Annotated in this window: 40 protein-coding genes and 5 pseudogenes (2 of these 45 running past the window's edge); 38 read left to right on the top strand and 7 right to left on the bottom strand. The window is 45.5% G+C overall.

Annotated elements, in window-relative coordinates; genetic code table 11:
- Positions 1-1705, top strand: the 3' portion of a protein-coding gene (locus D7Z26_RS06315) for a glycoside hydrolase family 3 C-terminal domain-containing protein (RefSeq protein ID WP_120975213.1). Its footprint begins 566 nt before the window's first position; the window shows 1705 of its 2271 coding nt (coding positions 567-2271); its start codon lies off the left edge, out of view; its stop codon occupies positions 1703-1705.
- A 27-nt stretch (positions 1706-1732) separates the two neighbouring features.
- A complete protein-coding gene (locus tag D7Z26_RS06320) occupies positions 1733-3301 on the top strand; it encodes a glycoside hydrolase family 43 protein (protein WP_120975214.1) in 1569 nt (522 codons plus the stop codon).
- A gap of 740 nt (positions 3302-4041) precedes the next feature.
- Here D7Z26_RS06320 and D7Z26_RS06325 read toward each other — a convergent pair.
- On the bottom strand, positions 4042-4311 hold the full coding sequence (locus D7Z26_RS06325; protein ID WP_199731670.1) for a hypothetical protein: 270 nt from the start codon (positions 4309-4311) through the stop codon (positions 4042-4044).
- A gap of 86 nt (positions 4312-4397) precedes the next feature.
- Between D7Z26_RS06325 and D7Z26_RS06330 the strand changes: the two genes are divergently transcribed.
- From D7Z26_RS06330 to ltrA, 16 genes and pseudogenes are all read left to right on the top strand, one after another.
- A complete protein-coding gene (locus tag D7Z26_RS06330) occupies positions 4398-5114 on the top strand; it encodes a stalk domain-containing protein (RefSeq protein ID WP_120975216.1) in 717 nt (238 codons plus the stop codon).
- Between the two features lie 435 nt (positions 5115-5549).
- A complete protein-coding gene (locus tag D7Z26_RS27700; protein ID WP_233566689.1) occupies positions 5550-5828 on the top strand; it encodes a restriction endonuclease in 279 nt (92 codons plus the stop codon).
- 85 nt (positions 5829-5913) lie between these two features.
- On the top strand, positions 5914-6051 hold the full coding sequence (locus D7Z26_RS27705) for a topoisomerase DNA-binding C4 zinc finger domain-containing protein (protein ID WP_233566691.1): 138 nt from the start codon (positions 5914-5916) through the stop codon (positions 6049-6051).
- 121 nt (positions 6052-6172) lie between these two features.
- Positions 6173-6741 (top strand): annotated as a pseudogene (locus D7Z26_RS06345) (transposase); the annotation flags it as partial.
- Positions 6742-6998: 257 nt separating this feature from the next.
- Positions 6999-8165, top strand: coding sequence for an ABC-three component system protein (locus tag D7Z26_RS06350; protein ID WP_120975219.1), 1167 nt, complete (start codon positions 6999-7001; stop codon positions 8163-8165).
- Positions 8166-8168: 3 nt separating this feature from the next.
- Positions 8169-8681, top strand: a complete 513-nt coding sequence (locus tag D7Z26_RS06355) for a three component ABC system middle component (RefSeq protein ID WP_120975220.1) — start codon at positions 8169-8171, stop codon at positions 8679-8681.
- Positions 8678-10864: a DUF3732 domain-containing protein gene (locus D7Z26_RS06360; protein WP_120975221.1), complete on the top strand. Its 2187-nt coding sequence runs from the start codon at positions 8678-8680 to the stop codon at positions 10862-10864. Before D7Z26_RS06355 ends, D7Z26_RS06360 begins: the two co-directional genes overlap by 4 nt.
- 767 nt (positions 10865-11631) lie before the next feature.
- The gene (locus D7Z26_RS06365) at positions 11632-11868 is read left to right on the top strand and encodes a hypothetical protein (RefSeq protein ID WP_120975222.1); all 237 of its coding nucleotides are present in this window, start codon (positions 11632-11634) and stop codon (positions 11866-11868) included.
- 87 nt (positions 11869-11955) lie between these two features.
- Positions 11956-13899 (top strand): TniQ family protein, encoded by a 1944-nt coding sequence (locus tag D7Z26_RS06370; protein WP_120975223.1) that lies wholly within the window; start codon positions 11956-11958, stop codon positions 13897-13899.
- Positions 13900-14033: 134 nt separating this feature from the next.
- Entirely contained in the window at positions 14034-14150 is a 117-nt protein-coding gene (locus D7Z26_RS28155) for a DUF7695 domain-containing protein (protein ID WP_456064392.1), read from the top strand.
- 121 nt (positions 14151-14271) lie between these two features.
- Positions 14272-14457, top strand: coding sequence for a hypothetical protein (locus D7Z26_RS06375; protein WP_120975224.1), 186 nt, complete (start codon positions 14272-14274; stop codon positions 14455-14457).
- A gap of 258 nt (positions 14458-14715) precedes the next feature.
- Positions 14716-15372 (top strand): TnsA endonuclease N-terminal domain-containing protein, encoded by a 657-nt coding sequence (locus D7Z26_RS06380; RefSeq protein WP_120975225.1) that lies wholly within the window; start codon positions 14716-14718, stop codon positions 15370-15372.
- The gene (locus D7Z26_RS06385) at positions 15369-15584 is read left to right on the top strand and encodes a hypothetical protein (RefSeq protein WP_120975226.1); all 216 of its coding nucleotides are present in this window, start codon (positions 15369-15371) and stop codon (positions 15582-15584) included. Before D7Z26_RS06380 ends, D7Z26_RS06385 begins: the two co-directional genes overlap by 4 nt.
- Before the next feature lies 1 nt (position 15585).
- Complete coding sequence (locus tag D7Z26_RS06390; protein ID WP_158602221.1) at positions 15586-17685, top strand: Mu transposase C-terminal domain-containing protein; 2100 nt, start codon at positions 15586-15588, stop codon at positions 17683-17685.
- A 5-nt stretch (positions 17686-17690) separates the two neighbouring features.
- Complete coding sequence (locus tag D7Z26_RS06395; RefSeq protein ID WP_158602222.1) at positions 17691-18761, top strand: TniB family NTP-binding protein; 1071 nt, start codon at positions 17691-17693, stop codon at positions 18759-18761.
- Between the two features lie 420 nt (positions 18762-19181).
- Positions 19182-20576, top strand: a pseudogene (gene ltrA / locus D7Z26_RS06405) (group II intron reverse transcriptase/maturase).
- Between the two features lie 79 nt (positions 20577-20655).
- On the opposite strand, the gene D7Z26_RS06410 reads toward ltrA, so the two are convergent.
- Positions 20656-20988, bottom strand: coding sequence for a helix-turn-helix domain-containing protein (locus D7Z26_RS06410; protein ID WP_120975230.1), 333 nt, complete (start codon positions 20986-20988; stop codon positions 20656-20658).
- Between the two features lie 136 nt (positions 20989-21124).
- Here D7Z26_RS06410 and D7Z26_RS06415 point away from each other — a divergent pair, with 136 nt between their 5' ends.
- From D7Z26_RS06415 to D7Z26_RS06425, 3 genes and pseudogenes are all read left to right on the top strand, one after another.
- Positions 21125-22777, top strand: coding sequence for a TniQ family protein (locus D7Z26_RS06415; protein WP_120975231.1), 1653 nt, complete (start codon positions 21125-21127; stop codon positions 22775-22777).
- 22 nt (positions 22778-22799) lie between these two features.
- Positions 22800-23099, top strand: coding sequence for a hypothetical protein (locus tag D7Z26_RS06420; protein WP_120975232.1), 300 nt, complete (start codon positions 22800-22802; stop codon positions 23097-23099).
- 104 nt (positions 23100-23203) lie between these two features.
- Positions 23204-24421 (top strand): annotated as a pseudogene (locus D7Z26_RS06425) (IS256 family transposase).
- A gap of 103 nt (positions 24422-24524) precedes the next feature.
- Here the strand turns inward: D7Z26_RS06425 and D7Z26_RS06430 are convergent.
- Together D7Z26_RS06430 and D7Z26_RS06440 are read right to left on the bottom strand one after the other, a co-directional pair.
- Complete coding sequence (locus D7Z26_RS06430; protein WP_120975233.1) at positions 24525-25529, bottom strand: SDR family NAD(P)-dependent oxidoreductase; 1005 nt, start codon at positions 25527-25529, stop codon at positions 24525-24527.
- Positions 25530-26161: 632 nt separating this feature from the next.
- Positions 26162-26854: pseudogene (locus tag D7Z26_RS06440) on the bottom strand (IS3 family transposase); the annotation flags it as partial.
- A 322-nt stretch (positions 26855-27176) separates the two neighbouring features.
- On the opposite strand from D7Z26_RS06440, the gene D7Z26_RS06445 reads away from it, so the two are divergent.
- Positions 27177-27452 (top strand): aldehyde dehydrogenase family protein, encoded by a 276-nt coding sequence (locus D7Z26_RS06445; protein WP_120975236.1) that lies wholly within the window; start codon positions 27177-27179, stop codon positions 27450-27452.
- Positions 27453-28174: 722 nt separating this feature from the next.
- Positions 28175-32011 (top strand): glycosyl hydrolase family 98 C-terminal domain-containing protein, encoded by a 3837-nt coding sequence (locus tag D7Z26_RS06450; RefSeq protein ID WP_120975237.1) that lies wholly within the window; start codon positions 28175-28177, stop codon positions 32009-32011.
- A 156-nt stretch (positions 32012-32167) separates the two neighbouring features.
- On the opposite strand, the gene D7Z26_RS06455 is transcribed toward D7Z26_RS06450, so the two are convergent.
- Positions 32168-32536, bottom strand: coding sequence for a winged helix-turn-helix transcriptional regulator (locus tag D7Z26_RS06455; protein WP_120975238.1), 369 nt, complete (start codon positions 32534-32536; stop codon positions 32168-32170).
- Positions 32537-32773: 237 nt separating this feature from the next.
- Here D7Z26_RS06455 and D7Z26_RS06460 point away from each other — a divergent pair, with 237 nt between their 5' ends.
- The 9 genes and pseudogenes from D7Z26_RS06460 to D7Z26_RS06500 form a co-directional block, all read left to right on the top strand.
- On the top strand, positions 32774-34129 hold the full coding sequence (locus D7Z26_RS06460; protein WP_120975239.1) for an ABC transporter substrate-binding protein: 1356 nt from the start codon (positions 32774-32776) through the stop codon (positions 34127-34129).
- Positions 34130-34251: 122 nt separating this feature from the next.
- Positions 34252-35682, top strand: a complete 1431-nt coding sequence (locus tag D7Z26_RS06465) for an ABC transporter substrate-binding protein (protein ID WP_120975240.1) — start codon at positions 34252-34254, stop codon at positions 35680-35682.
- A 108-nt stretch (positions 35683-35790) separates the two neighbouring features.
- Positions 35791-36741, top strand: coding sequence for a carbohydrate ABC transporter permease (locus D7Z26_RS06470; RefSeq protein ID WP_120975241.1), 951 nt, complete (start codon positions 35791-35793; stop codon positions 36739-36741).
- On the top strand, positions 36738-37553 hold the full coding sequence (locus D7Z26_RS06475; RefSeq protein ID WP_120975242.1) for a carbohydrate ABC transporter permease: 816 nt from the start codon (positions 36738-36740) through the stop codon (positions 37551-37553). Before D7Z26_RS06470 ends, D7Z26_RS06475 begins: the two co-directional genes overlap by 4 nt.
- Before the next feature lie 75 nt (positions 37554-37628).
- Positions 37629-39437 carry a sensor histidine kinase gene (locus D7Z26_RS06480; RefSeq protein ID WP_120975243.1) on the top strand — a complete coding sequence of 603 codons (1809 nt, stop codon included), beginning with the start codon at positions 37629-37631 and terminating at the stop codon, positions 39435-39437.
- Positions 39430-40968 carry a response regulator transcription factor gene (locus D7Z26_RS06485; protein ID WP_158602224.1) on the top strand — a complete coding sequence of 513 codons (1539 nt, stop codon included), beginning with the start codon at positions 39430-39432 and terminating at the stop codon, positions 40966-40968. Before D7Z26_RS06480 ends, D7Z26_RS06485 begins: the two co-directional genes overlap by 8 nt.
- Positions 40965-42269, top strand: a complete 1305-nt coding sequence (locus tag D7Z26_RS06490) for an ABC transporter substrate-binding protein (RefSeq protein WP_120975245.1) — start codon at positions 40965-40967, stop codon at positions 42267-42269. Before D7Z26_RS06485 ends, D7Z26_RS06490 begins: the two co-directional genes overlap by 4 nt.
- A 40-nt stretch (positions 42270-42309) precedes the next feature.
- On the top strand, positions 42310-44667 hold the full coding sequence (locus tag D7Z26_RS06495) for a glycoside hydrolase family 95 protein (protein WP_120975246.1): 2358 nt from the start codon (positions 42310-42312) through the stop codon (positions 44665-44667).
- 748 nt (positions 44668-45415) lie between these two features.
- Positions 45416-45833, top strand: a pseudogene (locus tag D7Z26_RS06500) (SDR family oxidoreductase); the annotation flags it as partial.
- 702 nt (positions 45834-46535) lie between these two features.
- On the opposite strand, the gene D7Z26_RS06505 reads toward D7Z26_RS06500, so the two are convergent.
- Entirely contained in the window at positions 46536-47357 is an 822-nt protein-coding gene (locus tag D7Z26_RS06505) for an AraC family transcriptional regulator (protein ID WP_120975247.1), read from the bottom strand.
- 156 nt (positions 47358-47513) lie between these two features.
- Between D7Z26_RS06505 and D7Z26_RS06510 the strand changes: the two genes are divergently transcribed.
- The 6 genes from D7Z26_RS06510 (at position 47514) to D7Z26_RS06535 (ending at position 57524) form a co-directional block, all read left to right on the top strand.
- Entirely contained in the window at positions 47514-51170 is a 3657-nt protein-coding gene (locus D7Z26_RS06510; RefSeq protein WP_120975248.1) for a glycosyl hydrolase, read from the top strand.
- 174 nt (positions 51171-51344) lie between these two features.
- On the top strand, positions 51345-52295 hold the full coding sequence (locus tag D7Z26_RS06515; RefSeq protein WP_233566673.1) for an ABC transporter permease: 951 nt from the start codon (positions 51345-51347) through the stop codon (positions 52293-52295).
- A 42-nt stretch (positions 52296-52337) separates the two neighbouring features.
- Entirely contained in the window at positions 52338-53222 is an 885-nt protein-coding gene (locus D7Z26_RS06520; RefSeq protein WP_120975249.1) for a carbohydrate ABC transporter permease, read from the top strand.
- A 79-nt stretch (positions 53223-53301) separates the two neighbouring features.
- Positions 53302-54918 (top strand): extracellular solute-binding protein, encoded by a 1617-nt coding sequence (locus D7Z26_RS06525; RefSeq protein ID WP_120975250.1) that lies wholly within the window; start codon positions 53302-53304, stop codon positions 54916-54918.
- Between the two features lie 109 nt (positions 54919-55027).
- Positions 55028-56773 (top strand): sensor histidine kinase, encoded by a 1746-nt coding sequence (locus tag D7Z26_RS06530; RefSeq protein WP_158602225.1) that lies wholly within the window; start codon positions 55028-55030, stop codon positions 56771-56773.
- Entirely contained in the window at positions 56766-57524 is a 759-nt protein-coding gene (locus D7Z26_RS06535) for a response regulator transcription factor (RefSeq protein ID WP_120975252.1), read from the top strand. Before D7Z26_RS06530 ends, D7Z26_RS06535 begins: the two co-directional genes overlap by 8 nt.
- A gap of 40 nt (positions 57525-57564) precedes the next feature.
- On the opposite strand, the gene D7Z26_RS06540 is transcribed toward D7Z26_RS06535, so the two are convergent.
- On the bottom strand, positions 57565-57671 hold the 3' end of the coding sequence (locus D7Z26_RS06540) for a discoidin domain-containing protein (RefSeq protein ID WP_120975253.1). It continues 2119 nt past the right edge of the window; the window shows 107 of its 2226 coding nt (coding positions 2120-2226); its start codon lies off the right edge, out of view; its stop codon occupies positions 57565-57567.

Here is a 57671-nt window from a genome sequence, read left to right on the forward strand (position 1 = left end):
CAAGAAGGCGCAGCCTTGGACGGTGATGTGCTCGTACAATCAAGTAAACGGGCGCTTTGCTTCCGAGAACGAATTCTTGCTGACCGACATTCTGAAGGAGGAATGGGGCCACGTAGGATTCGTTGTCTCCGACTGGGGCGCGGTGAACGAGCGGGCCGACGGCTTGGCCGCAGGCCTCGAGCTGGAGATGCCCTCGAGCAACGGCGAAGGCGATCGCAAAATAGTGGATGCGGTGAAGAGCGGGCGACTGCCGGAAGCCAAGCTGGATGAAGCGGTCGAACGTATCTTGACCGTTATCTTCCGAGCGGCGGACAATCGCAAGCCCGATACCGCATACGATTCGGAAGCCCATCATCGGCTGGCTCGGGAAGTGGCGCGGGAAAGCATGGTCTTGCTCAAGAACGAAGGCGAGCTCCTGCCTCTTCCGAAGGCCGGACGGATCGCCGTTATCGGCGCCTTGGCCAAGCAGCCGAGGTACCAAGGCGGCGGAAGCTCGCACATCAAGCCGACCAAGCTGGAGGATATCAGCGAGGAGTTAGCCAAATCCGCTGGGGCTGCCGCCGAGATCGTCTTTTCGCAAGGCTATGACCTGAACAGCGACGCAGCCGATCCCCGATTGACGGAAGAGGCTGTCCGGACGGCGCGAGAAGCGTCGGCCGTCATCCTGTTCGCGGGATTGCCGGAACGGTGCGAGTCGGAAGGCTTCGATCGTACGCATCTGAATATCCCGGACAACCAGACGAAGCTCATACAGGCTATTGCGGCAGTTCAGAGCAATCTTGTCGTCGTTCTGAGCAACGGAGCTCCGGTGGAGATGCCTTGGCTCGGAAGCGCGCGAGCCGTTCTGGAAGCTTACCTCGGCGGCCAAGCTCTCGGTGGGGCAATTGCCGATCTGTTATTCGGCGATGCCAATCCTTGCGGCAAGCTGGCCGAGACGTTCCCGATGCGGCTCAGCGACAATCCGTCGCATTTATTCTTTCCAGGAGAAGGAGATCGCGTAGAATACAGGGAGGGCATGTTCGTAGGCTACCGCTATTATGAGAAAAAGAACCTCCGTCCGCTGTTCCCGTTCGGCTACGGGTTAAGTTATACTACATTCGAATATAGCGGACTCACCGTGAATGTACCGGAGATCGCCGATACGGATACGTTGCAGGTGACGGTGAAGGTGGAGAATACCGGCAAGCGGGCCGGCAAAGAAATCGTACAGCTCTACGTGCGGGATATCGAGAGCAGCGTCATCCGTCCGGATAAAGAACTGAAAGGCTTTGCCAAAGTATCGTTGGAGCCGGGAGAAGTAAGAACGGTCACCTTCGAGCTGGATAAGCGCAGCTTCGCTTACTATGATGTCGCCGTTCATGATTGGCGCGTCGAGACGGGAGAGTTCGAGATTCTGCTTGGCAAGTCATCGCAAGATATCGTTCTTCGCGAGACGGTGAAGGTGCGATCGACCGCATCGGTGCACAAGATATTTACCCGCAATACGACGATTGGCGACCTTATGGCGGATGAGCAAGGAGCGGTGGCGATTAGAGAACTACTCAAGCATTTGCCGTTCGCGGCCGCAAGCGGAGAAGAAGACGGCAGCTCTGAAATGATGGGGGCTATTATGAAGTATATGCCCCTGCGCGGGTTAGCCGCCTTTGGCGGAGGAGCGTTCACGGAAGAACAGTTGAATAAGTTGTTGAAGCAATTAAATGGGTAGAGCATCGGCAAAGTTTCAGTAAAGGAGATGGCCGTTATTCATTTTTCGAATCCAATATTGAGCGGATTTCATCCGGATCCGAGCATCTGCAGGGTCGGCTCGGACTATTATTTGGCGAACAGTTCTTTCGGTTATTTCCCCGGCGTTCCGATTTTCCACAGCCAGGATTTGGTCAATTGGACTCAAATCGGCCATTGTTTGACAAGGGAGAGCCAACTGCCTCTGAAGGCGAATCATCAGCTAGCCAATAGCGTCAGTTTTGCAGGCATTTATGCCCCCACGATCCGTTATCATGATGGACGCTTTTACTTGATTACAACCAATGTGTCCTCCTTCCGCAATTTTGTCGTCTGGGCGGAAAATGCGGAAGGTCCCTGGTCAGAGCCCGTCGATCTGGAGTGGGGCGGTATAGACCCTTCACTATTATTCGATGAGGGAAAAGTTTACATTACGGGAACGAGCGACTTCGGCGGCGAGCCGGAGGGCATCTATCAAGCGGAGATCGACCTGGGGACTGGCAAGCTGGTTACTGAGCGCAGGCTTATCTGGAAAGGAACAGGCGGCCGCTTTCCCGAAGGACCGCATTTGTACCGGATTCAGGACAAGTACTATTTGGTCATCGCGGAAGGGGGAACGGAATACGGCCATATGGTGACGGTAGCGAGAAGCTCCTCTCCTTATGGCCCTTTCGAAAGCTGTCCGCATAACCCGGTTTTGACCCATCGAAGCCATCCAAGTCCGATTCAGGCAACGGGTCATGCCGATTGGGTACAGGCTCACGACGGAAGCTGGTGGGTTGTCTTCTTGGGGATCCGTCCCGCGGCGCGTCGGAATTTGCACCATCTGGGCAGGGAGACGTTCTTGGCGCCAATCCATTGGTCGGAAGAGGGTTGGCCGATTTTCGGAATCAACGGACGCGTGGAATTGGAAATGGAGGCGCCCGTTTTCTGCTTGGAGCCGCAGAAGGATGACGTAAGCAGCCGAAGAGACGATTTCGACTCCGAAGCGTTGAGTCATTCATGGAATAGCTTATGGAACCCTCGGGAGGGGACGCGTTCGCTTCAGGCAAGAGCGGGATGGCTTGCGTTATATGGAACTGAAGCGACCTTGGACGATTTGGAAGCTCCGACGTTCGTAGGGCGACGACAGCAGCACTTCGAATGCCGTATCTCCGCCCTGATGGAGTTCGATCCATCCGAGGAGGGAGAGGAAGCGGGTCTTACGGCGTTTATGAACGAATCGGCCCATTATGAGATCGCAGTAACTCGAAAGAATGGGGTAAGGACGATTTTTTTCCGTCGCCGCATCGGTTCTTTGTGGAAGGTCGAACGGGAAGAGGAGCTTCCAGCCGGCGCGGTAGTGCTAGGCATTGCCGCCGATGCGGACGGCTACCAATTCACCTATGCGAATCCCGAAAGGGAGGAAGTCGCGCTGGGCAAAGGGGAATCCGCTTACCTGTCTTCGGAAATCGCCGGCGGGTTCACGGGCATCTATATTGGCATGTATGCGACGGGAAATGGAAAGCCATGTCGAACGCCTGCTTTTTTCGATTACTTTGATTATCAATCATTGATATCAGGAACTTGCAAACGCTAAGGCTATGAAGTTGCCTAAGCGGATTGGAAGACGTTGCTAGAGCAATTGTTGGAATTCCGGCTCGATGCGAAACAGAGCGCTAATGGAATGGGCCATCAACTAACTTATTCTTAAGAAATAAGATCAGGCTAGGAGCGGAGCATCACATGTCTTTTCTATACAGCATTGTCTGGTCGAGTCGCTAATCGGGCTAAGATTCGGTGGAAGAGGAATTAACCTTATGGCGTCATTCAGGGTTTCGTTGGTCTTATTCTGGTTGGTTCTTTCCTCTTTACGTATAATGCGACAAAGTCGGTAGCAATGTCAGCGGTAGCAGTGGGAATCGTACTTGCATTTGGTATTTCCATTTCATTTTGACTATAATTGGTATGCAACGCACAGAACGTCTGCGCCAGTCTGGGATAGCGGAAATCGACAAGATGGACGGCCGTAAGTTTTAGCTTTATTTGGGCCATTTGTTCAATTCTCAGGGGTATAAAACCGAAGTAACTCAAGCGGCGGGGGATTACGGCGCACGTTATTTCTCAGGGTGGATACTTAATTGTTAGGGAAACCCAATGCACTATACTAAGTTGTATGGTGGGCATACTGGCAGGCATATTGCCGAGGGGTTAGGGTGCCACGACTATATAAGAGGAGTGAGTACTAACCTTTATTATATCTCCTCATTCGGTCCGCCTTAGTGCGGACTATTTTGTTTATCGTATACGAATCACCGCAATAATGAACCAACTCCCCGTTCAGCCATACTTTACAGGTGCTTGGTTATGAATAGCTGCAGCAATTTTCTCGGATGTATCTAGCAAGAATCCGGACTTAACATCAGTCGGTCGCCTCCGGGAAGTCAGCCTTTTATTCGTCGACTGAATATATTTCTGTGTTTCGAAAATCATTTTCGCCGGAGACTTCTCTGTACGATCCTTAATGATATGGCCAAACACTTTACCGTTCTTTTCGAATACAAACATGGTTTTACCTGGTTCATCTCTTAAGGGATAATTATTAAGCACATGACACCTCCTTTTACCTGTCATATAAGAGGTAAATCCTTTATTTTGTCGAATAGTCAAAGAAAATGGAGTTGGGAGGATTAATTATGAAAAATAAAAAAATGCTAGTGTTGATGTTGCTTGTTTCTTTTATGCTTGGTGCAACTTCAGTCTCTGCGGGGACATATGTGGAAAACATTAAGGCAACAATCAATTATGCAATTACTACTGTGGTTATGGGTAAATCATTTGCTCCAAAAGATGATAAAGGCAAAGAGGTTAGGCCAATTTCTTATAACGGAAAAGTGTATGTTCCCGCTGTTCAAATTGCTAACTCGCTCGGGTTCGCGGCAAAGTTTGATCCCAAAACAAATAAACTTTCCATTGGCACAACGGACAGTAAAACCGACTTAATTAAAGGACACTATTTCGATAAAAATTATACTCAAGGTCTACCAACAACGGATGCAGACCTTTTAACAGCAAACGGGAAAACGTACAAGTCAGGATGGTTTATCCAATTACAAACGGGATTTATCTCCCAGAATATATACTTTGATACGAATAATAAGTTCCAGAAGCTATCATTCAAATCTGTTGTAAAATCAGGTGAAGAACCAATGATCGTTACTATTGAAGATAGAGACACTGGCTTAGTATTTAAGAGTATCAAGATCGACATAAATAGTGGAGTCATTTCAGGGGGAATCGATATTGGTGGAGTGAAGAACGTGAGAATTTCAGTCAGCGGATCTGGTAATCAATTAAAGTTTACAAAGGATTCACCAGGCGAATTAATAATAGCCGATTTGTTTGCCTATTAAAGATCACGAAACATTCGAATAGGGAGTACGACTAACGTCGTAACTCCCTATTTTGATGTAAAAGTCGCCGTATGAGGGCGACCCACTGCGGTTTACTTCTTGTACTAGTAGGTTCTGTTATCTTGATCTTTCTACCGGGAGCACACGTTGGTGGAACTACCTTCCCTGTTACCACCGTCACTTCTGTTTTACTTGGATTGCCTCCGCGAGGATCTACCTCCCTCACGATACCTTGTGCCATTCTAAGCGGCGTAGTGAGCAAAGTACCTGCCCATAACAATAAGGGCGTTGAATTCGATGGTGGTATCTTAATTATGGTTTTTTTCTATTATCCAAGTATTTCTGTAATAATTTATTTTCTGTCGATTAATATTTACTCATAATATCATTCGACAGATGGGGATGCGGTAGCTGCGGGAATCGTGTTTGCATTTGATGTTGCCATATTTAGGCCAGTTGTTTAAGTCTCAGGGGTATAAAACCGAAGTAACTCAAGCGGCGGGGGATTACGGTGCAGATCTCGTAATATCCAATCAAACGAAGAGGGTCGTCATCCAGGCCAAACGATATAGCAAGAATGTCGGTCTAAAAGCGGTTCAAGAGATATATACAGCAATTGCTCATTACAGTGCTTCCGAAGGATGGGTTGTTACAAATAGTGATTACACTGATCAAGCATTCACTTGCGAAGTCAAACGGCGTTCGTCTGATTAACCGTGAGCAGCTAATAGAGATGATGTTGAAAATGAACACGCCTACCAAAGTAGCAGCCGCATCTGGAGTTGCACCAAAGAAGCAGATGTCAGCAACTAACAAGAAGGTAGAGAAATGCGCACAATGCGGCGGAGATTTACTCAAACGGAAGAGTAGTAAAGGCGAAGTCATTGCTTGCTCTAATTATCCTATATGCAAAATGTCCAGTCAATTTCTCAGATAAAAAACCACGTATGGAGAATTAACGGGTCCTGTACCCATGATCTGCTTTGAGCATAAGCGATTCGTCAATTAATATACAAATATGCTGCAGCTGTTGATGAATTAAGCTTTTTGTCGGATGAAAATCGCGATCTGCTTCCTGGATATGCGCGAAAATTGAGCAAGTAGAATTCACATACAGGCAATGGATCGAAAGTAAGAAGAGCGTTGCTCAGATACTGATGCTACAAAGTATGGTATCATTGGTTCTTTCTATGCAAGAACAAATGGGGGCGATCGAGGAACAGATGCGTCGGCTAGCGCAAGAATTGCCGGAAGTGGAGCTCGTAAAGAGTATTCCGGGCGTAGGCGATAAACTTGCTGCAGCCATTGTTTCGGAAATCGGGGATGCGCAACAGTTCGAGGATCCAAAGCTACTCGTGGCATTTGCGGGGTTAGACCCAGGAGTCTCAGGACAATTTGTAGCCACCAGTAACCGAATAACCAAGCGAGGCTCTAAACGATTGCGTAAAGCGTTGTATTTAGCTGTTCAATGTGGACTCAGGAGAAATACGAACGAGGGGATAAGGGAGTATTACGATAAAAAAAGACAAGAGGGCAAGCCCTACAAGGTGACCGTGATTGCTTGCGCAAACAAGCTATTGCATCACGTGTAGCCATCTTGAAGAAGAGCAAGCCCTACCAAGCATAAACCATAATTAACCAACACCCTCCAATGCAATGGAGGTTATTTGGTGTGCAGTGAAAATTATACCAGCAACTTGTTGTTGGGCCAAGACACCAATGCTTGACAAACATTAGCTGGTTTTATTTTGTTGAGATGTTGCTACTTATTTCTCACATAGGCTTAACCCCTAGTCATCTTCGAAGCAGGTTCTTCCAAAAGCAGGAAATACGAAAAAAATGTCGTAAATAGTATATAAGTTACAGGTAAAGTGAGGTTTAAAGATGACTGCAGATCATTCTGCCTCTGGACAAGCATTAGGATATGTATATCAGTTTGATCGTGCGACTCATAGACTATTCCAGTCCGGGGTAGATGTAGTCGAAGTCGGGATTGAAGACATTGATGATGTGAGTGTCCATTATGATGGGGGAAAAGAGATCAGGGAACAGGATAAATCTACGGTCAACTCTGGTTCTCCCCTATCGGATAGAGGCGTAGCATTGTGGAAGACTCTACATATATGGGCTGAGTTAATTAAAGGTAGCCCTGCCGTATTGAAAACGACAGAGTTTCATCTTGCTACGAATGGATCACTCTCGGCTAAATGTCTTGCGAGACGGATCAACGACGCGATTGAGAAGAAGTCAGCTAAGGTTATTTGTGACGAATTACGGACTATGATTCCGACTCTAAGGGAAGATTTAGTTCCTTATGGAAAAACTCTAAACAAGCTTAATGATGAACAGTTATCTAGTATGATTATACAGGTTTCTGTCTTTGATAAGATTAGCTCTAGATTTGGAGGAGATCTCGAAGATCTTCAGGCTCTTAGAGTATTTGAGTCAGGGCTGAAAGTCGGACTTTTTGATCAAATGAATGGTTGGGTAAGACGTAAGATTAGAGAATTAGTTGAAAGCGGACAGCAGCCACGAATTACTCGAGCCGATTTTGATAAAGAACTACAAGGACTTTTCAGGAAAGTAACAGTGGCTCGATTATCTGCAATAATCGAGCCATTTGATATGGACGTCGATGTAAGTGAATATGTATTCCACGGTTTCGTTAAACAGCTAGATTGGATTAATGTGGATGAGGATTTGATCAGGGAAGCTATTCTGAACTATTTGCATGCTCAAGACACCCGCATAAAATGGTCAGATAATAATGCGGTTTCTGAGACAACCCTTTTGCAATATGAGATGGACTTGCGAAAATCCTGGGAAACAGCAAGTAGACGCGCATACAGACAGTCCTTCCCTTCAGACCAACTAAAGGGGCAAGAGTGTTTGGATTTAACTTTAGAGCAAAACACATTCATCCATAATGAGATTATGCCAAAGTCAATTTCCTGCGGCAATTTCCATGCCTTAGCTCATTTCACCGAAGATCAGGAGCCAGTTATTGGTTGGCATCCTAGTTTTAAATCCTTATCGAAGGGAAAACCCTAAACCATGAACGGAACACTTCTACGTGAGTATGAAATAATGCAGAACCCAGCTCTTGGGGCTAATGCGCTTTGGGCATATACCCAGGGGTTCATTTCACGACCTGCAGAAGAATTACAACCCATTACTTTGTGGCACTTTATCAGTGTTCTCCCCTTGGTATTTCAAGATACCAGTCGAAAAATGATCTTAAAACGAAAACAGTCTTCTGGATTACGTTCGATACTTGATCGGGACACAGCTAGTTCGGTAGCCCAGAATGAGTCGATCTTTAATATTGATAATCGACTAAAGGCAATGGAGAACAGAACGTACCGCTCCCTGAACGTAGCCATTGCGTGTAAACTGATCACTTTTGAAGAAGGTTACTTTTCATCCGATGTTCCCTTCAAGTTCTCTAAGAATGTATCAGATGAAACTAAGGCTGTATTAAAAGCAGCCAATAAATTAGGGGCATGGGCTGGGAGTATGACAGTATTTGAATATCTGACAATTCTAGGAGTGGAGCCACTAAAATGAATTTTGCAATTTTGAAAATTATCATATGGTCTAGAGATCCGAACAAAACTCCACGTATACTTAATTTTGAACCAGGAGCGATTAATTACATCACGGGAGCGAGTCGAAGCGGAAAATCAGCCATTATAGAATTAATCGACTACTGTCTCGGATCGGGAGGCTGTTCGATCCCTAAAATTGGTCCAATTCGACGTACATCAGCATGGTATGGGTTACTTTTTAGCACGGTAGAGGGAGAAAAGTTATTTGCGCGTAGAGATCCGGGTGACCAGAACTCCACTGATGATTATATGATCATTGAAGGGGTAACGGTTCTGGCTCCGGGCGTTCCTGAGAAAAATGCAAATCGAGAAAATGCTAAGGGCATCTTAGAAAAGTTGTCGAAAATACCCCAATCGAACTCGGATTTTAATGAAACGGGTAGTGGTTTTAAGGGTAGAGCATCTATTTCTGATATGACCGCTTTTATGTTTCAGCCACAGCGTATAGTTGCTAATAACGAGACAATGTTTTTTGAAGCTGATGTTGAAGAACATGCAAGAAAGTTACGTGAGATCTTCCCTTTGGTATTAGGGGTAGTCGATGTTGAAACCTTGATAAAACAACATCGCTTACAAGAGGTTAGACGGTTAATTGAACGGAAACAGCGGCAACTTGAGGCATTAAAAATTAATATCGAGAATTTCTCAGGTGAAGTACGAGGAAGATATATAGCCGCGGCCCAGTATGGTTTGGTTATTTCTATTAAAGTAGATGATTCGAATACTCAAGTCTTGTTTGAGCGACTTAAAGATATCGTGTCTAATTGGAAAAAAGATTCGACATACTGGGATTCGGATGGTTACCATATCAATTCCGAGAGACTTTCATGGTTACGTGAACAAGAAGCAACACTAAATTCTGAGATTACAACATTGAGGTTGAGGTTTACTCAAATAAGAGAGCTTTCTTTGGCAAGAGCAACTTCAGAAATTAACATCTTTAGAAAAAGGGACAGGCTCTCCTCAACTTCATGGCTTGTGGAACGACTTAGTCATGATTATACGTGTCCTTTATGCGGAAAAAACAGTGATTCGCCATCGAAAGAGTTGATAAAGTTGGTTGAATCAACCCAGAAGGTAGAGGCTCAATGGAAAGCTGTTGAACTTGTTCCACCAATGTTGGATGCAGAAGAAGTAGGCCTTAAGAAGCAGATTTCAGTTAAAGAGTCTGAACTTCGTCAAGTTAGGTCTGAACGCGAGTATATACAGGAAGAAACAAAAGAAATGCAGGCTACCAGAGAGCAACGCGCAATGTTTGTAGGCAGGACATCTGAGTTTATAAATCTTCATGAGTCTCTGACGGATGAAGGGGGATTCTCTAGTGAAATAGCCTCTTTGAAAGAAGAAGAGGCTAAGTTGCTGAAAGAAGTTGATTATGAAACCTTTGTTCAAAGAAAAGAAACGGCACTCTTTAAGTTCTCGAGATTTGCCGGTCATTATGGCAATATCCTGGATCTTGAGACTGGTGACGATCTGATTCAGCTTGATACCAATAAATTAACAATTCGGGTAATTAATGATATGGGCGGAGCGGCATGGTTGCGTGAGATTGGAAGCGGTGCTAACTGGCTTGGATATCATGTGGCAACATTGTTAGCCCTACATGAACTATTTATTAGCCAAGAAATCCCTTATGTCCCGAGCCTTTTAGTTATTGATCAACCGAGTCAAACTCACTTCCCAGATAATACGGAAGAGGATTCTGAGAATGAGGAATTACAAGCAGTAAATAAAGTTTTCCAAGCATTGTCTTCGGGTATAAAGAGAACAAATGGAGCGTTACAGGTTATAGTTAGTGAACATGCAGGCCAAAGTGTTGTGGACGGTCTTGAAAACGTACATCTTGTTGAGAGATGGCGTAAGGGACGGAAGATGATACCTTGGCATTGGAGTAAAGAAATGGATGCAAAAATGATTGGTAAAAATGCTCAATATGCAATAGAAGATTTATTCGAATCACACATTGATCCTTCATGTAAGAAGGCAATTGGAGAAGAATATTTCGAAATTAGCATTAAAGATGCCTTATTTAAAGAAGAAGGAATCGTTTTTAATGCCTACGCAGAAACCTTAGAGAGAAGGACGATTGAACTTGCTGGATTAATTGATTTTGACTTAAATGTAAGTTTCTTTCATTCATAAAATTCAATGTACGAGAATTAGCAATTTCTTTGGAAGCTGCGTCATAACTAATATAGAGCTGAAATAGGATCAGCCCCAAAATACTGGCGTGAAATCCATTTTTCATCCAGTAGAAGCTGCTAATATCAAAAGGCTGAGAAATAAGCTAAGACGGTTTAATTGGCTAAATCTCCAATTCTAGAAAAACCGGGCTGGAGATAATGTTGGAATGATGCTTCGACCTCGAGCTCAGGTGTCGGGTAATAGTGTTAATCAGGAGACTCGTCTTTAGATAAGCCTTCCTCCAGTTGGGTGATGGTGGAAATCTTACAGTTTGGTAGTATACGTCTGTGACTCAAAACCTTGATTGGCTCTATGCCTTTCAAGGTTTCTTTCTTTACCTTATTTTCTCCTATTTCCTACATCCTTTGAACGTCCGAAAATCGAAACTCACAAGTTACAATGCGAAATTAAAATGTGAATGAGCACAGATGTGAACAGGAGAGCCGATTCCTCGAAATTAGCTTGCAATATTTTGCGAAAGTGTGAAGCATGGAGCGGCAGGACAAGTCGGCGACTGTGCGAAAAGAGCGGAAAGCCTAGAGAAAATCGTTGTCTAATGAACCGGATGAATAACGATGGAATATAAAGTGAAAGTGGATGGGGACATCCGACAGAAGGTAAACTTTCTTGCGTCTTCTAAAGATGCTTTCAAGTTAAAACACGTTGGTAAGTTGTATGCCCTTAGTAGGGCACGAGAGGTTCGATAAGGGGGGAGCTACGAGAGTGTGGAAAATTACTATTCATCTGAATTTGTCGGAAAATTGTTGCGAGGTTTAGGGCAATTCAGTAAACCCCTTCTAATTCGTCTTGGTTATTTACAGGAGAATCTTTCTCTCTTACGGGCATTTGGGTTCGAAGACGGCGTAGACCATATCGTTTCTTCTAATAAAGAGAAAATGAAAGCGAAAAATCAGTGTTATGTATTTGAACTCAAGGAAGAATTCAAGGAGGTAAATGTTTAACTTCTCACTGACCTAGTAACGTAGTATGTTATATTTTTGATCAAATCTGGAAACTATGAAAGGAACTAAATTAAAGGAGTAGAAAAGATGTTATTGAGTCGTTTATATCCTTTACCCGATGAAGGTTTTTTTAGCTATGCTATTCGGATGGCCAAAGAAAATCGCTATGAGAATCTGAGTGTTTTTTATAGGGATCTAAAGTTAAAATATGACAAACGAATGACTAATCCAAATATAATAAAATTAGATGGTAACCACTTGGATGGTATGTTATGTCAATTAGGTCCTCACGTGGTTTCAATGAGTAATTTTATGTACCAAACAAACTTAACTTCAATAAATAGCTATAATGTCGAAGTTTACGGAAAGACATTTCAACAACATCAAATAATTAAAAATAATCCTAAATTTTGTCCATCATGCATGCTGGACAAATGTTATATTCGGAATATTTGGCAACTTAAAACCATCAGTACATGTCATGTCCACGGATGCATGCTAGTGGATATTTGCCCATGCTGTTCAAAACGATTTAAATGGAATGAGAATCTATTGGAGGGCTGCGATAATTGTCATGCATCTTGGTCTCAAATTGCATGTAAAGGGTTAATCCAAGTAACTAAAGATGAATCTTTGCTAACTAGGTTATTATGCTCAAAAATCGGTTTATTAGAGGTGCCTGGAGATATTCAGTTCTCTGAATCCGTTTGTGAGTTGGATTTTGAATCTATAATAAACCTAATTTCATTAATAGCCTGGACAATTCCAGGCTCACAAACGTTTAGACAAATGATTCATGTGGACCAGAAGGAGAATCAAATGACTCATGATCTCCTGTTAAAAGCGGTTAATGTTTTTAAGGACTGGCCCAAAAAATTTAATGATCATTTATTGAGTTTGTATGATGAAGTTAAAACTTATTCTATAGGTACGGAAAGGACAGTTAATTCTAGGATAAAAACCACAGTATTTGAACGGAAACTCTTTGGGGAGTTTTATAAGAAGATCTATAAAAACTTTTCCAGTTCTCAATTTTATTTTGTTAGAGAAGCTTTTGAACATTTTTTATGCCACAACTGGGATTTAGTTTATGGGAAAGGTTTTCGTAAATTTGACATGGAAATGCTCCCGTTTTATACCACGACTACATTGCAGCGGAAGTATGCAATTTCAGGCAACAGATTAAGGAGCTATGTCGAAGGAGGTTATTTAAAAGCAGTTGAAGTTACATTCAAAAATAAAAAGGTAATGCTAATTCAAAAAGAGAGTGTAAGGGCATTGATGGAAGTGTATTCAAAGAGTGTGAGTATGGAAGAAGCAAGAAACATACTTGGAATACATCGTAATAGTTTGTTGATTAATCTTCACTATGCCGGGTGTATTAAAGCAGTTCGTGGTCCAAAGATTGATGGATTTGGCTATTGGAGATTTGATGCGGGCAGCATAAATAATACTTTAGAATGCTTTGAAACAAGCATGATAAAGAAAGAAGTCTCAAATCAAAAGATGGTCAATTTCAAAAAAACAAGTACAAATATTAATGGTTACCATCCTACTTATTCAGAAGTGATAACTAAGGTGCAAAATGGGGAATTGAAACCATGTGGTAAAAGTATTCACCTTAAAGGATTGAACCAATATTACTTTGATAGGAAGGATTTAAGGGATGCATTTTGCCAAGAGATAGAAAGTGTTAACCAGTTTGAAGTCTCATTACGTAAGGCTGCTCAGATATTGAAGATGGACAGTAAGGATTTATCTTTTTTATTAGACGAGGGTTATTTAACTTTTAATGTTAAACATAAAAGATTTAAGTTTATCAAGCTAGATGATTTAATGAATTTTAAAAAAGAATATGTCTGCCTCGGTGAAATTATTAGAGAAACAAATGCGAATAATAATAGACTTCTAAAGTTACTTGTGACTAATGGGTATAATTCCATCACCGGGAAAAAGGAAGAAGAGAGGCATATTTATCTTTTTAAGCGGAGCAAAGAACTTGAAGATTTTATTAACAGCCATTTCGGTTGAACTCAAATATTAGCTTTTTTACTAAAAGCAAAAAGAACAATTGTCAGAAAACACCGGAAACAAAACACGGGTCAACCCATTAAAGTCGTTGTATACATTGTTCATCTATTATTTAACCGGTTGAAGATTATGAACTGAAGTTTTTTCAATGTGGTAGAGTTGGTCTGGATGGAGGTCATGAATATCTAAAAAGAATTGGCTTAATAGAGGACTACGAAGAACTATCGCGTGTAATCCAAGTTAATGAATAATGAAAATTACATCTGATTGAGATTCCTCATAATATGATAAGCATTCTGGCTTAAAATATAAGTGATAAATTGCTCAGTGAATTATTATTCATTATAGAGTATTTAGAAGGAGACTATAGTCATGAACTTTATTATAAATAAGGAAATGCAAGAAAAAATAAAAAATTGGGATTCATGCAATGCAGTTGATGTGGCAGGCGCTAAGTTTACATATACATTCATTCCCACAGGCCTGGGATTAGTAATTAAGGTACAGTGTGATATTTGTAAAAGGACATTAGACCTTACTGATGATTTTCTAAAGTGAAACTTTTGAGAAAACTTTCTAAGTATTACAAACGGCATCAGCTTTTGAATTTATCCGTAAACTTACGTTTATGCTGAGTATATTGATCTGCTCCTATCTGATCCATCTAACTTCTTCGGTTAATTGTTCAGCAATTCTATAAAAGACCATCGTAGCTTCCAATTATATTTGGAAGCTTTTATTTTTCTGATGTATTACTTTTACCAAATTTGGTGAGAATGATTGCTAGAAAGATGAAAAAAGAGAGGTGAACAACAAATGCAAGAAGTTGTTGCAAGGAAGATTGGTCCCAAACGGAAGGGGTTTAGAGGTAAAGAACCGTTTCTAAAATCAGGAGATATGGTTTACTGGGACAGTTACTTAGAGAGGGATTATATTCGGTTAGCTGACTTCGATTCGACTGTCGAAGAGATTTACTTCCAACCCGTGTGTATCAGGTATACCTACAAGGGAAAAACGTACCGCTATTACCCGGATTTCAAAATCATCTCCCTGGATGGACACGTGACCATCGTAGAGGTAAAACCCAGAAAATATCTACAGCACCCTAAAAACATCGTGAAGTATGAAGTAGGGAGGCTCTTTTGCGATGAAAAAGGCTGGACATTTGTAATTATAACGGACGAAGAGATTCGTCCTGGTTACTTACAGAATAACCTTGCAATTCTAAGGGCTTATGGGTTCGAAGATGGTGTTGAGCATATCATTTCCTCCATTAAGGAGAAAATGAAAGAGAAATGCCAATGCTACGTGTTTGAACTCAGGGAAGAATTTATGGATGTTTCGGACCATGAGTTCTTTGTTGCACTGTATCGTTTGATCTATATGGAAGATCTCCTGACGGATCTTATTGCATCTCAGCTTACAGAGGAGTCTTTTATTAAAATTAATTTAATGGATGGTGACTTTTTATGAAAAAAAGTTATAACGGGCAAGTTGCTGAACTTGATACCATAAAACTCGACTTATTCATTGAGGATGAAAAAGAGCATTTCCGGCCGACGATTATTCTCGCAGTGGATCAATTTACACGAAAAGTTGTAGGTCAATGTATCTCCCTAAGCACACCGGATCAAGCTCGAATAAAGGAACTTCTGCAAAACATTACATCGAAAGGGGATGTGTAACATGTTCGTCCGATTTGAATATGGTACTAGGTTTCGGATTGATGACGTGGAATACGAGGTTAGAAAGGTTCTTGACCATGCATTTGAAGTCATGAACCTCTCTTATAAAGAAGTCGAATTACTAGATGAGCAAAATGTCTTGTTTGCGTACGAAAAAGGGAGGCTCTTCTTCAAAGAGGATGAAGGGGAGAATCGAAATCAGGACGTACAGGACTCAAAAGATGGCTTGGAGCATGATCTTAGCCAATATACAGAAGAACAAAAGGAGGAAATGAACCGACGATATAAGGTAATTGAGCCGTTTATTACGGGTAAGATAAAAGGCCGAGAGGTAACATCATACCTGAAAAATTATCCGATCGATCAGCGACCGGAATCTATGCCTGTTCTTTCACCCGCGTCGTTTTATAGACTAGTAGCACTTTGGAACAAATATGAGGATAAGCGACGCCTGCTGCCAAAGGATCGAGGGCCAAAGTTCAGGCGTATCGACAGTGAGTTGGCGAAAAGAATCAGCAAGATTGTTCATACGGCGGATAATAAAGCCGAAAAACTCAACGATCGCCAATTGTACAAGGAATTTACGAAACAAATCCGAAAGGATAATGAAGAACGTGATGAGAAGAACAAGTTACCGAACGTCTCTGAATCTACCTTTAGAAGGATTCGAAAAGAAAAAATGGATCCTTATCCTCGAAATAAAATACTCTACGGTACAGCTAAAGCCGATTTGATAAAAAATGGCGTAAGTTCAGAAACGGTGACATCACGCCCGCTTGAAATTGTGGAGATTGACTGGACGCCGATTGATTTGCTTATCCGTGACTTTGATCTCGACGAGACGAGACGACCGACACTGCTATATGCTGTCGACAAACATACTGGATATCCATTAGGATTCCATATTATTCTCAAGTCGGAGCCTAATGCACAAGATTTAAAGCAGTTGCTGTTGCATTGTACTTTGCCGAAAACCTATCTAAAACAGCTTTACCCTATGGTAAGTTTTGATTGGACGGCATATGGAAAACCGGAAAATATCCGGCTGGATAACGCTAAAATCAACGATAGCAGAGATTTTGAAGAATTATGTTCTTTCTTGAATATTGGATTGCAATTCTGTGAGGTGCGGTCGGGTTTTGAGAAAGGAACCGTCGAGGGTGATTTTCACAATATGGACATGAAGATATTCCACGCCAACGAAGGTACACTGTTGCCGAGGGATGAGCGAGATCAGTATGATCCAACGGAGAAAGCCTGTATCAGTATGAGAGGGTTATATAAAATCATCCATGTTGGATTGGTGGAACTTCGTGCAAACAACTATAACCGTGGCCGCCGCGATGTTCCTGCTCACTTATGGGAGAAAGGTTTGAAAGAGTGTAAAGTTCAACGTAAGCTCCCATATAAACGACAGTATCTAGAACTTCTCCTCGCCACTCAAGGCGTTCAGAGAAAGATTACTCCCAAGGGTATCGAACTGCTTGGCAACTTTTTTTTCAGCGATGAACTGAACCAACTGCGGCTCAGATTGGAAAGGGAAAAAGGCGATACTACTGTATTGGTAAGATACGGTGATGCCGACCTTCGTACCATTTTCGTCCGTGATCAAAAAGAGAAGCGATATATCGAAGCATATCCACGCCCGGGAAGCTTGGAAAATAAACAGATCGACCGAATGTACCCCGTGCTTGCAGAAGTACTCGCTTATAAATGTAATAAAAACAACAGCGATTACTACCATTTTGATGAGCAGGTCGAAGAGAATGCTTATGAGAGTATTCGCGAAATCTTCAGCTCAGAGAAGGAAGAGTATCGAGTTGCAAAGCGAAGGCGGGCGAGAGATGAAGCAAACGAGATTCCTTTCGTAAATGCCCTTTCGGGTGTTCCTTCACACCTTGTTCCTGCCGTGGAAAAAGCTGATTTGATCAAAAACATCGAAGATGCTACGCATGAAAGGGAGACAATTAAGCCGGTAAACCGACGAATATCATCAATCGAAGTCGGTAAAATAGATGAACCTAAACCTGGTGAAGGAATCCCGTATGATGTGGATTTGGATTCTTTGCCGGAATGGGGAAACGGGACGAAAGGAAGGTAATCGAAATGGAAAATGAATTTCAGGAACTCAACGGTGTCAAGCCAAGTCGTCAGGAACTGAAAAGGCGCGTCGAACATGTCAAAAAAATTATTGTTCATCACCCTCTCTATGAGCAAGTGCTCGAAGAGCTTGAAATGCGCTTCGACCTTGGAGAAGATTCTGTCGCGCCCGATTGCCTCTATCTGTATGGTCCTACGGGTGCGGGGAAGAGTACGGTAACGAGTGAGTTTACAAGTCGGTATCCGCGTGAGGAGGTGGTAACGGATTCGCGCGAATTTACCAGAATCACTGTCCTTCATGTGAAAGTACCGCCTAAAGCGACACCACGTTCATTAGCCTCGAAGATTTTATTTGATTTAGGGGATCCAAATCATTTTCGAGGTACTGAGTCCGAGTTGACCAGCCGTGTACATCATCTATTCGGGAAATGCGAGGTCAAAATGGTCATTCTGGACGAGTTCCAGCATCTGATCGATAGCGACACACTTCACGTTCTGGTAACTGCTTCTAACTGGGTGAAGACGTTTACCGAAGAAATCAAAATTCCGGTTGTTCTGTGCGGAATGCCGGAATCCATGCGGATTTTCGTCAACAACCCTCAGTTGGACCGGCGGTTTACGAACAAAATTGAATTACCCCCGTTTCGGTATGGGACTTCAGCGGAAATAACGACATTCAGAAAATTCCTCAAGGAGGTTGAAAAACAGCTTCCTTTCGCAAAACCCAGTAACCTTACTGACATTGGCATTGCTGATCGTATCTACTACACTTCTTTAGGTATACCGTTCTATGTAATGCAACTGTTAATTGAAGCAACAGCTTACGCCGTAAATGCAGGATACGATAGCATCGAATTGAGGCACCTCAACCAGGCCTTTAAGAAAATTAAACAGACTGCAAGGCCTTTCACGATGAATCCTTTTGAATCAGAAGATTTCGAACTAGCAACTGAGCTCCACAAGGAAACGGAGAAAGAAAATAAGTACAAGCAAGAAATACTAGCGAAGCAAAAGTTGGAAAAACGATTGTTTAATAAGAACCGGAAACAAAACACGGATCAGCCCATCGGGGGCTGATCCGTGCTTTTGTGGTACGCCCAGCATGGGCGTCATCTTTAGGGTGAAAGTTCCGAACGGGGGCTGGCGAGCGCCTACCGTAGCCAAGAGCAAAGGTGTCCATCGCGAGGTGGAATCTGAAGGAAGCTGGAGGCATATGCACGGGCCAAGGTATACGAACTGGGTTTGAGGCAGGGCTAGTCGGATGAGTTGCCCACTCACAACGAAATCCAAAGCCGCCAAGGGCTAATCTTGTAGACCCCAGTGGTCGCGGGCAGACAGATGGCGTTCTTATCTGGGGAGACCTGCGGAAAATGCGAAGTCACTTCGTAACCAGAGCCAGAAGGCTCTGCTGAATTCGCAGGAGTCAGCAGAGGCCATAGTACGTGGACTATTGCAACAGTTTGCGGAAGGGCCGAACCGAAAGGAGAGAGGAAACCGATGCGTTCGCGTGAAGAGCAACGACAGCAGAATAACTCGCAAGAGAGCTTAAGGCAAAGAGAAGCGGTGAAGCCGCCAGGGTATGCCGAAGCGCCGAACTCTTCGCCGGCACAAGTCGCTCCTTCCTCTCGCGAATACCAAAACGACCTGCTGGGGCGAATGCTCGAAGGAAGTAATCTTCGGGTCGCCTATAAACGTGTTGTCCAAAACGGAGGAGCACCTGGTGTAAATGGTGTAATGATAGCCGAGCTACAAACTTACCTGAAAATACACTGGGAACAGGTGAAAGCCGAACTTCTAACGGGAACGTATAGACCCACGCCAGCCAGACGGGGGGAAATCCCCAAACCCGGAGGAGGCGGCGTGAGGCTGCTTGGCATCCCAACCGTGATGGACCGATTCCTCCAGCAAGCGCCTTCTGCAGGTGATGAATCCGATCTTCGACGCCGAATTTTCTCCGCACAGTCATGGTTTCAGACCGGGCAAACGTGCGCACGATGCAGTGAAACAAGCCCAAGGCTACATCCAGAGTGGATTACGCTGGACGGTAGACATGGACTTGGAGAAATTCTTTGATCGGGTCAACCACGATATGCTCATGGCGAGGGTAGCGCGGAAAGTGAAGGACAAGCGAGTCCTAAAACTGATCCGAGCCTACCTGAACGCCGGAGTCATGGATAACGGGGTATGTCAGAAGACGGAGGAAGGAACGCCGCAAGGCAGCCCTTTGAGTCCGCTCTTGGCAAACATCCTACTGGATGACCTGGATAAAGAATTGACGAGGCGCGGGCTGCACTTCGTCCCTTATGCGGACGATTGCAACATCTTCGTTGCAAGCAAACGGGAGGGGGAACGCGTGATGGAGTCGGTGATTCGCTTCGTAGAAGGAAAGCTAAGAATGAAAGTGAACCGGGAGAAGAGCGCAGTGGCAAGACCTAGGAACCGAAAGTTCCTTGGATTTAGCTTCACCTCTCATCGACAGGCGACGATAAGGCTCTCCCCGAAGACGATCTCACGTTTCAAAGAGAAAGTGCGGGAGTTAACGAACCGAACGAAGTCGATGTCGATGGAGGAGCGAATTGTGAAGCTCAACCGCTACTTGATGGGCTGGCTGGGATATTTCCGTCTAGCCTCCGCAAAGACGCACTACGAACAACTCGACCATTGGATTCGCAGGCGACTGCGCATGTGTCTGTGGAACAGTGGAAGCGAGTCCGCACTCGCATTCGCGAACTTCGAGCTCTCGGTGTACCGGAATGGGCATGATTGGTTATGGCCAATTCCCGCCACGGAGCATGGGAATTGGCCCGGAACACAAACAACGCCCTTCCGACTTCCTATTGGGAAGGGAAAGGGCTGAAAAGTCTGCTTTCTCGTTATTTGGAGCTTTGTTAACCTTTTGGAAACGCCGTATGCGGACCCGCATGTACGGTGGTGTGAGAGCTCGGGGCTAGCCGCCCCCAGCTACTCGATTCTACCGAAGGAATTCCTTGATGACCACTTTAAGCCTTTTTAAATCACTGCGATCCAATCGGATCAACATATCGATTATCTCTTGAAAAAGGGGATCTTTATCGTCCCCCTCCGGCATTGCTTTGGAGTAGGCAAATAGTTGATGTACTTCGACTCCTAGTGTGGATGCAAGCTTCTCTAAGTTTGTGAGGGAAATGTTTCGTTGCCCTCGTTCGACGCTTCCAATGAAAGAGTAATGAAAGCCAGCATGTTCGGCCAACGCTTCTTGGGACCAACCTTTTTGTTTGCGTATTTCGCGGATCCTAGCACCTACTAATCTCTGAACTTTTGTCATTGCCACACCTCTACTTAAAGTGTAGACAACATATAAAAACATAAAAATAAACATATAAGCCCTAATTATAATAATGTTGCATATAAGCAATATTTTCGTGAAAAATGGGAATAATGATTATTAGGGAGGGAGATAGATGTTGTTAATAAGGCCGAAACCTCAAGTTGGAGAAAGTATGATTGGATACCTTTACCGGCTGACTGAGGAAAACGGTTATCCATCAGTCAGCCAGGTGAAGCACCTAATACAGGCTGATAAAAGGGAGTTGGAACGAAACCTTATAAATAAAGAAAGTATTAGTAAGTTAGGTGAGTATACGGGATACAACGAAATCGAATTAGGTAACTTGACCAGCCACGATCTTCATGTTCTTATTCACGGGCATCAATATAACCAATTATTTTTACGTCAGCGTGTGCAATATTGCCCGTTATGCATTCTAGAGATACCCGTGCATCAGAAGTCATGGTGTATTAGCGCAAATAATATTTGTCCCATTCACCATATTTGGCTTCAGAGTGAATGTGTGTGTGGGCAGAGAATCGACCAGCAATCCATTACTAGGGGGCACTGTCTTTCTTGCAATACCAGCCTACAGTTAATCTCCATTTCGGACGAGCCGGATAGGCACCTCATTAATCTTCAGAACGAGTTGTGTCGGCTATTTATATCATCATCCAGAAGCATTACGGTTCTTAACCAAGAGATTGGTGTTGCGCAATTCCTTTCCTTAGTAAAGCACAGTCTTAGTTTACTCCACGATACCCCAAGCTTCATACATGAGGGGGTGAAGATAAAAGACCTGACGAGTAAAGGGAAACACCATAAAAAGTGTTGCCTATCTTACTTTGAAGTGGTCGAAATGTACCGGGAGTTTCCCAACAGGTTTATTCGGGTTCTTGAAGAGCAGAAATCAAAAACGCCTTCCGCTCAAACTATTGCAAAATACAGCTTCGAAAAGCTGTTATTAAACCCGACATGGTACCGGATCAAACAGGTATATTCGACTTTTATGAATGCAACAAAACCTAAATGGAATGTACGTGCGACACCTTCTATGTTAAATATTTCAAGTCATAATTACTTGTCAAAAACAGCTGCGGGTCATCTTCTAGGTGTTGGAATTGAAACGGTAAAAAAGATGATTCAAATGGGAATTTTACATGAGAAAGTTATAGGCTTTGAGAAGAAGCTTGCCCTTGATGAGATACAACACTTGCTTATTAAGTGTAAAGGTAACCAGATAAACTGTACGGGTCGTATATCATTAAGAGATATTGTGCAAATGTATCCAAAGAAAGGATTGGATGTTGCGGGAATCATTTTTCTTGTTGTTGATGGTGTATTACAGACAGCGAGTGAGATATCTTGTGATTCACTAATGAATATTACATTTGATCGCTCAGAAATCGACTATTGTTATGAAGTTTCATTTTTATCCTTATCATTGAGAGGAGAGAATAATATGAAAGACGCGAGACTAGAAGGGTTTCAGATGAGGTTGGCTTCAGTTACTGGACAAGGCATTGTTCTTAATGGAAATGTATATTCCAATATTCAGATGGTTAAGAACCAATGGTTTGAAGCTGCAGAGAAGAATGGGGAATGGTTTATACCAGTGCTTTATAAGCCAGAAAATCCTGACTATTTGTTGTTATATGATATGGACGGGGTGGAAGTGGCTAGTGCAGTAGATGCACATGAGGATATGGATAAAGCAACAATTAATGCGTATCTTGACACCATAAACGATTTGAAAGATAGGATTATGAAAATGAAAGACAGTTAATCGATAGGAAAGGAGATAAATTATGCACAGCGATGTTATGAGTACAATTATCATAAGTTTATGCAAACAACTAAGAGCAGGAGAGTTATCGGCTACTGATCAATATGAACTTAGTAAGTTCATAGAACTCACCTCAGAATTAATTGTTGAACAAGATAGTCGAATAAAAGAACTTGAAAGTAACCTTATTTATTGCAATCAAGAAATAGAAATATTAAAAAAATTTATTACTATGAAGGAATTGGGGGACGAATTCATTATCTATTGGAGAACAGAGTGGTTTACCCATATATATAATTTCATTCAAGAGAGAAGCGGATGAGCAAGCTTTTCCTCGCCATGCCGGTCATAGGAGAGTCTGTAAAATAGTTTGTGTAAACTCTCAAACCTACTAAAATAAAAGTAACAGAGAGGTTGGGAGTACACATGGGACTATGGAGCAAGCTGCAACTCAGAGCCTATATTAAGGAGAACAAGCTAGTCACAGCTCAAGATGCGCAGAACGCTCTAAAGGATCTGTTCGCGGAGACTTTGCATGAGATGCTCGAGGCCGAAATGGATACACACATGGGCTACGAGAAGCACGATGTTCAAAGCAAACAGACAAGTAACAGTCGCAACGGGGATAGCAAGAATAACGTGACGAGCGCGTACGGTGAATAGGGAATCGAAGTGCCACGAGACCGACTTGGCGAGTTTGAGCCCCTAGTCGTGAAGAAGCATCAGTCCAACGTGACCGGCATTGAGGATCAAATTATTGCGCTATATGCTAAGGGTGCGAGCACCCGGGATATCCAGGATCATCTGCAAACTCTGTATGGTCTTGAAGTGTCTCCCACGCTCATATCTAATGTGACAAACAAGATTATTCCCCTCATCAAGGAGTGGCAGAATCGGCCCCTTCAGGCCGTCTATGCCGTGGTATTCCTAGATGCCATCCACTATAAAGTAAAGCAAGATGGAGCCATTGTGAACAAGGCAGCCTACATGGTCATTGGCATCGATTTGGATGGAAACAAGGACGTACTGGGCATGTGGATCGGTGAGAATGAGTCCGCTAAGTTCTGGCTTAGCGTTCTGAATGACCTGAAGAATCGTGGTGTTCAGGACATACTTATTATCTGTGTCGACAACCTGACCGGCTTCTCACAGGCCATATCCGCCTGTTACCCGAAGACCGAAATTCAGAAGTGTATCATCCACCAGATCCGCAATTCCACTCGCTATGTCTCCTGCAAGGATCTCAAGAAGGTAACGGCTGACTTAAAACCGATTTATAAAGCAGCAACTGAGGAAATGGCGCTAGTCGAGTTGGATCGCTTCGAGGAGATATGGGGCGGTAAATATCCACTCATTATCCGCTGATGGCGCAATAACTGGGACGAGCTTGCGACCTTCTTTAAATACCTGCCAGAGATCCGTAAACTCATCTACATCACCAAAATCATTGAGAGTTACCACCGCCAGCTCCGAAAGGTAACCAAGGGTAAAAGCATCTTCCCTACGGATGAATCCTTGCTCAAGATGCTCTACCTTGCCACGATGGACGTCACGAGAAAATGGACTGGCCGTGTAAAAAACTGGGCAACGCATCTGTGGAGAGAGGCGATTAAAGCTGGCTTCCTTATCCCCGTATCCAAGTAAGTCTACCTCGTGCCCTAATGCTTCCAGCTTCGTTTTTAATTGCTCCATATAGGTCCACACGCCGCCTAAATGCGGAACATGCCAATAGGTCGCAAGCAAATTTTCATTGACGACCCTCCTTTGCTAATATAAATCCGCCATCCGCCAGCATTTGTTTGATTTCGGATTTCGTCATGAGGGACTTCTCATCGCAGTGCAATTCCGCTTGCGCGGGAGGCCATGCAGCATAAGCTTGCTTTAATGCCGGAATCTCGGTTGTCGGAAGAACGACAAAGTACTTGTTGTCCAACACAACCGAATTGCGGCATTCATATTGGGAAAGCAGAACCTCGTTCAGCTTTTCTCCCGGCCTGCTTCCGATTTCAACGATTTCGGCATCCTCGGCGCCATACGACTCGATTAATACCTCCGCTAAGTCCAGAATATGGCATGCCGATAGCATCGGGATGAATATTTCGCCGCCTATCCCTTCTCTTGCCGCAGTTAATACGAGTTCGGATGCCGACTGTGCGGTCATAAAGAATCGGACCATCCTCTTGTCGGTAATGCCGATCCGGCTTTTCGCGTTCAATTGATCGATAAACAAATTAAGCACGCTGCCATTGGAGCCAAGAATGTTACCGCCTCTTACGTTAATGAACCTCGTCTTCACCTGAGAGCGATTCGCATAGACGACCAGCTTTTCGCCGATCGCTTTCGTCATGCCGTAGAAGTTGACGGGGTCCGCTGCCTTGTCGGTCGAAATGTTGATCACTTTTTTGACACCGTTCTCGATTGCGGCTTCGATCACGTTTTGCGTTCCGATAATATTCGTTTTCAGCGCTTCGGACGGCTGTTCTTCGCAGATGGGTACGTGCTTTAAAGCTGCTAAATGGAAAATGTAATCCACTCCGTGGCAGGCTTCGACCATCGCTTCGCGGTCCCGAACGTCTCCGATGCAAAAGCTTATACGATGATCCTCCATTTCTCTTTTCATTTTTACTTGACTGGTTTCATTGCGCGAAAAGATAATAATTTTTTGCGGATTTTGATCTAACAATTGCTTTACCAGTTCCTGTCCCCATGAACCGGTTCCTCCGGTCACGAAGATGACTGACCCTTCGAACATCTCTTTCACCTCTCACGGTTATTTGCTCAATTGTATTCCTTCGAACATCCTCCTCCACAGATGATCGTTATCGGTCCATTTGTTGATGGACGGAAGCTGGACCGAACTTCTGTCCATACAAAAGGATGGGCCGACAAGTAGTGGCTTTCTCCAGAAAACGATGTATACGGTGGTCGAACTTCTTCTTAACCTCCGCATAACTACCCAAACGAGTCAAAGAATTGGGCCCAACCGCAATATCGTGACTAGACACGATATGGTAGGCATCGTCTGACACTGCGATGCGGGAATCATCCGCAAAACCGATAACATGCAAATTTGAAAACTCCATCAGATGACAGAATGAGCGAACCCATCCAATCCAGAACGCCTGTAATTAGGTCTGAGGTTGTTCTGTCTCAGTTAAATGAAGTCCATACAAAGATCGCCCAAACTAAAAATGACATCATACGACGTCCCTTTGAGCGCTTTCAGCTTCATAGGCTACTACTGCTCCATCTTCACAAATTCCTTTTCGAGTATCGTATGCGGATTCACGAGGTTAAGAATGAGGTGTTTGTCTAATAAAACAAATAAGGGCGAACAATCCAATGGTCTTACCCCCGTCAAGTGGACAGTGAAAAAAGAGGAATTTATACAGCGGTCTTTTCCCGATATTTTACCGGGGAGAGATCGCTGAGCTTTTTTTGAAAAAGTTCATGGTTGTAAAACGTTATGTATTCTGCAATCTGGCTCCGAGCTTGTTCCTCATTATTTGGTCTTTTTATATAGAATTTCTCCGTCTTGAGATCATAGCAATTGCCACGTCTTGAGTGACTGCCCCTGAGCCTTTGCTCTTCTAAGAGATTGCTGTACTTCTTTGTCGTATATTGAAAGCCTTGGTCTGAATGTAACACTGCCTCATTTGCAATTAATTTCTTCACCGTATTGAGTACAAGATCGAGATCGTTTAGTGCAGATACTACCCATGCAACAACTTCGTTGTTATGTAGATCCAGGATGACAGACAAATAAACGAAATCATGCCCCGTTCTTACATAGGTGATATCGGTCACAAATTTCTTAAGGGAAGCCTCAGATGTAAACTGGCGGTTCAGGACATGGAAGGTCACAGACGGTTTGCGGTCTGCAAATTGCCGCTTCTTACGAATGACAGAGCGGATTGCAAGCTCTCGCATTAGCCGACGCACCTTCTGGTGGTTCACCTGAAACCCTTCCTTACGTAATGCGGTACGCATACGTATGTAGCCGAAGTATGGCCGTAAGCGATGAATGGCCCGGATATGTTCCTTGATGATTACATCCTGATCTAGACGGAGCTGACGAGATTCAGTCACTGCTTTAAGTCAAGGGGCTCCTATGGGACATTAGGGACGTCAAGAGAGTTGCGTCGTGGAAGAGATTCCGGGAACGCGTCCTAATTAGAATAGGTAAGCCCGTTGGCGTAGTTGCCGTAATTGTTCCAAGCACGCAGCTTGAGGTTACACCAGCGATGCATGCTACATTTGCCTTGAAAACGAAAAACGCCATCGTCTTTTTCCCGCATCCGACAACGTAAAAAACGAGCTTTGTTACCGTTGAAGTGATGCATCGGCACTGGGAGCTCCTGAAGATCTACTTATCTGCGCACAGAATACCAGCTCTGATATGAGCCAGGAAATCATAAGACAATGCGATTTGATTATCACGAGGGAGGGGAAGGCGATGGTGAAGGCTGCTTATTCTTCAGGAACGCCTGCATATGGCGCAGGAGTCGGAAATGCCAACGTAATCATCAATAAAACTGCGGACGTAGAAGAGACGGCAGACAGTTTAATAAACAGTAAAAATTTCGACCAATTCAGCGGATGCTCCAGCGAAAACTACATTATCGTGCAACAGAGCGTATTTGACGCTTTAATGGCGCGAATGATTGATTTGTGAACATACTTGGTTACCGCGGAAGAGAAGGGAAAGTTGAAAAAAGCTTTATTTCCGATGGCCGGATTCCAACGCGATGGGAAGAGACGTCATCGTTCGTCCGGCAAGGGAGGTTACGAGAATTTCAGGCTTTAAGGTTCCGGAAGGGACTAAGGTCATTTTGGCTTTGGAATCGGGAAGCGGATTCAACTATCTGTTCTCAGGAGAAGCGTCTTCGAAGAAGCCATTAAGATTGTGACCGAGAACCTTGCCTATCAGGGATAAGGGCATTTCTAGCGGCATCTATTCAAACAATATGGAGCACATCAGGAATCGTTGGAGGTGCGGTTAAGGGCTAAAAGGCAATAAAATTTCAGTAATGGTGGTATTAGGTTTTCGCGCTGTAAATTCAAATTTGCAGCAAGCAAGAAGAGATATTTTTTATTGAAATGCCCATCCCGTATTTATAGGATGGGCATTTGATCTTTCTCATGCAGGATGCGTAGGGGCTCCCGAATCGGTCGCCGATACATTCCCGATAGAAATAGGTTTTGTCCATTAAAAACCTCGTGTTAATCCATGTACAAAGCAGAAGGTTCTTACTAATATGTAAGCGTATTCAATATTCATGAGAGGGGGAACGCTTGACTCCTTTTTTTAGCGACTTCTTGAAGGAGTGAAGTAAACCGCATTAATAGTTAGATCGTTACTTAAAATCTAATTTCATTCAGGGAGGGAACGTATTCATGTTTAGAAAAAGCTCTAATTTATTATCAAAAAGATTCAAAGTTACAGTGTGCTTGCTTCTAATGGTCTTCGCTTCGCTTGGATCAATCGGTGGCTTGCAGCCGAAGCAGGCACATGGCGCGGGCGCGATGCGTAGAGTCGTCGACAACGCCCATCCGATGTTGATCATGCAATTGCTTGTTGGCTCCAACTATACAGGCGACCCTGATTTCCGCAGAGACAATAATAGACAGTGGGATATTAAACAGGCATGGGCAGGACTTCCCGATGACATTAAGCCCTACGTGGTATTTGTACTGCATCCCGGTCATTTCGCAAATTGGGTAGGCAAACCTAGCGTAGCGAATTCCCGCAAATGGATAGAAGATAATTTGGCCGAAGGCAAAGATTTGAACATCCCGATGATGGTACTATATGGCGAGAACCCGACGAGCGGATCGGACGGCATGACTTGGCTGGAGAGTCTCTATCAGAATTACCCAAACATGATCGGCACCGACGTATCGGAGCTGACGAGCGTCAACTCGTCTATTCCAGGACTGCTTGCCCTTGCGAATACCTATGGTGGTTATCACATCCAAGGTTCCATGGAAGACAATAATGTTTTCGCCAATGCGATGAAGACTCAGTCTTATTACAACTCGATCGCCCAGTATAGCGCCAATTTTATACCGAATTTCAAAATGATTCACAAAAACTACGACTACGTGAACTCCGAAGCGTTGGGTTATTGGATGGCAGGCGCGGCAGGGAACTGGGGACCGTATTATGATAGCTATCCTTTTCCTGCGAGCAACATATTCGGACAGTCTTCGAATGGCGGTGGCGATCGTACGACAAGGGCAGTCCCGGAGACGTTATACAGTATGAGCATGCTGGATAGCTACTTGCACGGGGCTACGGTATACCAATTGGAAAACCAATTGGATCTTCCGGCGGTGAACAACCTCTACACGCCATTGTTTTACGAATCGATTCTGCCCGCTTTCCGTTACATTGTTGCACATCCCGCTCCTACGAAAGCGCAAGTTATCGCCAAAACGAAAGTCGCCTTCGATGCTTCCGCCGGAACAATGCCTGAGCTATCCGATTCCCGCACATGGGGTGGAGTTCAAAATCAGACTTCATTATTCCAGGGTCTGTACGAGATGGCCCCGGATACAAATTCAACATCGGGCTTATGGTATTGGCTGAGAACTACAGGGCGATACGGTATGATCCCCCAAATACCTCAATATGCGCCTAGCAGCGTTCTTGCGCAATTCTCAACAATTCTGAATCTGACTACTTATAATGCCAACTATACGAGTCAAGCGACGCGAACCGCTTTCTTTAACACGAAGTATCCATCGGTATATACGGGAACCGCCTTTGCGGAGAAGAACGATAACAACTGGCTTATCTACAACAACCATTATTCGGCGAATACAAACGAGACGGCGACGCTACCGTTGACCGGTGGAACGACGTTCTCCCAGCTTGACTTCACGACGATTACGCCGCACACCTATGCAACTGTCGACGATACTGGATCGACTTTGGACATTCAAATAAACAACTATAGATCCGATCACCAGCAAGATATTTACGTTCCAGCGGGTAAACGAATGCTGGAATTCACGGACTATTATGCCGAATACAGTTATGTTCCGCATCCATTCGATACGACTTTGCGTTCGACAGTATTCACGGTGACTGCGACTAGCAAGCCGGTCATTGCGATTTCTGGTTACGACGGGCATTACAACTATACGGATAGCTGGAATTCGTCCACGATGGTGGATACGATAACGGTCAATCATAATGGTCCAGTTCGCTTGATCTTGAAGACGACGGCGGGCGATGATACCGCGTTCTGGACGCGTGCGGATGATACCGATAGTTTAATTAGCTATACGGGCACTTGGACGAACGCCGGAACGGCCAACGATTACAATTCGACCTACAAAACGACCTCTACAGTCGGCGCTACGGCTTCCTACGAGTTTTTCGGGACATCCGTTGCTTGGGTAGATCGTAAAGGGTCTACGGGTGGTACGGCCGATGTTTATATTGACGGCACGTTGGATGCATCAAATGTCAGCACGAATAGCTCAATAACGAGTTATGGCCAAGTCGTCTACAGCAAAACGGGTCTCACTAACCAATTTCACACCATCAAAATCGTGGCGAAGTCGGCCATTATAGGCATCGACAGGATCAGTTTTATACCCGCGGCATACCAGATGCTTAATGACATAAGTTTCAACGATTTCAGTTATGGCACAGCCGTGGAGGATGAGGATACCAATCTTGGTTCGAAGCATTGGACCGTCAAAAATGGTCAAATGAAAATCATTCCGTACGATTCTCCTTGGGTGAGCGACGTTCCAATTTATATGAAGAAAAAAACGTATTCGGGGAACTTCACTTACGAGATCAAGGTGAATTCCGTCGTTGGCACTCCGGTTCGGATCCTATTCGATACTAATCCATCGACGCGGCAGGGGTACTCCCTAATGCTCGATCCGCTCAACAAAAACGTCAACAACGACGGCACACAAGCTTTGAAGTTGTACAAAGACCAATCGACGTTACTGGCGACGAGTTCAGTATCGCTTGCAGCAAACCACCAATATGCCGTAAAAATCATCGTTACCGGATCTACGATTCAATGTTACTTGGACGGTACTTTGTACATCACGGCTACGGATACGAGTTATACTTCTGGAATGGTTGGAGTGAAAACAGAAGTGAATTACGGCTCGGCCTCGCAGGAATATGTCCTTGTGGACGATGCAAAGGTGACTGTGGGTTCGACGGTCGACTACACCACAGATTTCGGTAGTTGGAGCGCGGCGACGGACTGGGTCGGCGAAGGTGCGATAGCGTTCACTTACTGGCCGACGCGAACCAGCTTTGATTTCCCGTACCAGTGGACGACGACCGGCGGTACGTGGGCAGTACTTAACGACGATACGAAATATACGAACGGTACAAACGGCGTTTATAACGTTACTGCGGTATCGGGAGCGGAAAACTTCTCTACAGCGGGAAGTACGTCATGGGCGAATTATATATATAAAGCAATGATGAAGTTTAAGACAGGTACGATTTACGACGCGGGGTTGTTGTTCCGCGTTACGGATACGAACAACATGTATAAAGTTGGAGTAACGACGAACGGCACTACGGGAACGATCTCTCTCCTGAAGCGGGTAAGCGGAACGTGGTCGACAATCGCTACGACGAGCCAAACCATAAGCACGGAAAAGTGGTATTCCTTCAGCGTGGAGGCAAACGCCGATTCGTTCAAAGTTTCCTTGAACGGGAATGTCGTCTTAAGCGCTAGGGACAACACTTTCGCTGCAGGTGCTGTCGGTCTATCGGCGAATAACGGCACGAAGGTGCAATTTGACGATGCTTGGATTGCGCGCTTAGCGGCATCAACTCAGACGACTTCGCCACCGACTTCCGTCACAGTGGACGATCGAGACCCCTCGATCATATATAGCGGAACTTGGGGTCAAAGCACCAGCTCCTTGGATTATTTGACGACAGAATCCTGGAGCAAAGTTGCCGGCGCCTATGCTCAATTCACTTTCACAGGAACAAAAATCGAATATTTAAGTATGAAACAAAAGAATATGGGTTTCGTGGACGTCTACGTAGATGGAGTTTTGGAAGCAGCGAATATCGACTGCTACGCTGCGACGAATACGAAGCAAGTTATCTTGTTTACGAAGTCTGGCATGACAGCCGGTAGCCACACGATCAAAATCGTCGTAGACGGAACGAAGAATGCCGCTTCGTCCGACGTTGTCGGAGCGCTAGACGCCTTTACTTACTATTCATGACACAATAAAGGGCCAGCCTGAATATCGGGCTGGCCCTTTAAAGACTTTTAACCGATGTTGCAACGGTTCGAAGATACGCCCGGCGGTGATCGGTTTACGGACAAAATAAAACGCCGAATCGAGATCGGCGTTTTGCGTTCAACAAATAAAGGCATTTCACTTTTGCTCACAAATTGATTCACGATTTGCAAGGATTTGCCCTTCATTCTTCCTTCCCCAATCCCGCATCATGAAAATAAGGGGCTTTAAGGTTTCTCCGAACGGAGTTAGAGAGTAGTCGACTCTAGGGGGAACTTCACGATAGATTTCCCTGTGGACAATACCGTCGAGCTCCAGTTCGCGTAGCTGTAAAGTAAGCATTCGCTGGGTGATACTGGGGAGTAATCTTCGCATTTCATTAAAACGTTTTGCCCCTGCGGTTAAATGATATAATATGACGCCTTTCCACTTGCCTCCGATAACTTCAACAGTAACGGTGACGGGACAGCCGAAGTTAATAATATCCGTTTTCTTTTCTAAGTCCATAGGTTATCCGCTCCTCTTGCTAAGGCTGTCGTAGTATTTTCGAGCGAGGCCAATCGTATACAAATGAATAATACAATGATGCACCTATGGATACAAGTCAAATCAAACAAGAAATCTCGTGATTCTCCATGTACAAAGCGATTGGTTCTGCTATTATAAATCTTGATCAATGTTAGACTGTTGAAATGCGACGAATAAGAAACGAATCCTCAAAGACGGATAAGGGGGATTTCATAAATGAAGGCGCCATGTATTCTCAAAAACCGGTTAAAAGATGTCGCTTCGATAGTACTTGTTATAGTCCTTTCCAGCGTTATTTCGTCGTGCAGTCCGTTATCGCAAAATAAATCGGAATCCAATAACAGCGCCGTGGCAGATGCGAAAAATAAAGTTACGATTAAATTTTGGGCTTGGGGCTTGTCTCCGGAAGACTTCAAACCGATGTTGCAACGTTTCGAAGATACGCATCCGAATATCGGAGTCGATCTTAGCGTAATGCCAAGTCTGGAATATCAGCAAAAGCTCCCGATATCCCTGTCCATGCACGAGGATCTGGACGTCGTCGGCATGCAACCGGGCATGGTCGGTAGCCTTTCGGATTATTTAATGGACTTAGATCCCTTGTTTAGAAAAGACGTTGGTGAAGACTGGCTAGATCAAATCAAGACTGCGGATCTGAAAATGATGAAGCAAAATTCGAGTGCCGTCACCGCGGTTCCGATTGGCGATTCCGCATCGATGATGCTCTACTACAACAATGAGTTGTTAACCGAGATTGGATTAAAGGAACCTTCAACATACGAGGATTTGAAAACGATCGTAAATACTTTGCGAATACGGAAGCCGGATATTCTCCCTTTGGCCGTCGGTGCGAAGGAGGGTTGGATCTTGGATGAAATCGTTCTGACAATCGCTTCGCAAAAGTCGGATCTCTACAACAAAATTCGGTACAAACAGGGTGGGAAATGGGACTCCGAGGAATATAAGGACGCCGTTCGCAATTTCAAGACAATGATCGACGATAACGTGATCAGCAAAGACTCTGCAGATATGGATGACACACGAGCTCTTTCGTTGTTCACGACCGGCAAGGCGGCGATGTATGTCCAAGGAAGCTGGCAAGCTTCCATGCTCTCATCCAAATATAAGGAAGCGAACAAAATACCGCTTAAGGATGTCGGCTTGACCGCTTTGCCGTTAATGTATCCAGAGGGCAAACCGGCGGTAAGGGCTTATTTGGATTATGAATTGAGCATATCCAAAGATTCTCGCCATCCGGAAGAGGCAGAGGAATTACTGAAATATTTTACACTTGGCGAAGGAGCAAACGAGATGGGCAACATCTTCTTCGTTGTGCCATCTAAGATCGGGTTCCAGCCGGACAAGACGGATTTACTGACCGATACGGCCAAAAATTCCTATCAGAAGCTTCAAGATCTGATCGCCAACGCCACGGTGGATCGCAACAATCTAAGCTCTTTCTCCGATTACGTCGGCAAACAGCTTCAAAGAGTGATGTTGACGAATGCCAATATCGACGAGATGGTCCAACTTATTCAGAAGGAGTTCGATGCCGGCAAATACGTGGAATAATTCTCGGGATTATCCATGCGAAGTTGTGGGGTTTATCCATTTTAACCAACTGAACCTTCCTTTACGATTAACAACGTAAGCGTCGATGTAAACGCTTTACAAATCGAGGGAGGGTTTCTTTCATGGCGTTAAAGAAAAAAGTAATCCGTACTGCATCGCTTTCTATTGCGATGGCGTCGATCATGTCGTTGTTGGCGGCGTGCGGCGGCAACAACAACGCAAGCAGCAGTCCATCAAGCTCCGATTTATCCGCGAACGCATCTCCGTCTGTAGCACCATCCGCATCCGCGACGGCATCCCCGTCAGCCAGCGCTTCCAGCGCAGAACCGGTTACGCTGACATATTGGACTTGGGATCCCCCGTCAAGTGTCCTGCAGCCGATTCTCGACAAGTTTCAAGCCGACTATCCGAACATCACGGTAAAGCTTAGCGTATGGGACCAGCAGAACAGCTCCGGTTACCAACAGAAAATGCCACTCGGACTTTCCACGGGCGAAGATATAGACGTCGTCGGCGTTCAAGGCGGCGGTATGGGCAAGCAGATCGAACAATACTTGCTGCCGCTTGACGATCTTCTGGCCGCTTCGGTCGGAGACGATTGGCAAAACAAACTGACGCCGAATAGCGTTAAGCAATTGAAAACACAAGTCGACGGAGACGCGACCTTGTTCATTTCTCAAGGCTCGGTAGGCTCTATGGTTATGTACTATAACAAAGACATTCTCGATCAACTTGGCGTGGCGGTACCGAAAACTTACGACGATCTGAAAGTCGTCGTACAAGCAATCAAAGACAAGAAAATGAATATCATTCCGGTTGCGGTTAACGGCAAAGACGGCTGGACTTTGGACGAGGTCGCCTGGACGATTGCGGGACAGCAATCCGATCTATACAACAGATGGCGCTACAATCAAGGTGGTAAATTCGACAGTCCGGAATACATCCAAGCTTTAACGGGTTTCAAGAAACTGTTCGATGATGGTATTTTCAGCAAAAAAGATGTGATGGACTTGGATTACAACCGTTCCAAATCGTTATTCACGAGCGGAAAAGCAGCATTTTTCATTCAAGGAACATGGGAAGCTGCCATGATTTCGGATGCCTATCGGAAAGAAAACAAGATCAATATCAACGACATCGGCATTATCCCGATTCCGTCGATCGAAGCGGGTGGAAAAGCTTCGATTCGCGCCTTTATAGATAATGGACTTGGAATCGTCAAGACGTCGAAACATCCGAGAGAAGCGATGGAGCTTATCAAGTATTTGACTTTTGGAGCCGGAGACGATGCCATTAACAGTCAGTTCCGCTTTGTAAGCAATAAATCCGATGCGGCGGTTGATCCGTCGATCCTCACCACGCCGACAGCACAAGAGTCTTATCAAACGCTCGTCGACTTAATATCTAACGCACCGACGGATCGCAACAACAACTCGCCGTTCTCCAACGTGGCCGGCGACAATCTGATCAAAATGATCTTAAACAAAGTGTCTCCCGAGAATACCGCAAAAGCGATTCAAGCGGAATTCGACAAAGGTAAAATGCCGAACTAATCACGATAGCTAACACCAGAATACCTATCATAGCTTAGATAATTCATAGGCTATGGTAGGTATTTAACAACTCGGCCTCGAGAACAAACGAAAAGACGGTGAAGCGCAATGAACCCGAGTATCCCTGTCGATTCCGGCAAGACGATACCTATAAAATCAAGACAGGCGAGGAAATGGAAAGAAAACGTAACGGCTTATCTATTCATTGCGCCGTTATTGTCCATATTCGCCGTATTTATCCTATACAGTCTGTATTTCTTGATTCACACGAGCTTCCAAAACACGGATATCTCGTTTGGCAAAGCAACTGACGCTGGAACGAACAATTATCGTCTCGTCCTGGAAGATTCTCACTTTTATTTCTCGGTACTGAACAACTTAATCTTTTCCGCTGGCAACATCTTCATTAGCATTACAATCGGTTTTATTGTCACCGTATTCTTAAGCTTGAAGTTTAGAGGCTCCCGTTTTTTCCATGCCCTGTTCTTCATTCCGGCAATGCTACCTGGTGCGTTGATCGCGACGGTATTCTCCATGATTCTTGAATACCGATTCGGAGCATGGAACGAGTTCCTGCGCGCGCTAGGTCTAGATTTCCTGGCGAAGCAATGGCTGAGTGATCCCCATCTCGCCTACATGTCCGTCATCGTTATCGGCGTATATTTGATCGGGTTCCCGATGATGTATTACAGCGCGGATCTTACGACCGTCAATACGAGCGTTCTGGAAGCCGCGGTTCTAGACGGAGCGGGCTTGAACCGCATCATGTGGAATATCGTATTTCCGCTACTTAAGAATGCTCACAAAACGATCATCATATCTACATTGCTGTCGAGCTTCCGGGAATTCGAGCGCATCTATTTAATGACGGGAGGCGGTCCGGCGCAATCGACGGAAATATCCAGTATTTATCTGTTCAACTATTTCCGCGGAGCGGGCGCCAACATTGGTTACGTTTCAGCGGCATCGACACTACTTCTAATTATCGCGCTCGCCATTTCTTTTATTCAACTTCGGATGTACGTTAAAGGCAAAAAGGAAAGGAAGAGTGCGGCATGAACTTGATTAGGGTCACGCGAGCGGAGCGGTTTTTCGGCATCTCGTTTATCGTCGCTTTATCCTTATTCTGGATCTTTCCGGTCATCGTTACGATTAAAAATTCGCTCCAGGTGGACGGACTTAACAATTACGTCTATATCTTCACTCATAAAATCGCCGGGCTTTCGATCTTTAGATCTTTCTTCAATTCCTTAATCGTCGCTGTCGGCGATACGACAATTATTTTGGTCGTCGGGACGCTCGCTGCTTTCGCCTTTTCCAAAATGGTTTTCATAGGCAGGCAAAAAATATATTCCATTATTCTTATGTGTTTGGCAATTCCGGCGATCGTCGCCGTCATACCGTTTTTCTTTATTTTGAAAAAGTTACACCTATATAACACGCTAGGAGCCGTCATTATCGCGGAAGTCGCGATGACAGTTCCGTTCGCGGTTTTGATGATGCGAAATTTCTTCGACAACATCCCTGATGAATTGATGGAGTCGGCTTTGATCGACGGAGCGACGAAATTCCAAACGTTCCGACGAATCTATTTGCCTTTGTCGGTTCCCGCTTTGATTAATCTGGGGGTACTATGCATCATGTGGTCGTTCCAAGATTATTTATTCCCGACGATGTTCCTTACGAATGGATCGCTGACGACAGCTACGATGGCAGTCAACTCGTTTCAAGGCGCCTTCAGCTTTAACCCGATCGACCAAGGACGTTTTTATGCATCGCTTGTAGTCCTCGGCATGCCGGCATTCATCATCTTCTTATTCGCTCAACGTTATATCGCGAACGGAATCACATCGGGAGCGCTCAAAGACTAGCATTGAAGTATCAAAATAAAGCGGTTACACTAAAGTAATCGTGCAACATTTGTAGTCGTAACCGGGAGAGCTGACATGTTTAAGACGTTAAGGTACCAATACTACGTATTTATTTCCCTTTCGTTGGCTGTTCTAGTCATTCTCCTGGCTACGAATCTATCCTTTTATTTCTATACGGGTTCTATCATCGAGCATAACGCCGTCCAAAATAAATCGCAGACGACGCAAAAAGTACAGGAGCAGTTGGATGCGATGTTGAACGAAATCAACAACATCTCTATTTCCATTAATTCCTCCAACTATATACAGCAAGTCATGCGAAACATTCCGATGAACAAACCGGAAAACTACTTCGACAACAATCCTCAAATCAGCATGGAAGTAAGGGACGTCCTTTATTCCATCACGGGACTGCAGCCATTGAAGGGCAGCATCGTCATCGTGTCTAAAAACTATGATTATATGGATATAAGCAACAAAATGGATAGTCAAATGGTTAACAAGAAGTACATTGCAGGGCTAACGGGCATTAAGGAATTGCTGCAGACGAACCGCATCGGGTTGGATCATATCATTTTGCGTCCCCATTCGGATCGGTGGTCGGCTAGTGGACAAGAAGTTATCTCGTTAATCCGTCCGATTCGGGACAATTTCAACGTCTACGGCGTGCTTGAGATCAGCTACAGCGTCGATGAGATCAAGTCGCTTTTCTCGTTCCTGAACGATCAATCAGAACAAAACTTTATTATTTTCGACGAGATGAATAACGTCTTCCTGAACGGGCTGGATCCGAGACTAGCCATCGATGAGAACGAACTGTTCCGTAACGAGCAGTTAAAGTCGCCGAGCGGGAACTTCGAAGTCCGGGGCTCAGGAAAAACTTTCATGACGACGTTCTCGCATTTGAAAAATGAGGATTGGATCGTGGCCGTCGTGGAGGATATGAACTCCTTTAAGAAGCCGATTACGGTACTGCGGAACACAACGATTTCCGTGTATTTGATCACGATGATCACGACGCTCTTGTTTTTGTACGTCTATACTTTAGGCATAACGAGACCGATCTCGCAATTGAAGAAATCGCTCATGAACGTGGACGTCGGCGATCTGCACTTGTCCGTATACAACGCCCATTCCAATAACGAGATCGTCATGCTCGGCAAGGTGGTCAGTAATTTGCTGGGAGAGATCAAGCGGCATATGACCATGACGGAACAGGCCCATCATAACGAATTGATGGCGAACATGTCGGCGCTGCAAGCTCAGATCAACCCGCATTTCCTTTATAACACGCTATCCGTCATCAGCGCTCAAGGACTCAAGCAGGGAAATCGGGAAGTAGTGGAAATGTGTAGCGCGCTTTCCAACATGTTCCGTTATGTCACCAAACAGGAACAAAATCGTACTTCTCTCGAGAACGAAATGGAGCATATCCGGAATTACTTGTTGTTAATGGGGAAACGATACGAGGGATTTTTCTCGTACGATTTGGATATCGACGATCGAATCCGCCACGTCCGCATTCCGAAGCTGATTTTACAACCATTCATCGAGAATATGTTTCAGCACGCTTTCACGAGCAAGAAACCGCCATGGTACATATCGGTGAAATGCGAAAGCGCGGAGGGGTTATGGCAAGTAGAAATTCGCGATAACGGAATTGGCTTCAATCCGGAAACGATTAGACGGCTAAATGAACGGGTCGAGCAGTTCAAAATTTCGGGCTCGGCGGTGGATTCGACTTCGGGCGAAGAAGGCATAGGAATGGCGAACGCGTTCCTCCGACTTTACTTATCGGATAGGGACAATGCTTTTTTCTATTGCGGCAATCATCCGGATGGTGGGGCAGCTATCCAATTTGGGGGGAGCATTGACCATGCATAGCATCGTACTCATCGAAGATGAACCTCCTACGTTATTCATGGTTAAAGATCTCATCGAAGCACTTGATCTGGGCTTCGAAGTCATCGGCTACGCCTTCAATGGCGAGGATGGGGAAGCAACCGTCCGGGAACTGAAGCCGGATATCGTCATCACGGATATTAAAATGCCGGCGAAAGACGGCCTTTCATTGATTGGAGATATGACGGCGGAAGGGTTCGAGACGGAGTGGATCATCCTATCAGGTTATGCCGATTTCGAATATGCCGTCCTAGCGCTTCGAAACGGGGTTAAGGATTATATTTTAAAGCCCGTGGATCCTTCCGCGTTGCAAACCCTGTTCGAACATATCGCCGAGAAGTTGACAAGGAAGAAAATGGAAGTAGAAGCAGCGTATCTATATCGGCAGCTTCATTCGTCGGATCGTTGTTCGGCTCCGTCCGGCTTGCGGCATGAAGGCGTCTATACGCCGGTTTTGATAACGGCAGGCAACTTAGTCGACTCCATGCACGACGGACTTCACGCGGGACGGCATGTTTTCGGGCAACCAACGGAGACGGACTTCGGACATTTCGGCGTTGTTCCATTCGCGAAAAGCTGGATCGTTCAAGGATATTCGAAAAGTCATCAGGTGCTGCTCTTGGCAACGGATTCGCCCAAAGATGTTCACGTTCGGCAAGCGGTCGAACAATGGGTTACGGAAAAGAACTCCGATTCGGAAGCTCGGATAAACGCGTTGATCGGAGCTCCATTCTCTGATATTCACATGTTTTCAGAGCGCGTGCAGAATCTATACCGAAGTTTGAAACAATGGATTCTCATCGGACAATCGCATGTATTTACTGCAGGTATGCCCGTAGTCACGTTTGAGAATTCCGCCGAATGGGTGTATAAGTGCTCGAGGCTAACCTCGCAATCCTATACCGCGTTTCGTAATCAACTGCTGCAATGGGAGCGGCAATGGCAGGAGCAGAACTATCCGCAAGCGTTCGTCGAGCTTCTAATGACCAAAATCGCCGACGCTCTTCCGAATAAAGCGGGAGCGATGCATATTCAAGTAGGCGACATCCAAGAGTTGTTGGCCGCGAGCGTCAGCCAGACGGAAGCGGTCGAGCGGTTCGCGAATCTCGCCGGCGCCGCGTTCGGAGAAGAACCCCTTGGATCGAAGAGGGCGGGACCGTTGTCGGATGTCGTGGAGAGTATCGAAGCTTATTTAACGATGAATTATTTCCTGCCGGTCAGCTACGATTCGCTGCAGGAGCGCTTCGGCTATCACAAAGATTATCTCTCGTATTTATTCAGGCAGCATAAAGGCATTTCCCCGAACAAATATATTACGATGCTCCGCGTCGAGAATGCCAAGAGGATACTGCGAGATATAGGAGAGTTGACGCTTAAGGAAACGGCGGAAAGGGTCGGCTATGAGGATCCGCTGTACTTTAGCCGAGTATTCAAGAACGTTACCGGCTTGAGCCCGTCCACGTTCCGGGAGCAGTTCCGCGGAGACGAGAAAGGCGGAGACGTTATCGCATGAGATTCTGGCTAGTTACTTTAATGCTTATCGGGCTGATCCTCCTGCTAACGTTTAACGTTTGGTTTTTTTACGCGTCGTCTAATTCCTCGCACCAAACGGCAACGCCGAAAGAAACGGTTCATCTGAAGTTGTTGGCCAACCAAAGCTGGATCAATCGGCCATTTCTGCAAAACGCGATCCGCGATTACGAGAAATCCACTGGTGTCGTCATCGATATTCAAGCCGTGCCGAGCAATTCCGCGGACTCCATCATCAAGAAGAAGTTTTCGGCTGACGTTTTGGCCGATATCGTACTATTCAATGGCGGAGCGCAACTAGAGGCGCTTCATCCTACGCAAAACTTTGTCGATCTTAATGAAGAGAGTTGGGTGAGCGACGTGGAGCCATTCGCTCTTCCGCTCATTACTAACAACTTCAACGTGTACGGGTTCCCGTTATGGGAGGGGGCGCTTTCCGGCATCGTTTACAACAAGGAAATATTCAAAAAATACGATATCGAAATACCTCGGACGAAGGACGAGTTTTTCCAAGCTTGCGTGATATTACGCGCCAATGGCATCATTCCGATGTATATGGCGTTTCGCGATATATGGCCGCTTTACTTGGAATACGGAATAGACGCGATTACCGCGCAAGACGATTCGATGGTCAAACGGTTGAATTGGAACCAATTGAAGCTTACGGACATTCCGGAAATGATTCAACTATTGGAATGGTATGACAAGTTGGCGAAAGAAAACGATTTGGGTGAAGGCTTCCAAACGAACAATTGGGACGGACAAGCCGAAGCCCTAAGCTCGGGCAAGTACGCGATGGCCATCGAAACCGATACATACATATATAACGAACTTGAGAACGAACATGCAGGCATTGCATCGAGTTTCGGTTTGATGCCTTTTTATTTCGGGTTTAACGGAAAGGGAAGTTATGCCAGAAACAACTTGATTTCGATTTTCGTGAACCAAAAAAGCAAACACGTTAAAGAAGCGCTCGATTTCGTCCGTTCGACGGCGAAGCCGGATCGGTTGAACGAAGCGTATCGGGGAATCTACACTCAACCCCCGTTTAAGAGTGTTCATACGAACAAGTGGACGCCGGAATATTTGGAAGTCCAGAAGCTTGCTTCCTCGCGGGTTATCGCCCCCGCGGCGGCGAATCTGATCGTCGGATTTAGCCCGGTGGAAATTTCGGTACCGGTTCAAGAGATGATGCTCGGAGAAATCACCCCGGAACAGGCGTTGCAAAAGATGGAAAACATCCGGTTTCAGAATGCGCAAAATCAAGGGACTCCCGGATTTTAGTTGTCGCAATAGAGTTTAATCGGAATTGGAGTGAAAGGGAATGAAATTGCATTATCGCACACCGGCACGTGCTTGGACGGAAGCGCTCCCGGTTGGCAACGGTAGACTAGGGGCCATGGTATTCGGTGGAGTGGAAAGCGAAAGATTGCAACTAAACGAGGATACGATATGGTCCGGTCCCGTAAGCGAATGGAACAATATGCGGGCGATAGATGATCTTTCGGAAGTACGACGGCTTCTAGAACAAGAAAATTACGTCGAAGCTGATCGGTTATCCAAGCAAATGATGGGTGCTTACACTCAATCCTATATGCCTCTCGGCGATTTGAGGCTTCGCTACGATCATGGAAATATGACGAGCGAATATAGAAGAGAGTTGCGGTTGAACGATGCGGTAACCGTCGTAACTTACCGCGTAGGCGACGTCGAATATACGCGCGAAATCTTCGTCTCCCATCCCGATCAGGTGATCGTGATGAGATTCCAAGCGAGCAAACCCGGAAAGCTAAGTTTTCATGCCAGGTTGGATAGTCCGCTGCGATATCGGACGCTGGCTGATGAACAATCGATCGTACTTGCGGGAATTGCGCCGGAACGAGTAGCCCCCAGCTATCAATCGGTTGATAATCCGATCGAATACGGAGAAGAGAATACGACAAAGGCGATTAAGTTCATAGGCCGATTGGCTGCCATACTGGATGGCGACTCCGGAACGCAGGAGTTGAGCCATGATGGACTTCGCGTAAACGGAGCTACGGAAGTTACTTTGCTTTTTGCCGCGGCTACCACGTTCGCCGCCGGGCAAGATCCTTATCGGGAATCCGCTGAACGAATCCGTGCTGCGATGAGCCGATCTTACGAAGAACTTCGCGCTCGGCACATCGAAGACTATCGGGCTTTGTTCGACCGTGTCGTCTTGGACTTGGGAGAGAGCCCGGCACCGGAGGATATTCCGACGGATGAGCGGATCGCGAAATATGGAGCGAGCGATCCGGGACTCGTTAAGCTGTTATTCGATTACGGACGTTACCTTATGATCGCAAGCTCGCGCCCGGGCACACAGGCTGCAAATCTGCAAGGCATATGGAACGAAGAAACGCGACCGCCATGGAGCAGCAATTATACGCTTAATATTAATGCGGAAATGAATTATTGGCCTGCAGAGACGTGCGGGTTGGCAGAATGCCATGAACCCTTTTTGAATTTGATCGAGACACTTTCTAATAACGGCAGGGAAACGGCGCGAATCCATTACGGAGCTCAAGGGTGGACAGCCCATCATAATACGGACATCTGGGGACATACTGCTCCCGTCGGCGACTACGGGCATGGCGATGCCGTATGGGCTTTGTGGCCGATGGGCGGTCCATGGGTCGCCCAACATTTGTGGGAGCATTATGCATTCGGCCGCGACCGGGATTACTTACGGGATAAGGCTTACCCGATTATGAAAGAGTCGGCGGCGTTTTGTTTGGATTGGCTTATCGACAACGGAACGGGGAGGTTGATTACTTCGCCTTCCACTTCCCCGGAGCATAAGTTCAAGACGAATGAAGGCCTCGCCGGTGTTAGCGTCGCATCCACGATGGATATGTCCATTATTTGGGATCTGTTCACGAATTGCATCGAAGCCGCTGAAATTCTTGATCTTGACGCGGAATGGAGACTGGAACTTGCCGAAGCGAAAAGTCGCTTATTCCCGATGCAGATCGGGAAGCACGGTCAACTCCAAGAGTGGTACAAAGATTTCGAAGACGAGGATCGGGAGCATCGCCATGTTTCTCATCTTTTCGGCGTATATCCAGGTCGACAATTGACCGCGGATGGAACACCCGATTTATTCGCGGCTGCTCGACGGTCGTTGGAGCGGCGTGGGGATGGCGGAACCGGCTGGAGCTTGGGTTGGAAAATCGGGTTGTGGGCTCGTTTTGGTGACGGCGACCGCGCGCTTGGCTTAATTAACAACTTGCTGCAATTGGTAGACGAGAACGAGAAGGAAAACTATCATCGCGGCGGCGTCTACGCCAACTTATTCGACGCTCACCCTCCTTTCCAGATCGATGGAAATTTTGCCGCCACAGCGGGAATCGCAGAATTATTGCTGCATTCGCATGAAGGCGACTTGAGGCTGCTTCCTTCGTTGCCTAGTGCATGGCCATCCGGCTCTGTACAAGGGCTTCGCGCTCGCGGCGGGTTCGAGCTAAGTTTGAGTTGGAAGGATGGAAAGCTGGAACAAGCCGGATTGCGTTCTCATTCAGGAGCAAAGGTATCGATTCGCTTGGAAGAACCGTTTCTTGTGAAAGACGCGGAGGGCAAAAAAGTCGCCTTCTGGAAAACGCCGAGTGGGTCTTACGCTTTCGAAACGGTTGTCGGTGGAACCTATTCTATTATTTTATGACAAAACGAATAATGGTATAGTTTCATCTAATATGAGCTACGAAGTATATAAGACGTCTTAACTCCACAGGCAAAGTGGTTTTGAAGGCGTCTTTATTTTTTTTGATCTGCTCTGATAGTGAAGTTAAGCCAATAATTTGCGAAGTTGAAGCGATATTCACGTAAATATAAAACTGATCTAGGATCTGAACTTACTTGCTGCTTCTGATAGGAGATAAAAATGATGCAGCTTTTTCCTCAATTTTCATTCGAAGATATATCCGTTCAATATTGGTGGGAGCCAGTACGAAACAAGTAGGATTGATGTTAGTTCCCATAAATTTAAATGAACCGCAGTGCACGAAAAGTCCTTTGCGGTGGATTCTTTAATACAAATTAAAGTTGTTCTGCGATGAATATCCCGGCAGATTCGCCCACGGATGAACAATGAGGAACTCCCGGTCTTTCTTAGATATAAGTATGTTTGTCAAAAAGTAGAACACGAAAACGGTTGCCAGAGAGTGAGCTATTTCGAAGGGTATCAGGAATTGGAGTCTCATACAATATTGACAAATGTAAGCGATCGGGACGTGAAAATCGAAATGATTTCGAGTTTCTCTTTGGAGGAATCTCTCCGTTTGCAAGGGGAGATGCCGCGCTAATGTTGAAAATACACCTTATTAGAAGTAAATGGAGCAGCGAGGGACGTCTGGAATCGAATCGCATCGAAGAATTACATATTTGGTTATCGCGGAAGGCGGTACAGAGCATGGAAGTCCTTGTTTCAACTCACGGTCGACGGATGGGACGGCGTGGTGAACACGATCCTGCGCGGAGCGTTTCTTTGCGCAAGAGATCGCTTCGACGCGAGCTTTCATGTCTGAGCCGAATTCGGAAGCGTATGCGGCTTCAAAGGGGGGGATCCTTGCCTTGACTCATGCCCTTGCTATTTCGCTCGGTTCTAAACGAATTCGGGTGAATGCTATTAGTCTGGGTTTGATCGAGACGGGCGATTATGACAATTTAAAGGCGCCGGATCACTTTCAACATCCGGCGCAGCGAGTTGGGAAGCCTGAAGATATTGTGAGAGCTTGTTTTTATTTGACGGATCCAGCGAATGATTTCGTAACCGGGACAAATTTGGTCATTGATGGAGGAATGACGCGCAAAATGATATATGCGGAGTAGTGTTTGTATTGACCTAAAGCATGGTAAGAGTGATACCGGAAAAAGATTCGTACTGTGATGGAGCAAATGACCGGGCATGAATAGTCTAAGAGTTGGGGGTAGATGGAAGTGGCCATCCTTGTGATGGCTATTTAATGAACATAGGGAAATATGTCATCTGGAGGGAATGAATCTAAAGTTAAGATAAAACTGAGAGGTGCAAACCCAAATTCCCTATAGAGTCTTAGTTCACTACCAGTAGGAGCAACAGTAATTCCACTCTGTCTAGATCTTGTGGAAATAGTTAGATAAGCATATAAACTGATTTTTGGGTCAAGGTACTGTACCTCTTTATTAAGTAGGAACCTTTACAATCTTGGAATGCTTACTCACAAAATTAGCATGATTTACAGAGCAAAACATAGCAATTACTTGCTTAATAACTCGGAGAGGGAAGATATAAAACGGATAATGAAGTGAAAGTTGCCCTTTTCCTTTATTCAGTAAAATAGCGGCTTGATGACTGAGGCTGTCCAATTGAGATATAGGGCAGATTGTTGTGACAGTCAGCTAATTTTCAAGAAAGTAATCTGTGGGATAGGGTAGCATTTATGAGAACAATCTTTAGATTTGATCTATTTTCGCTGTAATAAGAGCGAGGGATTGGATAATAAACAAGCTCTGATAAAATCAAACATACATAATTGCGGGTTTTACTTTTACTCAAAGCTCGCCCTGCTTCCAAGCACGGAAACGTTGTGGAGTCATATCCGTATATCCTAGGAACATCCGAGAGAAATGTGCCCTTTCTAAGCCTAACTCGTTAGCGATGCGAGCGGTCGTCAAGTCGGTCGTAATTAAGAAGTGCTTGGCCTTTTCCATTTTCACCTTGACGATGTATTGATGAGGGGAAATACCAAAGACGGATTTGAAATATCGGAAAAAATATTTGGGACTGTAATTGAATGCCGCGGCAATCTGGGGCACTGATAACGTCTCTGCGGTACGAGACTCGATATAATGGACGATGTTGTTCCAATGTTTCTGTGAAGATGAGATGGTTATCGTCGGTTTGCGCGGTTCTTGATCCCATATGAAGCTAAGTAGTTCGAATAATGCTGCTTTTGTTGCAACAGGAGCGAGATTGCTATCGCTGCGGAAACGTTGAATGAGTTTGTCAAATAGTTGTCGTGTGTGGTGATGATCTCGCAATTGAATACTTAGGGGCGTGTCAATGGTTTGAAAAAGAGGAAGCTGTCCCACATAAGCATTAAAGTGGCAGAACATAAGTCGAAACGGACTCTCATGCGAAGTAGAATAAGAGATTCTCTCTCCAGCAGGAAGAATGTATAGATCGCCTGCTTGAGGATGGAATGCCGAATGTCCGATGCGGAGAGAGCCTTCACCTTCTAGGAAGTAATACAAGCAATTATTTACCGTGATGTGATTGTGATGTTTCCATTCTGACGTCACCTGTGAGTGACTCGCTAGGGTAACTGTTAGCTGCAGATCCTCCAGATGATTTTTTAATCGCGATTGTACCATTCAGATCATCCCCTCTCAATCAACCATAGCATAATACATGATTAAATAGTAGGTTACTTTTCGGCACATATTGGTTAATTATTGCTCTCCCTATAACTCCCAAATTTCGGTACCATCATAAAGAAGAATCAACCGACGAAACTTAGGAGTGTGCCCATGTCAACTAAAGAGATGCAGCAATGGATAGGATTCCCTGACCGCAACCCAGAATTCGATGCGTACCCCGGATTCGTGCAGCCGCCCGCAGGTTACGGGGAAGTGGCCTTCTATTGGTGGGTAGGTGAGAAGTTAACCAAAGAAAGACTGGGTTGGCAACTTGAGCAATTAAAGGATCATCACGTAACCGGACTTCAAATCAATTATGCTCATAGCGATCAGGGCGGAGATTCATATGGACTGACCTTCGAGAGTGATCCGCCTCTATTCTCCGAAGATTGGTGGGAGTTGTTTGCCTGGTTCGCTGAAATGGCAGGCTCTTATGGCATGACGGTTAGCTTAAGCGATTACACCTTATGTTCGCCTGGACAGGGCTGGTATACGGATGAGATATTGGCCATTAAGCCGGAAATGGCTGGATCGAACTTATTATCCATCGAGTGGGAAGTACATGAAGGACAAACGGAATGGACGCTTCCCGCGAATACGATTAGCGTCAGTGCATATCGGGTCAACGATGGCGATGAAATTTCTAGCGGTTGGGTCGACCTCACTGCTTATAGGGAACTATCGAACGTACGGTGGTCTAAGCCGGACGGAAGATGGAACATCGTAGCTGTATACACGGTGCTTAAGCCCAGATCCATCGATCCGATGCATCCGGAGAGTGGAAAGTTGGTAATTGAGCACTTCTTCCAGCGGTTCGAGGATAGGCTTTCCGGAATTCCTGGGGTAAAATTAGGCTTCTTTTTCTCGGATGAGTTGGAATTTGGTATTCGAGGTCGGTTGTGGAATGAGAGATTTGCAGAGGAATTCAAGGAGCGTAAAGGCTATGATCTGATTCCCGAACTAGCAGCATTGTTCGCAGATATTGGTCCTAGGACTCCGAAGATCCGACTGGATTACGGGGATGTTATGGTATCGCTCTCTGAAGAGCATTATTTCATTCCCGTATTCGAATGGCATCAGGTACGCGGCATGATCTATGGCTGCGATCATGGTGGCCGGGGAAAGGATACGACCGAGTTCGGAGATTATTTCCGTACGCAGCGTTGGAACCAGGGGCCGGGTTGCGACCAGCCTAATTATGAGTGCGACTTGATCAAGAATAAAGTGGCTAGCTCGATCGCCCATCTCTACGAGCGTCCAAGGACTTGGCTTGAAGGCTTCTATGGCACCGGATGGGGCACGAATACGTCGGATATTGCGCAAGCGATATTCCGTAACTTCGTGTCGGGTCATAATTTACTTACGCTGCATGGTTTGTACTATACGACGAATGGGGGATGGTGGGAGTGGGCGCCTCCATGTAACCATTTCCGTATGCCTTACTGGGAACACATGAAGCCTTTACTCGCCTGCACGCAGCGTCTCAGTTTCTTGCTCAGTCAAGGGGTGCACGTATGCGACGTTGCCATTCTGTATCCCGTTGCCGCTATGGAAGCAGGGATGGACGGACAAGTCTCGGTAGATGCGGCATTCGGAGTAGGGAAATATTTGTATAAGCGTGGCATTGATTTCGATTATATGGATTTCCAATCGCTGGATAGAGCTATGATAGATAATCATGAGTTACAGGTGGCAGGGGAGGCGTACAAGGTACTCATTGTACCTTCCATGCGGGCTTTAAGATATTCAACCTTGCAGAAAGCGCTGGCATTCTATGAAGCGGGAGGGATCGTCATTGGACTCGGTCGACTTCCCGAGGCGAGTGATCGATACGGGGCTTCGGATCCCGATCTCGAAGGAACGGTACGCGCTTTGTTCGGATGGTCCTCTGCGGAAGCTTACGCTCACGGATCTAGTCGCATCGTTCGGAATAAGACGGGCGGAACCGCTATTACTGCGCGTTCATATGCGGATGTAGAGCATGCGATCAGTTGTGCTTTCTCACGTGATTTCTCGTGCGATATGGTCATTGCGGACGAGAAATTCCCCTACGTGATGCATCGCAGAATCGGGAACCGTGATATCTATGCGGTTTACGGCGCGGAGGAAGGAGCAGAATGCTTCTTCCGGTGCCAAGGTTCGGTCGAGCTCTGGAATCCTTGGGAAGGTACGGTTACGCCGATCCATGAAGTTCGCGAGCATTTGGATGGGACATTTATTAGGCTTCCGCTTGATCAGAAACAGATTCAATTAATCGTTTTTTCGCAGACGACCTCATCATCTAGTAATCTTACCACAATGGAAGGTACTACGAGAAAGAAGCCTATCTTCACGATGGATCTCGACGGGTTTTGGGAATTCGAGTTGAAGCCCACGATGGACAATCGATTCGGTGATTTCCGTCAGCCACCCGAAGATGTATTCATCGGTGCTGAGGCACGGCAATTCCACTTCAAGGAGGAGAGGGGACAGCAATCGGTCGGTTGGAACGATCCAACGCTAGACGATTCGGCATGGGAGCAGATTACGCAAGGTTATGGACCTTACTTGTGGTGGATGGGCCCGTTACCCGAGTCAAGCTGCACGGAAGAATGGGAGAAACAATTGTTAGTTTTGACGGCAGATACTCAATTTATCGATCAATTGGTTAAGGTAGAAGGAAAAACCTATAACTGGAAGTTGTACGAGTTCTCTATGCGGTATGGCATCGAGAACGATCCTGGTCATCAGGGGCACCACGGATTAAAAGGGGAAGTTTCGGATCATTTCATTGCTTTAGGCCGCCCAAGCTTTAGTCTGACGGATACGCTCTACGAAGCAGATGAAAGAGGAACGATTAACTACTTACGATCAACATTTGATGCAGGAGATGCTCTGTTAGGCAATCTTCGAATCGGGGGCATCCGTCCCGATCGAATGTGGTTGAACGGCTGCTTGATCGAAGGGGAACCGAAACAAGTTAACGTCCGCAAAGGGATGAACGAGGTGCTTCTGAGATACAGCCATCCTGGACGAGGTTATGTCGTTTTCGAAAGAGTGGAGGCGGCTTCCGATGATTGGCATCAAACGTTGCCGCTCGCCATGTCGTGGTATAACAAGCCGGGAATTCTCTCTTTCGATGTGTACCCGGAAGATAGCAGACCGGTCGCGGGTTGGTATCGCTTCATTGCTCCTCCAGGGCTTGAGGCCATGGACATCGTGGCTCATGGGGCGCTTCAGGTTTGGGTAGACGGAGCTGAGTGGATGAGCGATCGAGTGGAAGTTCGCGACGACGGTGCAAATATTTATCGGGTTTCTGGAGGGCGACGGATACCGGAAACGAGCTCTGTCGCGGTACGAATCGCATACGACAAGGCTGCATATGCAGGTGCTGCAATGCCTGAACCGATCAAGCTGCAATGCGGTCAAGGAATAATTAGGCTTGGCGATTGGTCCAAGATTAACGGATTAACCTGTTATTCAGGTGGTGCCATTTATAGTAAGCAGCTAGATTTACCATTGGACGGACAACCGCAGTCATATTCTGCCGAATTAGATCTGGGATCCGTCTCGACAACCGCCGAGATCCGAGTGAACGGTAAACTTGCAGGGACTCTTCTCTCGGCTCCATGGAAAACGGATATCTCTGAGTATTTGAATCCAGGCAACAACACGATCGAAGTGATAGTCTACAATACGCTTGCGAATCACTATGTAACGATCCCGACCCGCTATCGGGGAGATCTTACATCAGGCTTGCTCGGTCCGGTTAAGCTGGTGCTTCACTAGTTGAACGGGAACACTTGCCGTTGATCGTAATTAGTATTTTTACGCGAGTGCCCTTCCAATAGGAAGAGCGCTCGCGCTTTCTTTAAAAAGGGCACAGGTTTATTGGAAATGAACCGTTTTCATAGCTATAAGTCGTTCCTTATAATTAACAATAGAGAGCGCTTACGAAGGAGGTTGATCATCATTTCAAAGGGACTTATAAGAAAGCAAATTCGCAAGCAATTGCCGTATCACGTGTTTGTCGGAATGGGGATCGCGTTCCTGCTCCTCTTTAGCTACATTCCGATGTTCGGGATCATCATGGCGTTCAAGAATTACAAAATATCCACGGGCATCGAAGGCATCTTCACAAGCTCTTGGGTGGGGTTAAGACACTTCAAGGAATTGGTCAATGACTATAACTTTCCGAATCTTGTAAGGAATACGTTGATCCTTAGCCTACTGAAAGTTATCTTCTCTTATCCCATACCTATCCTATTTGCTATACTGCTCAGCGAAGTCAGGAACCTAGCATTCAAACGTTTCGTACAGACGGTCAGCTATTTGCCCCATTTCATCTCGTGGGTTGTCGTAACCGGAGTTGCATACGCTTTCTTCTCCACAGGATACGGAATATTTAATGACTTGCTCCTCTCCGTAGGATTGATTAAAACTCCAATTAAGGTGCTCACGGATCCGGATTCCTTCTATGGATTGGCTGTTGCAACGGCAATCTGGAAGGAAGCTGGCTGGTGGACGATCATTTTCCTTGCAGCGTTAGCAGGCATTGACCCGTCTCTCTATGAGGCTGCTGAGATGGACGGAGCTGGTAGGCTCAAAAGAATTCTGCACATCACGCTGCCTGGAATGAAAAATGCAAGTATCGTCGTTCTAATTCTCACGATCGGAAGCATGCTCGGCGGCGGTCTCGTCGGTTCGAACTTCGAGCAATCGATGCTACTCGGCAACTCACTTAACAATGAAACCTCTCAAATTATTCAAACCTATGCTTTCAATGTCGGATTGGCTCAAGGAAGATTCTCGTTCGCGACGGCCATCGATTTCGCTCAATCGTGCATTTCCGTATTCCTGATATTGACGAGCAACGCGATTGCCAAGCGAGTATCCGGAACGAGCTTATTCTAATCAAAGCATCCTTGAATGGATCAAGAGGAAGGCGGCAGACCCATGAGGGTAAGAAAATCGTTGGAAGATTGGGGTCTGGACTCCTTCGTCGTCATCGTTCTGCTACTGACGATCGTCGTTACGCTCTATCCCTTTTACTATATTCTTATCATTACGTTCAACACCGGTACGGATACCACGAACGGCGGCATGTATTTCTGGCCAAGAGATTTCACTTTGGAAAACTATGTTTACTTCTTGGACGATCCGAAATGGATCAAAGCACTCGGAATGTCGCTCTTGCGGACAATTGTCGGAACCGCGATGGGTGTTCTATTCACGGCCATGGTAGCATACGGGCTCTCCAAGCGGGATTTAGTATTCCGTAAAGGATATTTTATCGTTATCGTTGTTGCCATGAATTTCTCCGGCGGGCTGATCGCATATTATGTCGTCCTCAGAAGCTTGGGGCTAATCAATACATTTGGAGTTTATGTTATTCCGGGAATGCTAAACCTGTTTTTCCTGCTCATCGCGATTTCGTTCTTCCGGGAAATACCGGAAGAGCTTAATGAATCTGCACGTATCGACGGGGCGAGTGAATATCGCATCTTTGCCCGAATCATTCTTCCGGTCTCCATGCCGCTAATTGCGACAATGTGCTTGTTCATAGGGTCGGGACATTGGAATGCCTGGCTGGATTCGGCATACTTCGTGCAGGATGAAGGTCTCCGAACCCTAACTTATCGAATGATGCAGGTCATTAACCAGTCCATGGTGGCCTCTTCGAGCGACGCAGCGTTATCCATCATGTCGAGATCCAAGGTTACTCCATTCTCCGTTCAGGCTACTGCAATGATCGTATCTATTATCCCGATTCTTGGGGTGTATCCGTTCTTACAAAAACATTTCGTATCCGGAATGATGCTAGGATCGGTTAAGGGTTGAGTTAAATTGGTTTCCTAGCATTGCTGTGCTGCAGCCACCGATGCTTTGAAATATTAAAATTCTATTGGGGGATTAACAAATGGCAAAGCAGTTGAAATCGACTGTATATATGATGGTTGTCGTGCTGCTGCTAGGAAGCATTCTCGCGGCATGCAACAAGAATAACGAGAATGGCAACGCTTCACCTAGTAGTCAAGCTAGCAAGGAAAATGCCATGGCAAGCGAAGATACGAATGCGAGCAATTCGGCAAGCAACGAGGCAGGTAGTAGTCCAGCCCCCTGCGACAAGCCTGTTGAACTGACCATGTTTGTCGATGCTACATGGTATCCGTTCCAGGATTGGTCTGGGGAAGTGCCTGAAGCTATTACGAAAGCGACATGCGTGAAGCCGGTCGTTACGGTAGCTACCGACGACAAACAACTGGCATTGATGGTAGCCTCGGGAGATTTACCCGATATGGTCGTCTCGTTCAATTTCAAATTAATGTCGGACGGAAATTTAAGCCAACCTTACAATAAAATTTTCCCTAAATACGCTCCGGAAGTGAAGTTCGATCCGATCAAAGAATTCGTGAATACGGTTAGCGATGGCAACTATTACGCGATACGCAATGACTTTTCTACGGAGGCGGAGTGGAAGAGCAACCCCTACGCCCATATGATGGTTGCGGGACTTGCGATGCGCAAGGATATATTGGATGAGCTAGGGAACCCGACGATTCAATCCTTGTCCGACCTGGACAAAGTGTTCACCGACGTGAAGGCCAGGCACCCCAAAATGATGCCACTGATCTTAAACCCTAACTGGCAACGTCCGTATTTCGATACGCAATTCGGCGCCCAGGGCGGCTTCGTGGATAAGGATGGAAAAATCGTCTATTACCTCAGAACGCCTGAGGTCCAGAAGTCTCTCATGTATATGAATAGTTTGTATCGAAACGGGTTCATTACGTCCGAGAACTTTGCTTATAAGAACGAAACAGAAACGGAGCAAATGATGCTTGACGGAAAGGGCTTTGCCTATACTTGGACTTATTCCGGAGCTGAACGAATGAACGCGGATGGCAAGGGCATTCATCAGTTCGTCCAGTTAGCTGAACCACTTGGCCCGGATGCCTCCGTTGTGAGCACGGGAACTGGAGGTCTTGGCGTCTACGTTACCAAAGACAACAAGAACGTGGAAGCATCTGTTAAATTTCTGAAATATATGTACTCCGAAGAAGGTTGGAGACTTGGCGAGTGGGGAATCGAAGGCACCGATTGGACTTGGAACGATGCCGGGTATCCGGAATTCAAGAACGACGTCAATAGTCTCGACTACCTCAAACAGAAAGGCGTATATTGGTGGGGAGTTCCGTGGGAAACCGGTGTAGGCATGGCGTTGTCCTCCTATAAAGCAGGCTCGGAAACGACGCGGCAAGGCCAACAGTATTCAAAGATCATCAAATTTAATCCTTCTATCGGCATGATTAATCCGGACACCGATTCGCCGGAGGCGGTTATCAAATCCAATATCGATAACATGGTCAAAACGGAAGTTACCAAGGTCTATCTGTCCAAAACGCCGGAGGAAGCTCAAAAGGCTTACGACGAGATGGTGAAGAAGGCTGAAAAAATCGGAATGACCAAGCTCGAGGATTGGGCAACCGTGCAATACGGACCTTTTAAAGAAAAGTACGATGCTTTGACGAAATAGTCCACAAACGATTACAATTTTACACATGCGGAATGTGGCTCCTTCGGAGCTTGCATTCCGTTTGTGCCTTTTTGGTTCTATCCTAGAAGCATGGGAGACTATGATGACGATGCGCATCAGCACTAAGATGATTGTAGGGTATATTCTGCTTATCGTCCTTCCGTTTATGCTGTTCGCTGTATTTGTCTATTATCAACTGTACGAAAAAATGTTTGATCAATATCAATTGGCTAATCAGCAGAACATCGAGCTGTCGGTTGGAAGCTTGGAATCCAGTCTAGGCAAGATCGAGTCTTTGCAGTCGATTTACCAGAATAACGCGGCATTAATCGATTACATACGCGGCGACTTCATGGAGGACCGGGATCTTATTTATTCCTATTTAAAAGACATTAGTCCGGCGATTTCCTTCGCTTCCTTGGGAGAGCCGGCTATCAGTTCGTTAACGATATTCCCCAAGACGAAGCAACGTCCACTATGGGTACCTGGATTTCAGAGTTACGAAGAGATCCATGGCATATTATCCGAACGGGAAATTTCCTCCCTTAAGCCAGCCATGGGACTATGGAAGCATACGATAGGCGAAGATGGGCTATCTCTGGCTTACTATCACAAAATTTATAGCGAGACATATACGGGCGATCTTGGAATCATACAAATGAAGGTTAAACCGGAATTGTTCGAAAACTTGCTCGAGAATTTACGTGCGGTTCATCCGGGAAATAATCTTGTGCTCCTGGGCGAGAACAAGGAAATTATGCCAACCGCATTTCAAACAGGACTAACGGATTCACAAATTATGAATATCGTGTCGGCAGTCAAAGTGAAGTCAAATAGCCCTTTTCAAACGGACAATAATCATTTGCTTGTGAATTCAGTCGATATCAAACGTCTCGGAATAACAGTTGTCGAAGTAAACAATCGGAATAAAGTATTCAACTTCCTGCGTATCAAACAATTATGGGTAATTGGCGGTGGATCGCTCCTATTGTTGTTATCGGCTATGTACTATCTCATCGTGTCCTCTCTAACGAAACGAATCATACTCTTGTCGCGTCATATGCGCAAGGTAGGACAGGATTCTCTTGGTCATCCTTATTCGGGTCATGCAGGAACGGACGAGATTGGTTTTCTCATCTCCAACTACAATGCAATGATTATCCGCATGGACGAATTGGTTAATCGCGTTCAAAAGGTTGAATTGCTTAAAAAGGAAGCCGACTTCAAGATGCTTCAAGCGCAGATTCAGCCTCACTTTTTATACAACACGTTAGAGACTATGCGAATGTTGGCTCGCAGTAATAAGGATTACATAGTCGCCGATATGGCGCTCTCCCTGGGGAATCTCCTTCGTTATAGCTTAACGAAAGGCAACGATACGACATTAAGGGAAGAACTTGAGCATGTGAAAGCCTATATCGCTATCCATCAGATTAGGATACCCGATCTTGATTTCCAATTGGAGATCGACGATAGTATCATGATGCTTCGTTGCCCGCGTTTTATCCTGCAGCCGTTGGTAGAGAATGGAATGATTCACGGATTATCTCCTAAGAGGGGTTCAAAGAGGATCTCGATCCGGATTAACCAGGAAGAGGGCTATGCCACAATTCTCGTAGCCGATAATGGTGTTGGGATTTCAAGTGAGAAGCTAATGGCGTTGCGACAGTTCCTAGCAGGGACGGCAGGGGAAGAAGCAATTGAAATTCGGGGAATGGGAATAGGGCTTAACAACGTTTCGGAACGGATGAAAGCTTATTTCGGGCAAGAATCAGAAATGCACATTGATAGTACTATTGAGGTTGGGACAGCCTGCTCCCTAATCATTTTATTGAAGGAGGAACCTCATGCTTAAGCTCCTGATTGTGGATGACGAGCCTATCATTCTAGCGGGTATTAAGGATCTCATCGAACAAGCAAATACCCCATTCGATAGAATCACTACGGCATGTGACGGAATCGAAGCGATAGAGATGTTAGAGTACTTTCAACCAGATCTCATAATAACTGATATTCAGATGCCCGGAATGAACGGCCTTGAATTCATTCGACAGGCAAAAGCCAAAGGTTTCAATAGGTTCATCATTCTGTCAGGTTACGATATGTTCGACTACGCCCAGAACGCCATTCGTCTTCAGGTCGTGGAATACTTGCTCAAGCCGATTAACGAATCTCAGCTTCACGAGTTGCTTAGACGGCTGGCGATTGCGATTCTGGATCAACGACAGACGGGAAACCCCGAAGAAGGCAAGAAACAAGGGACCATAGCCGTTAGCGAGCATGTGCGTATGCTCATGGACTATATTCATACGAACTATATGAAGGATATCTCATTATCAGATGCGGGCAACGTAGTCGGCATGCATCCAGCCTATGTCGGTCAGATATTCAAGAAAGAGACGGGCATATCTATCGTACATTATATTAATACCGTCAGGATCGCCAAAGCCAAGGAACTGTTGAACAACGACGAGACTCTGTCGCTAGAAAAGATAGCTAGCTGCATAGGTTTTGAGAACAGGCGGACTTTCTATAAAGTATTCCAAAAGCATGTCGGTCAAACTCCGGGCGATTATCGAAATCTAAATCGAGCACCCTCCCACTAGGAAGAGCGCTCGATTATTCTTTCATAAGTGCACGCTTTAATTAAGGATTGACTACGATCTCAGCAAATTGCATTCGATACTGATTAGAGTCGTTTGGATTCTGTCTTAGGCTAGTGCCGTTCACTCTAATGTATCTGGCATTTTGAG

It is taken from the genome of Cohnella endophytica (assembly GCF_003628305.1).
Taxonomy (GTDB): Bacteria; Bacillota; Bacilli; order Paenibacillales; family Paenibacillaceae; genus Cohnella; species Cohnella endophytica.

Excerpts from the sequence above, each read along its gene's own strand:
- D7Z26_RS06320 (WP_120975214.1), top strand. The coding sequence starts at position 1,733 with ATGGCCGTTATTCATTTTTCGAATCCAATATTGAGCGGATTTCATCCG.
- D7Z26_RS06330 (WP_120975216.1), top strand. The coding sequence starts at position 4,398 with ATGAAAAATAAAAAAATGCTAGTGTTGATGTTGCTTGTTTCTTTTATG.
- D7Z26_RS27700 (WP_233566689.1), top strand. The coding sequence starts at position 5,550 with ATGTTGCCATATTTAGGCCAGTTGTTTAAGTCTCAGGGGTATAAAACC.
- D7Z26_RS27705 (WP_233566691.1), top strand. The coding sequence starts at position 5,914 with ATGTCAGCAACTAACAAGAAGGTAGAGAAATGCGCACAATGCGGCGGA.
- D7Z26_RS06350 (WP_120975219.1), top strand. The coding sequence starts at position 6,999 with ATGACTGCAGATCATTCTGCCTCTGGACAAGCATTAGGATATGTATAT.
- D7Z26_RS06355 (WP_120975220.1), top strand. The coding sequence starts at position 8,169 with ATGAACGGAACACTTCTACGTGAGTATGAAATAATGCAGAACCCAGCT.
- D7Z26_RS06360 (WP_120975221.1), top strand. The coding sequence starts at position 8,678 with ATGAATTTTGCAATTTTGAAAATTATCATATGGTCTAGAGATCCGAAC.
- D7Z26_RS06370 (WP_120975223.1), top strand. The coding sequence starts at position 11,956 with ATGTTATTGAGTCGTTTATATCCTTTACCCGATGAAGGTTTTTTTAGC.
- D7Z26_RS06375 (WP_120975224.1), top strand. The coding sequence starts at position 14,272 with ATGAACTTTATTATAAATAAGGAAATGCAAGAAAAAATAAAAAATTGG.
- D7Z26_RS06380 (WP_120975225.1), top strand. The coding sequence starts at position 14,716 with ATGCAAGAAGTTGTTGCAAGGAAGATTGGTCCCAAACGGAAGGGGTTT.
- D7Z26_RS06385 (WP_120975226.1), top strand. The coding sequence starts at position 15,369 with ATGAAAAAAAGTTATAACGGGCAAGTTGCTGAACTTGATACCATAAAA.
- D7Z26_RS06390 (WP_158602221.1), top strand. The coding sequence starts at position 15,586 with ATGTTCGTCCGATTTGAATATGGTACTAGGTTTCGGATTGATGACGTG.
- D7Z26_RS06395 (WP_158602222.1), top strand. The coding sequence starts at position 17,691 with ATGGAAAATGAATTTCAGGAACTCAACGGTGTCAAGCCAAGTCGTCAG.
- D7Z26_RS06410 (WP_120975230.1), bottom strand. The coding sequence starts at position 20,988 with ATGACAAAAGTTCAGAGATTAGTAGGTGCTAGGATCCGCGAAATACGC.
- D7Z26_RS06415 (WP_120975231.1), top strand. The coding sequence starts at position 21,125 with ATGTTGTTAATAAGGCCGAAACCTCAAGTTGGAGAAAGTATGATTGGA.
- D7Z26_RS06420 (WP_120975232.1), top strand. The coding sequence starts at position 22,800 with ATGCACAGCGATGTTATGAGTACAATTATCATAAGTTTATGCAAACAA.
- D7Z26_RS06430 (WP_120975233.1), bottom strand. The coding sequence starts at position 25,529 with ATGTTCGAAGGGTCAGTCATCTTCGTGACCGGAGGAACCGGTTCATGG.
- D7Z26_RS06445 (WP_120975236.1), top strand. The coding sequence starts at position 27,177 with ATGAGCCAGGAAATCATAAGACAATGCGATTTGATTATCACGAGGGAG.
- D7Z26_RS06450 (WP_120975237.1), top strand. The coding sequence starts at position 28,175 with ATGTTTAGAAAAAGCTCTAATTTATTATCAAAAAGATTCAAAGTTACA.
- D7Z26_RS06455 (WP_120975238.1), bottom strand. The coding sequence starts at position 32,536 with ATGGACTTAGAAAAGAAAACGGATATTATTAACTTCGGCTGTCCCGTC.
- D7Z26_RS06460 (WP_120975239.1), top strand. The coding sequence starts at position 32,774 with ATGAAGGCGCCATGTATTCTCAAAAACCGGTTAAAAGATGTCGCTTCG.
- D7Z26_RS06465 (WP_120975240.1), top strand. The coding sequence starts at position 34,252 with ATGGCGTTAAAGAAAAAAGTAATCCGTACTGCATCGCTTTCTATTGCG.
- D7Z26_RS06470 (WP_120975241.1), top strand. The coding sequence starts at position 35,791 with ATGAACCCGAGTATCCCTGTCGATTCCGGCAAGACGATACCTATAAAA.
- D7Z26_RS06475 (WP_120975242.1), top strand. The coding sequence starts at position 36,738 with ATGAACTTGATTAGGGTCACGCGAGCGGAGCGGTTTTTCGGCATCTCG.
- D7Z26_RS06480 (WP_120975243.1), top strand. The coding sequence starts at position 37,629 with ATGTTTAAGACGTTAAGGTACCAATACTACGTATTTATTTCCCTTTCG.
- D7Z26_RS06485 (WP_158602224.1), top strand. The coding sequence starts at position 39,430 with ATGCATAGCATCGTACTCATCGAAGATGAACCTCCTACGTTATTCATG.
- D7Z26_RS06490 (WP_120975245.1), top strand. The coding sequence starts at position 40,965 with ATGAGATTCTGGCTAGTTACTTTAATGCTTATCGGGCTGATCCTCCTG.
- D7Z26_RS06495 (WP_120975246.1), top strand. The coding sequence starts at position 42,310 with ATGAAATTGCATTATCGCACACCGGCACGTGCTTGGACGGAAGCGCTC.
- D7Z26_RS06505 (WP_120975247.1), bottom strand. The coding sequence starts at position 47,357 with ATGGTACAATCGCGATTAAAAAATCATCTGGAGGATCTGCAGCTAACA.
- D7Z26_RS06510 (WP_120975248.1), top strand. The coding sequence starts at position 47,514 with ATGTCAACTAAAGAGATGCAGCAATGGATAGGATTCCCTGACCGCAAC.
- D7Z26_RS06520 (WP_120975249.1), top strand. The coding sequence starts at position 52,338 with ATGAGGGTAAGAAAATCGTTGGAAGATTGGGGTCTGGACTCCTTCGTC.
- D7Z26_RS06525 (WP_120975250.1), top strand. The coding sequence starts at position 53,302 with ATGGCAAAGCAGTTGAAATCGACTGTATATATGATGGTTGTCGTGCTG.
- D7Z26_RS06530 (WP_158602225.1), top strand. The coding sequence starts at position 55,028 with ATGCGCATCAGCACTAAGATGATTGTAGGGTATATTCTGCTTATCGTC.
- D7Z26_RS06535 (WP_120975252.1), top strand. The coding sequence starts at position 56,766 with ATGCTTAAGCTCCTGATTGTGGATGACGAGCCTATCATTCTAGCGGGT.